At 47.8% G+C, this 57,671-nt stretch carries 41 protein-coding genes and 1 pseudogene; 26 read left to right on the forward strand and 16 right to left on the reverse strand.

Annotation, left to right across the window (positions count from 1 at the left end):
• Positions 1–22 precede the first annotated feature (22 nt).
• From hydA to ACFS25_RS12115, 6 genes and pseudogenes are all read right to left on the reverse strand, one after another.
• Entirely contained in the window at positions 23–1,405 is a 1,383-nt protein-coding gene (gene hydA, locus ACFS25_RS12090; protein WP_381500538.1) for a dihydropyrimidinase, read from the reverse strand.
• 106 nt (positions 1,406–1,511) lie between these two features.
• Positions 1,512–1,889 (reverse strand): annotated as a pseudogene (locus ACFS25_RS12095) (GxxExxY protein).
• Between the two features lie 50 nt (positions 1,890–1,939).
• Positions 1,940–3,466 (reverse strand): NCS1 family nucleobase:cation symporter-1, encoded by a 1,527-nt coding sequence (locus tag ACFS25_RS12100; RefSeq protein ID WP_381500540.1) that lies wholly within the window; start codon positions 3,464–3,466, stop codon positions 1,940–1,942.
• A gap of 105 nt (positions 3,467–3,571) precedes the next feature.
• Positions 3,572–4,624: a nucleoside hydrolase gene (locus ACFS25_RS12105; RefSeq protein WP_381500542.1), complete on the reverse strand. Its 1,053-nt coding sequence runs from the start codon at positions 4,622–4,624 to the stop codon at positions 3,572–3,574.
• A 138-nt stretch (positions 4,625–4,762) separates the two neighbouring features.
• Complete coding sequence (locus tag ACFS25_RS12110; protein ID WP_381500544.1) at positions 4,763–6,109, reverse strand: aminotransferase class III-fold pyridoxal phosphate-dependent enzyme; 1,347 nt, start codon at positions 6,107–6,109, stop codon at positions 4,763–4,765.
• A gap of 41 nt (positions 6,110–6,150) precedes the next feature.
• Complete coding sequence (locus ACFS25_RS12115) at positions 6,151–7,608, reverse strand: CoA-acylating methylmalonate-semialdehyde dehydrogenase (protein WP_381500546.1); 1,458 nt, start codon at positions 7,606–7,608, stop codon at positions 6,151–6,153.
• 108 nt (positions 7,609–7,716) lie between these two features.
• Here ACFS25_RS12115 and ACFS25_RS12120 point away from each other — a divergent pair, with 108 nt between their 5' ends.
• The 4 genes from ACFS25_RS12120 to ACFS25_RS12135 all read left to right on the forward strand — a co-directional run bounded on the left by ACFS25_RS12120 (position 7,717) and on the right by ACFS25_RS12135 (position 14,488).
• Positions 7,717–8,187, forward strand: coding sequence for an Lrp/AsnC family transcriptional regulator (locus ACFS25_RS12120; protein ID WP_381500548.1), 471 nt, complete (start codon positions 7,717–7,719; stop codon positions 8,185–8,187).
• Between the two features lie 320 nt (positions 8,188–8,507).
• Positions 8,508–11,252 carry a type I DNA topoisomerase gene (gene topA / locus ACFS25_RS12125; RefSeq protein WP_381500551.1) on the forward strand — a complete coding sequence of 915 codons (2,745 nt, stop codon included), beginning with the start codon at positions 8,508–8,510 and terminating at the stop codon, positions 11,250–11,252.
• Between the two features lie 178 nt (positions 11,253–11,430).
• A complete protein-coding gene (locus ACFS25_RS12130; protein WP_381500553.1) occupies positions 11,431–13,719 on the forward strand; it encodes a glycoside hydrolase family 20 protein in 2,289 nt (762 codons plus the stop codon).
• A gap of 70 nt (positions 13,720–13,789) precedes the next feature.
• Positions 13,790–14,488 carry an SIR2 family NAD-dependent protein deacylase gene (locus tag ACFS25_RS12135; protein WP_381500555.1) on the forward strand — a complete coding sequence of 233 codons (699 nt, stop codon included), beginning with the start codon at positions 13,790–13,792 and terminating at the stop codon, positions 14,486–14,488.
• Between the two features lie 81 nt (positions 14,489–14,569).
• Here ACFS25_RS12135 and ACFS25_RS12140 read toward each other — a convergent pair whose 3' ends face one another.
• On the reverse strand, positions 14,570–15,784 hold the full coding sequence (locus ACFS25_RS12140) for a DUF5009 domain-containing protein (RefSeq protein WP_381500557.1): 1,215 nt from the start codon (positions 15,782–15,784) through the stop codon (positions 14,570–14,572).
• Positions 15,785–15,859: 75 nt separating this feature from the next.
• Entirely contained in the window at positions 15,860–17,716 is a 1,857-nt protein-coding gene (locus tag ACFS25_RS12145; protein ID WP_381500559.1) for a M61 family metallopeptidase, read from the reverse strand.
• Positions 17,717–17,825: 109 nt separating this feature from the next.
• Here ACFS25_RS12145 and ACFS25_RS12150 point away from each other — a divergent pair, with 109 nt between their 5' ends.
• The 3 genes from ACFS25_RS12150 (at position 17,826) to ACFS25_RS12160 (ending at position 23,863) form a co-directional block, all read left to right on the forward strand.
• A complete protein-coding gene (locus tag ACFS25_RS12150) occupies positions 17,826–20,891 on the forward strand; it encodes a tetratricopeptide repeat protein (RefSeq protein WP_381500561.1) in 3,066 nt (1,021 codons plus the stop codon).
• 105 nt (positions 20,892–20,996) lie between these two features.
• Positions 20,997–22,676, forward strand: a complete 1,680-nt coding sequence (locus ACFS25_RS12155) for a TonB-dependent receptor (RefSeq protein WP_381500564.1) — start codon at positions 20,997–20,999, stop codon at positions 22,674–22,676.
• A 20-nt stretch (positions 22,677–22,696) separates the two neighbouring features.
• Entirely contained in the window at positions 22,697–23,863 is a 1,167-nt protein-coding gene (locus ACFS25_RS12160; protein ID WP_381500566.1) for an HU domain-containing protein, read from the forward strand.
• A gap of 96 nt (positions 23,864–23,959) precedes the next feature.
• Here the strand turns inward: ACFS25_RS12160 and ACFS25_RS12165 are convergent, their stop codons facing one another.
• A complete protein-coding gene (locus ACFS25_RS12165; RefSeq protein ID WP_381500569.1) occupies positions 23,960–25,057 on the reverse strand; it encodes a spore photoproduct lyase family protein in 1,098 nt (365 codons plus the stop codon).
• A 503-nt stretch (positions 25,058–25,560) separates the two neighbouring features.
• On the opposite strand from ACFS25_RS12165, the gene lepB reads away from it, so the two are divergent.
• The gene (gene lepB / locus ACFS25_RS12170) at positions 25,561–26,730 is read left to right on the forward strand and encodes a signal peptidase I (RefSeq protein WP_381500572.1); all 1,170 of its coding nucleotides are present in this window, start codon (positions 25,561–25,563) and stop codon (positions 26,728–26,730) included.
• Between the two features lie 293 nt (positions 26,731–27,023).
• Here the strand turns inward: lepB and ACFS25_RS12175 are convergent, their stop codons facing one another.
• The 4 genes from ACFS25_RS12175 to ACFS25_RS12190 form a co-directional block, all read right to left on the reverse strand.
• A complete protein-coding gene (locus ACFS25_RS12175) occupies positions 27,024–27,563 on the reverse strand; it encodes a hypothetical protein (RefSeq protein ID WP_381500575.1) in 540 nt (179 codons plus the stop codon).
• A gap of 34 nt (positions 27,564–27,597) precedes the next feature.
• Positions 27,598–28,041 (reverse strand): response regulator, encoded by a 444-nt coding sequence (locus ACFS25_RS12180; RefSeq protein ID WP_381500578.1) that lies wholly within the window; start codon positions 28,039–28,041, stop codon positions 27,598–27,600.
• A gap of 424 nt (positions 28,042–28,465) precedes the next feature.
• A complete protein-coding gene (locus ACFS25_RS12185; RefSeq protein ID WP_381500581.1) occupies positions 28,466–28,891 on the reverse strand; it encodes a hypothetical protein in 426 nt (141 codons plus the stop codon).
• Positions 28,892–28,952: 61 nt separating this feature from the next.
• Positions 28,953–29,192 (reverse strand): hypothetical protein, encoded by a 240-nt coding sequence (locus ACFS25_RS12190; protein WP_381500585.1) that lies wholly within the window; start codon positions 29,190–29,192, stop codon positions 28,953–28,955.
• A gap of 732 nt (positions 29,193–29,924) precedes the next feature.
• Between ACFS25_RS12190 and ACFS25_RS12195 the strand changes: the two genes are divergently transcribed.
• Entirely contained in the window at positions 29,925–30,329 is a 405-nt protein-coding gene (locus ACFS25_RS12195) for a LytTR family transcriptional regulator DNA-binding domain-containing protein (RefSeq protein ID WP_381500589.1), read from the forward strand.
• A 200-nt stretch (positions 30,330–30,529) separates the two neighbouring features.
• Here ACFS25_RS12195 and ACFS25_RS12200 read toward each other — a convergent pair whose 3' ends face one another.
• Positions 30,530–31,183, reverse strand: a complete 654-nt coding sequence (locus ACFS25_RS12200; protein WP_381500592.1) for an NAD(P)-dependent oxidoreductase — start codon at positions 31,181–31,183, stop codon at positions 30,530–30,532.
• 411 nt (positions 31,184–31,594) lie between these two features.
• Positions 31,595–32,794 (reverse strand): glycosyltransferase, encoded by a 1,200-nt coding sequence (locus ACFS25_RS12205; RefSeq protein ID WP_381500595.1) that lies wholly within the window; start codon positions 32,792–32,794, stop codon positions 31,595–31,597.
• Between the two features lie 160 nt (positions 32,795–32,954).
• On the opposite strand from ACFS25_RS12205, the gene ACFS25_RS12210 reads away from it, so the two are divergent.
• From ACFS25_RS12210 to ACFS25_RS12275, 14 genes are all read left to right on the forward strand, one after another.
• Positions 32,955–36,410, forward strand: coding sequence for a carbohydrate-binding protein (locus ACFS25_RS12210; protein ID WP_381500598.1), 3,456 nt, complete (start codon positions 32,955–32,957; stop codon positions 36,408–36,410).
• A gap of 453 nt (positions 36,411–36,863) precedes the next feature.
• On the forward strand, positions 36,864–37,826 hold the full coding sequence (locus tag ACFS25_RS12215) for a glycosyltransferase family 2 protein (RefSeq protein ID WP_381500601.1): 963 nt from the start codon (positions 36,864–36,866) through the stop codon (positions 37,824–37,826).
• A gap of 142 nt (positions 37,827–37,968) precedes the next feature.
• Positions 37,969–39,471, forward strand: a complete 1,503-nt coding sequence (locus tag ACFS25_RS12220) for an O-antigen ligase family protein (RefSeq protein WP_381500604.1) — start codon at positions 37,969–37,971, stop codon at positions 39,469–39,471.
• Entirely contained in the window at positions 39,458–40,660 is a 1,203-nt protein-coding gene (locus ACFS25_RS12225; protein ID WP_381500607.1) for a glycosyltransferase, read from the forward strand. The genes ACFS25_RS12220 and ACFS25_RS12225 overlap by 14 nt, the downstream gene beginning before the upstream one ends.
• 61 nt (positions 40,661–40,721) lie before the next feature.
• On the forward strand, positions 40,722–41,546 hold the full coding sequence (locus ACFS25_RS12230; protein WP_381500610.1) for a TolC family protein: 825 nt from the start codon (positions 40,722–40,724) through the stop codon (positions 41,544–41,546).
• Positions 41,547–41,550: 4 nt separating this feature from the next.
• Positions 41,551–43,785 (forward strand): GumC family protein, encoded by a 2,235-nt coding sequence (locus ACFS25_RS12235; protein ID WP_381500613.1) that lies wholly within the window; start codon positions 41,551–41,553, stop codon positions 43,783–43,785.
• A complete protein-coding gene (locus ACFS25_RS12240; protein ID WP_381500616.1) occupies positions 43,782–45,218 on the forward strand; it encodes an MOP flippase family protein in 1,437 nt (478 codons plus the stop codon). Before ACFS25_RS12235 ends, ACFS25_RS12240 begins: the two co-directional genes overlap by 4 nt.
• Before the next feature lie 25 nt (positions 45,219–45,243).
• Positions 45,244–46,200, forward strand: a complete 957-nt coding sequence (locus ACFS25_RS12245) for a hypothetical protein (protein ID WP_381500618.1) — start codon at positions 45,244–45,246, stop codon at positions 46,198–46,200.
• A 385-nt stretch (positions 46,201–46,585) separates the two neighbouring features.
• Positions 46,586–47,458: an alpha-1,2-fucosyltransferase gene (locus ACFS25_RS12250; RefSeq protein ID WP_381500621.1), complete on the forward strand. Its 873-nt coding sequence runs from the start codon at positions 46,586–46,588 to the stop codon at positions 47,456–47,458.
• Between the two features lie 40 nt (positions 47,459–47,498).
• Positions 47,499–48,596 (forward strand): glycosyltransferase family 4 protein, encoded by a 1,098-nt coding sequence (locus ACFS25_RS12255; protein ID WP_381500623.1) that lies wholly within the window; start codon positions 47,499–47,501, stop codon positions 48,594–48,596.
• 16 nt (positions 48,597–48,612) lie between these two features.
• Complete coding sequence (locus ACFS25_RS12260) at positions 48,613–49,692, forward strand: acyltransferase family protein (protein WP_381500626.1); 1,080 nt, start codon at positions 48,613–48,615, stop codon at positions 49,690–49,692.
• 24 nt (positions 49,693–49,716) lie between these two features.
• Positions 49,717–50,583, forward strand: a complete 867-nt coding sequence (locus ACFS25_RS12265; protein ID WP_381500631.1) for a glycosyltransferase family 2 protein — start codon at positions 49,717–49,719, stop codon at positions 50,581–50,583.
• Entirely contained in the window at positions 50,576–52,054 is a 1,479-nt protein-coding gene (locus ACFS25_RS12270; protein ID WP_381500634.1) for a T9SS type B sorting domain-containing protein, read from the forward strand. The genes ACFS25_RS12265 and ACFS25_RS12270 overlap by 8 nt, the downstream gene beginning before the upstream one ends.
• A gap of 49 nt (positions 52,055–52,103) precedes the next feature.
• On the forward strand, positions 52,104–52,925 hold the full coding sequence (locus tag ACFS25_RS12275; RefSeq protein ID WP_381500637.1) for a glycosyltransferase family 2 protein: 822 nt from the start codon (positions 52,104–52,106) through the stop codon (positions 52,923–52,925).
• 182 nt (positions 52,926–53,107) lie between these two features.
• On the opposite strand, the gene ACFS25_RS12280 is transcribed toward ACFS25_RS12275, so the two are convergent.
• The gene (locus tag ACFS25_RS12280; protein ID WP_381500640.1) at positions 53,108–53,506 is read right to left on the reverse strand and encodes a hypothetical protein; all 399 of its coding nucleotides are present in this window, start codon (positions 53,504–53,506) and stop codon (positions 53,108–53,110) included.
• Positions 53,507–53,802: 296 nt separating this feature from the next.
• On the opposite strand from ACFS25_RS12280, the gene ACFS25_RS12285 reads away from it, so the two are divergent.
• The 3 genes from ACFS25_RS12285 (at position 53,803) to cobA (ending at position 57,629) form a co-directional block, all read left to right on the forward strand.
• The gene (locus tag ACFS25_RS12285; RefSeq protein ID WP_381500642.1) at positions 53,803–54,135 is read left to right on the forward strand and encodes a hypothetical protein; all 333 of its coding nucleotides are present in this window, start codon (positions 53,803–53,805) and stop codon (positions 54,133–54,135) included.
• Positions 54,136–54,615: 480 nt separating this feature from the next.
• Entirely contained in the window at positions 54,616–56,751 is a 2,136-nt protein-coding gene (locus ACFS25_RS12290; protein WP_381500645.1) for a nitrite reductase, read from the forward strand.
• A 107-nt stretch (positions 56,752–56,858) separates the two neighbouring features.
• Positions 56,859–57,629 carry a uroporphyrinogen-III C-methyltransferase gene (gene cobA, locus ACFS25_RS12295; protein WP_381500648.1) on the forward strand — a complete coding sequence of 257 codons (771 nt, stop codon included), beginning with the start codon at positions 56,859–56,861 and terminating at the stop codon, positions 57,627–57,629.
• The last annotated feature ends 42 nt before the right edge of the window (positions 57,630–57,671 follow it).

The raw sequence follows: 57,671 nt of genomic DNA on the forward strand, positions 1-57,671 counted from the left end.
GACCCCGCCGACACCACGTATTCTAAATCTTTCCGCTCACTTTACTCCGTCTGATAAACTGACCGTATCCTCTATCAACCAGGCATTTATCGTCGTCAATAGCGACTTTACCCCGGAGCAAAACGGTCTTAACTTTTCCGGTTACTTCCCGTCCTTCATACCCCGAATAATCGACGTTCATGTGGTGGGTTTTGGCCGAAAGTGTGTGCGTTTCGTTGGGGTCGAAAACAACAATATCCGCATCGCTGCCAACCGCAATGGTTCCTTTGCGCGGGAACATGCCGAAGATTTTGGCCGGGTTCGTACAGGCAACTTCTACGTATTTATTGAGTGTGATTTTGCCTTTATGAACCCCTTCGCTGTAGAGCAATTCCATGCGATTTTCGATGGCTGGATGGCCGTTGGGAATCTTCGAAAAATCGTCTTTGCCCATCAATTTTTGCTCCCACATAAACGGACAATGGTCAGTGGCGACAACTTGCACCAAACCCTGATTGATTCCGGCCCAAAGGGTTTGCTGGTCTTTTTTTTCGCGCAATGGCGGACTCATCACCCATTTGGCACCGTCAAAATCGTCTCCGTACAGCGATGCATCGAGAATCAGGTATTGAATGCAGGTTTCGACAAACACTTTCTGATTGCGCCGGGTCGCATTCCGAACGGCGTTTAGCGCACCTTCGCAGGTCATGTGAACGATATAGCCGGGGCAGCCGGTGTAGTCGGTCATATCGGCAAAACGGCTGCTGGCTTCGGATTCGGTCACTTCGGGCTGCGAGAGGTAATGATACAATGGCGTTAGCTTGCCTTCGGATTTATGTTTGGCAACGAGGTAATCAATAACATCGCCGTTCGTAGCGTGAACCGTAACCATACCGCCCTGTTTCTTCACCTCCTGCATCAGACCGATCATCTGGCTATCGTCAATCATGAGTGCACCCTTATAGGCCATAAACGTTTTGAACGACGTAATCCCCTCGTTCTCAACCATCTCTTTAATTTCGGCGCGGGTATTTTCGTTAAAATCCGTCACGGCCATGTGGAAACTGTAATCCCCGACGGTGGTTCCGTTGGCGCGTGAGTTCCATTCGGCCAGGGCTTCTTTCAGCGAATGTCCCTGTTTTTGCAGGACGAAATCAATGACGGTCGTTGTGCCGCCGTACAGAGCTGCGCGGGTTCCTGTTTCGTGAGTATCGCTCGAAAATGTACCCATAAACGGCATATCCAAATGAACATGCGGGTCTATACCGCCGGGAAATACCAGCTTACCGGTAGCGTCAATCGTCGTATCGGCCTGAACGGATAGGTTCTTACCGATGGCGCTAATCGTTTCGCCCTCTATAAAAATATCGGCAACATACTCGTCGGCAGCCGTAATAATCCGACCGTTTTTAATGAGAATGCTCATTTAGTTAATTATTTTCTCAGTGTTCTTTGCGAATACCTTTGTGGACTTTACGGCTAATTTTTTACCGCAAAGTCCACAAAGAGAAAACGCAAAGAATCGCAGAGGTTTATAAACCGTTTACAACTCGCCTAATGCCATCTTTTAGCCTTAAGACGTTGAAGTTCATCAATAAGCCTAATTTATAATTACCCAATTTCATATAGGTCAATGTTTGTGCTAGATGAACATCATTCAACGAGTCTACACTTTTCAATTCTATGACTAATCTATTTTCAACGAGTATATCAATCCTATAACCACAATCCAGTTTGACTTCTTCAAAGATTAAAGGCATTGCTTTTTATTTTTCGACAAATAAACCCGATTTCCATAATTCGTAAAATAGACATTCTTTGTAAGCACTTTCCAATAATCCGGGGCCTAATGTCGAATGAACCTCCATGGCAAGGCCAATGACTTTATGCGAAATTTCATTTTCTGTCATACAACTTTCGGTTCTCTGCGATATAGTCGCTTTTTAGCTGTATAGATCTTTTATATCGACAAATCCTCCGTGCTCTTTGCGAATACCTTTGCGTCCTTTGCGGTAAAAAACTTGTTTCTCATTAAACCTAAATAAATTCCGGCGCTAACGAAAAAACCGACGAACCAGGCATAGTTATAAAGCTGTGAAATCCAGCTGGGAATGCTGTCTGCCGGAATAACTTTAATGGTTGTCAGAAAGCCCGGAATGTTGGGCAGAATGCCCGCCAGCAAGGCAATAATAGCTGCGTTATTAAACCCATTTTTGAATCGGTACATACCGGTTTCGCTATATAAATCCGACAGAGATAATTGTTGTTTTCGCAGGAAGAAATAATCGGCAATCATAATGCCTCCAACTGGTCCAAGCAGGCTGGAATATCCAACTAACCAGGTAAAAATGAAGCCCGTTGGGTCGGCAATTAACTTCCACGGAAAAATCAGGATGCCGATGACACCGGTAATGTAGCCCCCTTTCCGGAAATCAATTTTCGACGGGGCCAGGTTGGCGAAATCGTTGGCGGGACTGACAATATTAGCGGCAATATTAGTCGCTAAGGTAGAAATAGCCACCGCAATCATGGCGACGCTAACTAGGAGTTTACTATCAAACTTTCCGGCCAAAACGAGCGGGTCCCAGATAGTAGTGCCGTAAATAATTGTAGTCGCCGATGTAACGACAACGCCGATGAACGAAAACAATGTCATGGCGGGGGGAAGGCCAATAATCTGACCTTTTATCTGCGCCCGCTGGCTTACTGCATAACGCGTAAAATCAGGAATATTTAGCGATAATGTAGCCCAGAAGCCGACCATGCCCGTTAAGGCTGGAAAGAAAAAAGCAAAAAACGCAGCCGATGTGGTGAATTTGGCTGGTTGATCCAAAATCGGTCCAAGGCCGTTTCCGGCAGAAATGGCCCAGTATAGCAAAGCCAGAGCCGCAACGGGCAGGAAAAATGCCTTGAAGACGAGCAGTTTTTTGATACTCTCGACGCCGAGGTAAACGACGTACATATTCAATAGCCAGAATAAGAAAAAGCAGATGGCCGGACCCGTTTGCAAGCCAAACGAAGCCGGAAAAACTGGCGGTAGTGTCTCCAGCGATGGAATCCATAACCGGAGCATCTGGTAGATGGAAAACCCGCCAATCCACGTTTGGATACCGAACCAGCCGCAGGCCACAATAGCCCGCAATAAAGCCGGAATATTGGCTCCTTTGGTGCCAAAACTAGACCTCACCAAAACCGGAAAGGGAATCCCGTATTTGGCCCCGGCGTGCCCATTCAATACCATTGGAACCAACACAATAGTATTGCCCAGAAAGATAGTTAAAATGGCCTGCCACCAGTTCATGCCGCCCTCAATGAGCGAACTGGCCATCATATACGTAGGAATACACAAGCTCATGCTAATCCATAAGGCCGCATAATTCCAGGTATTCCACGTTCGTTTCGACGCGGGAATGGGGGCTAAATCGTCGCTATACAGAGCGGACGATTCGTCTACGGTTGCTTCACTAAATCCCTGCTTTGCTGACACGGTTTTTGTCGTTTTTGGTTCGGGGTACTAACGTAGTCAAGTGTCCTTCATTTCCTAGCCTGTATCCCACAGATCAAGAAACACAAACCTTAATGTATAAACTAGTTAACTCATTTTCAACGTATCAAATACCATTTTCTTAAACTTTGCTTCGTCGGCTTCAACGCAGATGGTGGCGTTGGGTGGTTTGCCCCAGACGCCCAATTCATCGATTGCCAAAGCACCCAATGTTAACTCTCCGCGCGTTTCGACATCCACGAAACGCGCTACTTTCTGGGATATAAGGCTGGGGTCAATTACGGCGGCAATGGTAATGGCATCGGGGTGATTAGACCCGTTCATTTTCTGGTGTTCTTTGCAGTACTTCCGGCGGACTCGGTTAATCTTCATGAAAAAATCAGCGTATTTCGTACCCAGCTTTTCCACTTTCGCGTAATCGTCGTCGGTAAATACCGAACTCTTCACACTCACATCGAAGCCAACGGTGGTAATAGGAATTCCTGACTGAAAAACGATTCGTGCAGCTTCAGGATCGACCCAGGCATTATACGTAGCACTCGGATTGATGTTGCCATAAAACTTATAGAAACCGCCCATAAAATACAGCTCTTTGACATTTTTTGCGATGGATGGTTCACGCAGTAGGGCCAACGCAATGTTGGTGAGCGGCCCGATGGCAACAATCGTTATCTTATTCGGGTACTTCTCAACGAGACGAATAATCGCATCGACGGCATGTTCTTTTTCGGGCTTTTGTTGCGGATCAGGAAAAAACGAATCGCTCATGCCATCGCTCCCGTGAACGTATTTTGCGTTACCATGCACCTCCCGAACAATTGGACGAGCAGAGCCTTGGTAAACAGGGATTTGATCCTTCTTTCCCGCTAGTTGAAGCGTGTACAGCGCATTCTTCGTTTGCTGCTCAAACCCGACATTGCCGCACGTAATCGTGATGGCTTCAACGTTCAGTTTGGGTGACGTCACGGCCATCAGAACAGCCACCGCATCGTCGGTAGCGGTATCCGTATCCAGAATAATTCGCTTTACGGGATCGACTTTTCCCGTCGACGCAAACGTCGTGGCCGAAACGGCAGGCAGTAAAGCAGAGGCTGTACCTACCGAAATTGCCTCAATAAATCTGCGTCTTGATGTAATCATGCTGGTTGGTTTTACACGTGGAGTCGGCGGGGCCGCCCGTGCGGTTTAAGAACCCGACACAATGGCTAACACGTGGAGTCGGTTTTGAGAACCGCGCGGGCGGCCCCGCCGACTCCACGTGTAAAACCAATACCTTACTCAATCTACGTACTCATCCGCAATTTTCAGGGCCTCACTGATTATGGCAAGACCCTCGTCTATTTGTTCTTTCGTAATACACAGCGGTGGTGCAACAAAAACGTAGCTCCAGCGCACGAAGGTGTACATACCCAACTCCTTGATCTTGGCGGCTACTTTGCTCATGACGGCCATTTCTTCCGGCTTGGCGTTGAACGGAGCCATTGGCTCTTTTGTGGCCCTGTTTTTGACCAGTTCAAAACAGCCTAAAAGCCCCGTATTTCTAAAGTCACCGATGCTCGGATGTTTTTGCATCAGTATAGCCGCCTGAGCATCCATATAGTTGCCCATCTCGACGGCATTTTCAATCAAGTTTTCATCCTCATAAATTTTTATCGTTTCCAGCGCAGCCGCACAACTGACCGGGTGCGCCGAGTACGTCATGCCCGTTGCCAGCACCGTATCGTTATAGCGGGCCGCAATTTTGTCCGTAACCATCAGACAGCCAAAGGGCAAATACCCCGAGGTAATACCTTTGGCCATCGTTACCATATCCGGCACAATACCGTGGTTCTCAAAGCCAAACCATTTACCCGTTCGGCCAAAACCACTCATAACTTCATCGATGATCAGCAGAATACCGTGTTTGGTACAGATCTCCCGAACGGCAGCTAAATAGCCTACGGGATACTGTAAACAGCCCGACGTGCCCGACTCCCCTTCCAGCAGAATAGCGGCAATGTTGCCCGGACCTTCATAAGCAATGACCCGCTCCAACTGGGCTACGGAATCAGTCAGCATACTTGCTTCGTCGTGCGTCCAGCGGTAGCGATACGGAATATCAACGTGCACAAAATTGGGTGCCTGCTGCGAATCGTCGGGTTGTTTACGCGGGTCGCCACCCGCCGACAGTGACCCGTAGGTAGCGCCGTGATATGATTGATAGCGACTCAATATTTTATGCCGCCCTGTGTACAAACGAGCCAGCTTGAGCGCAGCCTCAATGGAGGTAGCGCCACATAACGTAAAGAACGCTTTGTTCAAATCGCCTGGACAGATTTCAGCTAATTTTTTACCTAACTCACCCCGAACTTTTGTCACGCAGTAGGGCGTCACATAACTCACTTCCTGCATTTGCTTGACAACAGCCTCCGTAATACGCTGATTACCATGCCCAATATTCACATTCATCAGACCCGACGAAAAATCAATATAGCGTTTATCGTCGTAATCATACATGTAAACGCCTTTGGCATATTTCACCGCAATTGGTGAAATGCCCTTCTGTTTACTCCAGGCAAACACGGTGTGATCGAAGCTATCCTGGAGCACTTCCTGCGTTTCGGTAAGCGTTGTTGTGTCAAGCATAAGGGAAGTTATTAAGTGCCGATATTGGGTTTCTTTTCGTATCAACTCATCCAGTTAATTCCGGCTTCGGGGTTCCACTTGGTCGTGCTTTTTTTGAGTTTCGTCCAGAATTCGATGGAGCTTTTCCCGGTGATGTCGCCCACCCCGAACCGGCTATCGTTCCAACCGCCAAACGAGAACGGTTCACGCGGAACGGGCACGCCCACGTTAACGCCGACCATCCCGGCGCTGGCTTTGTCGATCACGTAGCGGGCCATGCCGCCGTTTTGTGTAAAGACCGACGCGGCATTTCCGTAGGGGCTGGCGTTCTCAATGGCCAGCGCTTCATCAACGGTGTTAGTCCGCATGATGCTGATGACAGGTCCGAAAATTTCTTCCTGAGCAATGGCCATATCTGGCGTCACATAGTCAATGATCGTTGGGCCAACGTAGGTGCCCTGTTCTTTACCTTCGACCGTCGGATTGCGTCCATCCAGCAAAATTTTGGCACCCTGATTTTCAGCTTCGGTGATATAGCGTTCGATGCGTTCTTTAGATTCATGATTGATCACCGCGCCGAGGTTCTTACCGGGAACCATCTTTTGGGCTTCTTCACAAAGTTTTTCAATGATATGATCGACTGGCCCGACGGCTACCATTGCCGACGCGGCCATACACCGTTGACCCGCGCAACCCGCCATCGACGCCGTGATATTTTGGGCCGTCATACCAGGAATGGCATCGGGCAAGACAATCAGGTGATTTTTGGCCCCACCCAGTGCGAGACAGCGTTTATAATTGCCGGTTGCCCGCTTATAAACAGCTTTGGCAATTTTTGTAGACCCCACAAATGAAACAGCTTCGATGCCCGGATGGTCGCAAATAGCCTCGACAACCTCTTTGTCGCCCTGAACGATGTTGAAAACGCCCGCTGGTAAACCCGCTTCCTGCAACAATTCAGCCAAACGACCTACGCTCAGCGGCACCTTCTCCGATGGCTTGATAATCATGCAGTTTCCCAGCGCAATGGCATTCGGGATTGTCCAATTGGGCACCATACTCGGAAAATTGAACGGAACAATGCTGGCCACGACGCCCAACGGTACGTGTTCGGTCCGGCACTCGACGCCCCGACTCACTTCCAATATTTCACCAGTCACGAGTTGCGGTAATGAGCAGGCGAATTCGGCCAGTTCAGCACCTTTTTCTATTTCGGCAACAGCCTCATCGTACGTTTTACCGTTCTCTTCCTGGACCAATAAAGCCAATTGACTCATATTCTTTTCCAGCAGAGTTTTATACAGAAAAAAGACCTGTACTCTTTCTTTAATAGTCGTCCGGCTCCAGACTAAAAAGACGGCTTTAGCCGCTGTTACGGCCTTATCTAAATCAGTAGCGGTCGATAGCGGTACGGTTGATAATAAGGTGCCATCTATGGGCGAAATAACGGCCAGCGATCGGTCGGTCGATGCATCGACAAACTGCCCGTTTATATAATTCTGAATTGGGGGATACTTCATAACTTAATCTTGTTTCTGCATTTTTTACAGAAATAAGAGACGCAAACTAAAAATAATTTAGCCTAAAGTCAACTATTAACAATAATTTTACGGCTTGACACCACAACCATGGAAAAGAATCACAGTACACTAGATGAGTTGGACTTTGCTATTCTATCGTGTCTTCAGAAGGATGGACGAATGTCGTTTACCGTTATTGCCGACCAGTTGAAGGTTTCTGTTGGCACGGCCCGAACCCGGTTAAACCGGTTAATTGACGAAGGAATCATTAATATCGTCGGTCGGGTCGACCCCGATAAAGTAGGCTTTCAGGTCTATGCCCACATTGCCGTTTATGTTCGTCCAGCCACGTTGAAGGAGTCTGTAGCCCAAGAAATTGCCAAAATGCCCGAAGTAAGCTTCTTAGCGAGTACGTCGGGAGATTATGATCTGGAAGTCGATGTGATGTGTCCGACAAACAATCATTTGGTTGAGTTTGTCAATGAGATTTCGAAAATTGACGGCATCTACCAAACCAAAACGACGCTCTATTTTAAAGTGTACAAATACGCTCAACCAGATTTGAACTTATTAAAGTAGTGTACCCGAAATGGGTATAAAAGCTATCGCTTGTGGCCTATAAACGAATACCCAACTCAGCGGGATTTTTCGATTAAGACGCGTTCGGTCAACGGTCTGAACAAAAATAATCGCTCATTTTTAAGCCGCTGTAGACCAAATTCGAACTGTGAGCCAATACGTGTTGTTACCTATATGTAAGCCCGCAACACGCTACCAGAATCCTCCCTTTTGTTTCGTCATATATAACTTGTCTTGCACAAGTCAGTTCTTTTGCGTCTATATTTGGCCTGATTCGAGGAAGAAAAAGAGCGGAGATAGTATCAACCTGACCATTAATTATGTCAAAAAACTTAGTCATTGTGGAGTCGCCGGCAAAGGCGAAAACCATTGAAGGCTATCTTGGTAAAGACTTTACGGTGAAGTCCAGCTTCGGTCACGTACGCGATTTACCCAAAGATGGGTTGGCCGTAGACGTACTGAATGGCTTCAAACCATCGTACGAAGTTTCGCCCGATAAGAAGAAGTTAGTTAGTGAATTAAAATCTCTTGCTAAGGCGGCTGATGAAGTATGGCTGGCTACGGATGATGACCGAGAGGGGGAAGCTATTTCGTGGCACCTCAAAGAAGCCCTCGGTCTGCGCGACAACACTAAACGTATTGTGTTCCGCGAAATCACGAAGACGGCTATCCAAAATGCCATTAAGTCGCCCCGCACCATTGACGTAGACTTAGTAAATGCCCAACAGGCCCGGCGCGTGCTGGACCGGCTGGTGGGTTACGAACTCTCGCCGGTGCTGTGGCGTAAGATTAAGGGCGGCAGCACAGGTTTGTCGGCAGGCCGGGTACAATCGGTTGCGTTGCGGCTCGTTGTAGAACGAGAGCGCGAAGTTGACAAGCACTCGGCAAAATCGTCGTTCAAGATTACAGCGCAGTTTATCGTTGACGGTAATAAAGTGCTGAATGCTGAACTGGCAAAAAACTTTGCGACTCCGGGCGAAGCGCGTTCTTTTCTGGAAGCCTGCGTTGGGGCTACGTTTACGATTAAAAATCTAGAGACCCGCCCCGCCAAAAAATCCCCCGCTCCACCGTTTACCACGTCGACTCTGCAACAGGAATCCGCGCGCAAGCTGAGTTATTCGGTTGATCGCACCATGCGGATTGCCCAGAACTTGTACGAAGCGGGTAAAATTTCGTACATGCGAACTGATTCGACTAACCTCTCGCAGGAAGCCATCGACAAGGCTGTAGCTGAGATTGGTTCGGAGTTTGGCGAGAAATACATTCAAACACGGCAGTTTAAGACCAAGAACGAATCGGCGCAGGAAGCCCACGAAGCCATCCGGCCAACGAACTTCAATGATCGTAATGCCGGCGGTGACCGCGACCAGAAACGACTGTATGAACTGATCTGGAAACGCGCGATTGCCTCGCAGATGGCTGATGCTCAGCTCGAACGAACAACTGTAACAATTGCAATTCGATTCGCAAATGGTAAAACAGCTACCTATCAGACCAATGTAGACGACAGCCCGTTTGTCGATGCGCCCGACGAAAAGGCTAGCCACCTAACGGGATCAAAATCCTTTCCGAATGAACTTGTTGCACAGGGTGAAGTAATTAAGTTCGACGGATTTCTACGCGTTTACCTCGAATCGAAAGACGACGAAGACGACGAAGACGCTAAAGGCATGTTACCTCCATTAACCATCGGGCAAGGGTTAAACCTGGGCCAGATGAAAGCTACGGAGAAATTCACGCGTCCGCAGCCCCGTTATGCCGAAGCTTCGCTGGTAAAGAAATTAGAAGAAATGGGCATCGGTCGCCCATCGACCTACGCGCCAACTATTTCTACGATTATTAACCGGGGATACGTTACCAAGCAGGACAAGCCCGGTTTAGAACGCACCTACATTGAATATACCCTCCAACGGGATCAGATTAGCGAAACCAGTGGCAAGGAAACATTTGGCTCCGAAAAAGCCAAGCTGTTCCCAACCAACACGGGCGTTGTCGTAAGTGATTTTCTGGTCGAATACTTTCCCGACATTGTGGATTACAAGTTCACGGCGACGGTTGAAAAAGATTTTGATGAGATTGCCGATGGCCGTATGAACTGGCAGACAATGCTGGCCGGATTCTACGGCGATTTCCATAAGAACATTGAGGAGATTCAGGGTTCGTCGGTGGTGTCGTTCAAGACAGGCGCCCGTGATTTGGGCCTTGACCCACGCAGCGGCAAAAAAGTGTCGGCGCGTCTGGGCAAATACGGCGCTTATGCGCAAATCGGAGAATCGACCGACGAGGAGAAACCCCAGTATGCAAACCTGCGCGATGGTCAATTGATTGATACTATATCGTTACCGGAAGCACTGGCCCTGTTTGCTCTACCACGTGAAGTCGGTTTCTTCGAGGATAAACCCATGACCATCGGCATCGGCAAATTCGGCCCTTACGTGAAGCATGATGATAAATACGTTTCTCTGACGAAGGAAGACGATCCGTATACGATTGACGAAACCCGGACTATTCAACTCATTCAGCAAAAACGAGTCGAGTCGGTGAGCGAAGCGCTGGGCGAGTTTGAGGGTAAGCTAGTTGCAACCGGAAAAGGTCGTTTTGGTCCCTACGTTAAGTTCGAAGATAAATATGTTTCACTTCCCCGGAATGAATCATTAGCGGATCTGACGCTGGAACGGGCCATTGAACTGATTCTGGCGAAGCGGCTGGTCGAAGCCAACAAATACATTAAGGAATTTCCGGAAAACCCGGCGGTGAAACTCATTAACGGGCAGTATGGGCCGTATTTGGCCGTTGGCAAGCGCAACGTCAAGATTCCAAAAGATATTGACCCCGCCACCCTAACGCTCGAAGATTGTCTGAAACTAGCCGGTGATGACCCAACGCCAGCAAAAGGATCGGCGAAAAAAGCAGCACCCGCTAAGACAGCTAAGTCGGCGGCTACTGCCAAAGGCCCGGCAAAAGCAGTTAAGTCGGCGACGGCTGTAAAAGCTCCGGCGAAGGCCAAAGCGACAACCGTAAAGAAACCGGTAGCGGCTGCCAAGAAAGTAGTGGCGAAAAAATAAGCTAGAAAATCTCGTTACCTGAGGGTAGCGGGATTTATTGTTTATACTACGTAGTTGCGCTAAACCTTTACGTTGATGAAAACCTTCCGGTACCGGAAGGTTTTCTGATTTTGGGCACCTTTCAAAAAATCATCGTTATTTTGCCATCTGAACCATCGCATCGTTGCCTTTTTTACGCATGAGACATCTGCTTTTTTTCCTCTTTTTATCCGGTACCCTAGTTGCACAATCTGACAATCAATATAATTTAATTCCGTTTCCGGCTCGGTTTGCCGGGCAAAATGGGCAGTTTACACTCACGGCCAATACGCGCGTTGTGATAAGCCCGGCTACGGACGCCACCGTGCGAGCCGTAGCGCGAACATTTGTCAATCAGGTTAAAACGGCTAACGGTACGGCCCTTACGGTGGCACCAACTAGTCCTGCATTAGGTAAAGGCGCGCATATTTTTTTCTCTCTCAATAAAAAATTACTGCTCGGTGATGAAGGCTATAAATTGACCGTTACGCCCGGTCGGGTGTTGGCCGAAGCCGCTACGCCAAAAGGGTTGTTTTATGCCGCGCAAACCATGCGGCAACTATTGCCCGTTGGTCAGTCGGCCACCGCGACCATGCCTGCCTGCGCGATTACCGACAAACCGCGCTTCGGTTACCGCGGCCTTCATCTTGATGTGTCGCGAAATTTTATGCCTGTTTCGTTCGTCAAAAAGTACATCGATCTGATGGCGATGCACAAACAAAACACGTTTCACTGGCACCTGACCGACGATCAGGGTTGGCGAATCGAGATTAAGAAATACCCCAAACTGACGCAGATTGGCAGCAAACGGGCCGAAACGATTGTTGGGCAATATTTCCAGAACTACCCGCAACAGTTTGATAATAAACCTGTTGGCGGATTCTATACGCAGGATGAGATTCGGGACGTAGTCCGTTATGCGCAAAGCCGGTTTGTGACCATTGTTCCCGAAATCGAAATGCCCGGCCATGCCCTGGCGGCTTTGGCGGCCTATCCCGAACTTGGATGTGAGCCAACGAAAGCTTATCAGGTAGCAACTAAATGGGGCGTTTTTGATGATGTATTCTGCCCGTCAGACAAAACATTTGGCTTTTTACAGGACGTGTTGACGGAAGTAATCGCGCTCTTTCCTGGAAAATATATTCACATCGGGGGCGACGAATGTCCGAAAACGGCCTGGAAACAGAGCGCGTTTTGTCAGGATTTGATGAAGAAAAATAACCTGAAAGATGAACATGAGCTGCAAAGCTATTTTATCCGACGTATCGAGAAATTTGTAACCAGCAAGGGGCGAGCCATTATTGGCTGGGACGAGATTCTGGAAGGTGGCCTGGCTCCCAACGCTACCGTGATGAGCTGGCGTGGTACGGAGGGCGGTGTTGCGGCTGCCAAACAGAAGCATACGGTTGTGATGACGCCCACGGGTACGTGCTACATGGATTATTACCAGGGAAACCCCGCCACCGAACCGCTGGCCATTGGCGGTTATCTGCCACTCGATCGGGTGTACGCGTATGAACCGATGCCTGCCGAATTGTCGCCCGCCGAGCAAAAATATATTCTGGGTGTTCAGGGAAATATCTGGACTGAGTACACACCAACGCCCGAAGCGGTTGAATACATGGTGTTTCCCCGAGCGATTGCCATTGCCGAACTTGGCTGGATGCAAGCGGGACCGCATAACTTTGAGGACTTTGCCCAGCGGCTCAAAAATCACCTGCCCCGATTGGCTGCTGTACCAGTCAACTACGCCAAACGCCTATTCGACATAACGGCCTCTACCCAACCCAACGATCAGGGACAGATTCAGGTCGTTCTGAAAAAGCTGGACAGTGACAGCCGGATTTTCTATACGCTCAGTGGTAAAGAACCCAACGAACGCAGCACCGAATATATCGGACCGATTACGCTGACAAAAACCACTACAATTCGGGCTATAACCTCCACGGGTGGCCAGCTGACCCAAACATTTACGCTTCACAAAGGCAAAAACAAGCCCTATACATACGCCATTGCACCCGGCCAGAGCAGTAATCCAAAATCGGCAAAATTGACGGATGGCGTTCGGGGCGACAGTCCGCGTGACAGGCGGCAATGGGTGAATTTTTACGGCTCTGATATGGATATGACGCTGGATTTGGGCGATGTCACGAGCGTTACAAAAGTGTCGCTGAATTTCCTGAAAGTCATCCTGGAGAAGGGATTTCCGCCAAACTCAGTTGAAATTGCGTTATCAAAAGATGGCAGCGACTTCAAAGAAGCCATTGCACAACCCGTTAAATATGACTTAAATGGCCCCTGGGACATTTTACCCGTAGTAGCCGACTTTAAAACGGCACGGGCGCGCTACGTCCGAATCCGAGCCAAAAACGCTGGTGTCTGCCCCGTCGGTCATCCCAGCGCAGGCGAAAAAACATGGCTTGCCACCGATGAGATTGTGGTAGAATAACTTTTTGTCATGCTGACTGGTCCACCAGTCAGCATGACAAAAAGTGGCAATTATTTCGTATTTTGTATCTATGAAAACACGTCAGAAAATTGTCGTTCTCTCTGGGGCGGGTATCAGTGCTGAGAGTGGAATTCCAACGTTTCGTGCCTCGGACGGGCTTTGGGAAAACCACCGCATCGAGGACGTAGCCACACCCGAAGCCTGGGAGCGTAACCCGACTTTAGTACAGGATTTTTACAACCAGCGCCGGAAACAGGCACTCAGCGTTCAGCCCAATGCAGGTCACTTCGCGCTCGTGAAGCTGGAGGAAAAATATGATGTAACAGTCATCACGCAGAATGTCGATAATCTACACGAAAAAGCGGGTTCGTCAACCGTTATTCACCTGCATGGCGAGTTGTTTAAATCGCGCTCGACAGTTGACGAATCGCTAGTTTATGAGATTGAGGGCTGGGAAATAAAAGCGGGAGACTTCTGCCAGAAAGGGTCTCAGTTGCGGCCACACATCGTCTGGTTTGGCGAAGCGGTTCCGATGATGGATATAGCCCTGGAGGTTACGCACGAGGCCGATCTGTTAATCGTTGTCGGCACATCGTTAAATGTCTATCCGGCAGCGGGTTTGGTTTATTCCGTTCGCGACGGCGTTCCCATTTACGTTGTGGACCCAACCATTCCAGACATGCATAAACGCGCTAACGTCACCTTCATTGCCGAACCGGCCACGATTGGCCTGACACAGTTGGCCGACAAGTTATTAGCTAAGGAATAGAGAATTAATTCTACCAATTCCCAGCATCTGACTAGGCAAGTGCTTCTATTAGGCTATGACCTGTGAGTTGGCAAACGCTGCTTACAACTTCAATCGAACCCCTATCTTATTAAGCCTGCTCGTAATCCAGACACACAACAGGGCAAACAGAAATGATTTTAGTAGGCCAACGCCACCAGTCAGCAGAACGTCTGGCAAATGAAGATTTAATAATGTTGTCAACGCGTAGGCAAAATAGGGAATCAGGTAGCACAATAGCGTATCGGTGCCCGCAGGTTTAATAAAACTGAACCAATTCGCTTTGCCACCCATGTCAACCAGCCAGTAGATGCCCATGAAGACGAGAATTGTAAAGGCGCTGCATAAAAACAACCAGGCGGGTGTAGCGGCCAGTTTACTAAGTCCCCAAAAGGTACGCGTGTACACAGATAAGCCGATTAACACGAATGACGCGAGTATAAAAACGAGCGTCATTCGTCTATTCTCATCTTGCTGGCGGTACTGTTGAAAAAGAGTTGAGAGTACGACCCCACCCATTGTCAGACCCACCAACGTTCCTCCGCTGATGGCATTGGGGATAAACGAAATAACTTTTGGCAGTAGGTCAGCAGCGGATACCAGACTTAGTATGGAAAAACCAATCCAGCCAGCCAGTAAGATACCGATTCGGTTGCGGGCATAAATGGTAACCAGGGCTGCGGCCAGATACGACCAGCCTATCAAACCTAAAATACCCCACCAGTGGGTAGCAAACCGGCTCTCATGTTCACCCCGGTAGACAAAAGCCAACGTAACTAATACGCTTATGGCTAAAACTTTAACCAACGTCACAACCTTTTTATTGGCTGTTTTCGAATACACATTCCAGAGCAGAATGAACGAGGTGCAGGACAGAACATTCCATACCAGCCGTTTCATCCCCGTTGCTTCTTCGCTAATTGATTCGCCATTGACCAGGAAAATGCCCATAACCAGCAGAGCAACAGAACGCATAACAACATGACCAACCAAGGCAATATCGGTGTCGCCTTTCTGACGTCGGGCGTTGACCGCGAATGGGAGCGACATGCCCACGATGAACAGAAAAGCGGGAAAGACTACATCCGCCAAACCAATGCCATCAACGCCGTGGGGTACATGTTCCAGCCAGAGGGGAGTGTCTTTTAGCGACCACAGATCATTGACAAAAATCATCAATATCATCGTGATAGCTCGCAATATATCAATGGAGCCAACCCGCGATGGTATAGTAAGTGGCCGGGCTGATTGCGTGAAGACCGTTTCTGGCTGAAGCATGACTGGTTGCTTTTATACAACTGTAAACTACTTAAAAACGATACTGGCCCGATAATCTACCGGGCCAGTGTCGTTTTATTTAATGTACAACCATTTGGTGTATAGTGCTTTTTGCGCAGCTGTCGGATTTTCCATCGGCTCCAGACGATAGCTGACCAGCGGATTCTGGGTTAGTGTAACGGGTATCTCGCGAAGCAGACCGGACCGGTTGACAAGTACGTTTAGTTTATCGCCGACGCGACGACCGCTGACCTGCCGAAGTAAGTCGTCGCCGACGCGCACACCATCTATTGAAATAATTTCATCGCCTACATTCAGGCCATCGGTATAGGCTGCGGACCCGCGCCGAACGCCTGAAATCGTCGACTTACCATTTACCACGGTGGTAGCTGCGCCAAGAAAACCATCCTGCATTTTACTAGCTACATTAACTAATTGTACACCCACCGGCTCGAAGTAAGCAGTATAGTTTATAGGTTCGGAAGAACTGACGCCAATGGTAAAAAAATCATCAAGTTTGCGACCGGCAATTTGCTCAGCCGCCTGACGAAACTCGTCATCGGTGAACCCACGTTTTTGCTTTTTGTAATATTCAGTATACAGAAACCGCATCAAATCGTCCATGTTGCGCTCGCCGTTGCTGCCCGCCAGAATAGCCAGATTCAACAGCGTTCCGAGCACACTCCCTTTGCTGTAATACGAAATAGTCGTGTTGGCAGAGTTCTCGTTGGGGCGATACCCTTTAATCCACGCATCCCAGCTTGATTCTGCCGCTGACTGAACGCGGGTACCCGGCTGGTTTTCAATCTCCGTAATGCTGCTGGCCACCAAACTTAGGTAAGCCTCCGGCGTATGGAACCCCGCTCTGCGCAGAATATATTCCTGGTAGAACGACGTGCAACCCTCTGACAACCAGAGCATATGCGTATAATTCTCGTTCTCATAATCGAACGGTCCCAGGGCTACAGGCCGAATACGCTTTACATTCCAGAGGTGAAAGTATTCATGAGCGACCAACGACAGAAACCGCTTATAGTTGGCTTCCGTAGCGTAGGCATTGCGCGACGTTTCGAGGGTAGTCGAGTTCAGGTGTTCAAGACCTCCCCCACCCGGCGGAATATGATGAACAATGAATGTGTAATGAGTACAGGGATGTTCGCCGACAACCGTCGCGGCTGCTTCACAAACACGCTTATAGTCAGCGGTTAACCGTTGCTCGTCGTAGGCCACATCGCCAAACATAGCTACCGTGTGCGGCACATTCGAAGCCGTAAAACTGAACGTCTTATGGTTGCCAATTTCAATGGGCGAATCGACCAGCACATCAAAATTCGATGCTTCGTAGGTGTATGGAGAGCCCGCAACCGGTTCGAGTCCCGTTGCCACGTTCTTCCAGGTTTTGTAGGGCTGCACCACCACGCGCAGAGGTATATTTTTCAAGGCATCATGATACATAAACATACCCGCCGGGGTCACGTAGCCATGATCTGCATCCACAAAATTCGTCCGCACGGTTAGTTCATTGGCATATACTCGATAATGAATTGTTAAGTTGTCATCCGAGGAATGAACGCGCCAGGCATTTTTGCGGACTTTTTCGCTCGGGACCGACTTGCCGCCTACGGAAGCGGTAAAGCCTTCAACATTTTTGGCGTATTCCCGAATCAGGTAAGAACCCGGCGTCCAGACGGGCATTTTAATATCCACGTAGCCGTTTTTCTTTGCATTTGTTGGGGCAGCTACATTTTTCAATTGCATTTCTACCTCAAAGTAGTGGGTCTGCGGTTCAGGCATAGAAAGCACATACGTCACACTCGGCAATGCTGCCGGAGGATTTTCGTCATCGACTAAGGGAGCGGTAGCAGTTGAGGAAAATGGGCTAAAAAATGTCCAGACAGTAAGTAAATACAGAAGCCGGGCGTTTTTTTTCATACGGAAAGAGGAATACCTTCGTTTTTTGTCCAGAATTGACATGATATTTGTCAATTCTGTCGGCGAAATTACGACGCAAACCAAGCATTCACAACCGTTGATTTTGAATATGCCCTATTCAACCGCCCACTTGGGTCAATACCAGTCGCTCCGAATCTCAATGAATCGGTTGCTTTTTTCCTTGACCCTTGGGTTGCTTACTACCCTGTCCGCATCGGCCCAGCGAACCCAAAGTAATGCCGAACCCGATTACCATTACCGCAATGGACTGGAACTTTTCGAGAAAGCCAATTATGCGGCTGCCCGATATGAGTTCCGGCAATACCTCGAACCCCGCCGGGGCGATGGCTCCCAGACGCTGCTCAATACCGGCGATCAGAACTCGGTAGAAGCCGAGTACTATATTGCCCTCACCAGTTTGTACATCGACGAACCGGGGGCGGAATTACTGGTAGACCGCTTTGTCAAAAACCATAGCCAACACCCGAAAGCCGGACAACTGTATGGCGATTTGGGCACCTATTATTATAACCGGCAGGATTACACAAAAGCCATTGATTTTCTGGCAAAAGCGGTAGCGCAGGGTGGCAGCACGGCTCAGCAAACCGCCTATAAGTATCAGCTGGCCCTCTCCTATTACAATACGCAGAATTTGCAACAGGCGTTGCCGCTTCTGAATGAGGTTAAAATAGATCCGAGTTCGGCCGATGCGCCAGCGGCATCCTATTATGCCGGGATTATTAATTTTCGCAATCGCAATTTCAACGAAGCCGTTGCCGATTTCCGACGGGTAGAGAACAACCCACTCTATCAAAATCAGGTGCCGAACTGGATTGCCCAGGCGCTTTATCGGCAACGTCGGTTCGATGATTTACTGGCTTATACCGAGCCGTTGCTCAAACGCAACACGAGTTCAAGCATGAGTGAAGTGGCTCTGTTTACGGCTGAAGTTTTTTATCAGCAAAATCAGTTCGCGAAGGCAATTCCCTATTACAAACTGTATATCAACGCGGCTGGTGCCAAAGCACCGGGAGCTGTTAAGTTTCGATACGGGCAGTCCTTATTCCGCACAGGTGCTTACAATGATGCCATCACACAACTCAAAACATTGGCAGGCGGCAAAGATACGACGGCGCAATATGCAGCTTATACACTCGGTGTCAGCTATTTACAGACGCAGAATCCAACCTACGCGTTGAATGCATTCGATCAGGCCGGTCGGCTGTCGTACAATCGTGAAATTCAGGAAGAAGCGCGATTCAATCACGCCAAACTACAACTAGACCAGAACAATGGGGCCGATGCCGTAAAGGAGTTGACCGCCTTTTTGAAACAATATCCTACTAGTAAATTTGAGAATGAAGCGAACGAGTTGGTTGGTGAAGCTTATTTTGCTTCCAATAATTACCCGGCGGCTATTGCATACATTGAAGGACTGAAACGCCGGACGCCCAAAATCAACGCAACGTACCAACGCCTGACCTATAATCAGGGTGTCAATGATTTCAACGCCGAACGTTATCAACAAGCCGTTGCAAACCTGGATAAGTCACTGAAGTTTCCGGTCGATATGGAGATGCAACAGGCCGCTCAGTTCTGGAAAGCTGAGTCGTATTCGGCAGGTAAGCAATATGATACGGCGATTCCGCTCTACGCCAGCATCTCAAAATCAGCTTCGGGCGACTACGGAACCAGGAGCCTGTATGGTCTTGGCTATGCTTATTACAACAAAAAAGATTATACCCACGCCCTGCCTTATTTCCGCGATTTTGTCAGTCGTGGTACCGATGGTTCAGCGCAGGTACAGGATGCAACAATTAGGCTTGCCGACTCGTACTTTGCTACAAAACAGTACGAAAATGCCCTGCGCGCGTATGATCAGGCAATTGCCCAGAATGCGCCGGATAAAGATTATGCCTCGTACCAGAAAGCGGTGATTTTGAGTTACGTTGGACGTGATACCGAAGCGAAGGCCCAATTTGATCAGGTGCAACGGCAATATCCAAACTCACGCTTTGTCGATGAGTCCCTTTTCCAGAAAGCGAACGTTGATTTTGAAAAGGGATCCTATCAGGTTGCCATACAAGGGTTTACAAAGTTGATTCAGGATAAACCTAGTAGTGCACTCGTACCAGCCGCCTTGCTGAAACGGGCCATTGCCTACGGTAACCTGCAACAGTATGACCCCGCCGTAGCCGATTATAAACGCATTTTGGATAATTATGGCGATTCCGAACAGGCGCAAAGTGCCCTGCTCGGCATTCAAAATACGCTGAACGATGCCGGTCGGCCAGAAGAGTTTTCGCAGGTTCTGGGTCAGTATAAAAAAGGCAATCCGGGCAGCACGGATGTTGAGCGTGTTCAGTTTGAGAACGCCAAAAATATTTATTCCAACGGCAAATACCAACAGGCTATTCAATCGTTTCTGGCTTTCATGCAGGAGTATCCAGCCAGTCCCGGCACCAATGAAGCCCGCTATTACCTGGCCGAATCCTACCGACAAACCGACGATGCCGCGAATGCGTTGCGTTACTACAATTTAGTGATTGCCGATAACAAATCGGATTATTTGGTACGGGCAGCCACGCGGGCGGCTGAACTGGAATCTAAACAGAAAAATTACGCCCGCGCTGTACGCAACTACCAGATCATCCTGAGTAAGTCAAACAGCAAAGCGGAGCAGGTTGCCGCCCAACTGGGCCTGATGGACACCTATTTTGTCTATCCCAAACCCGACTCCGCAGCCGCTATCGCCCGCGAGGTGGTAACGGGTGGCAACGTGGTGTCGGGGGCGCAAAACCGGGCGCAGTTGATGCTCGGCAAAGTTGCGCTGGGTAAGAGTGATTATAAAACTGCCCAGACTGACTTCGAAAAAACCGTTGCGCTGGCAAAGGACATCAGTGGAGCCGAAGCGCAGTATTACCTCGGTGACATTCTCTTCCGGCAGAAAAAATACAAGGAATCCGTGGCTACGCTGCTGAAATTCAATGAGCAGTTCAGCGATTTTGACTACTGGAAAGGCAAAGCGTTTATTCTGATTTCTGATAACAACGTCGCACTGGACGAACCGGCACAGGCCAAAGCCGTTCTGAATTCAATAATTGAAAACTCATCCGACGAAACTATCGTTGCCGAAGCCAAACAGAAACTAGCCACCCTGGACTCTAAAAATTAATGATAAATGATGAATGATAAATGATAAAGTAATGTGTGAGCTGGCTCCGTTCTGTGCTCATTCATTATTCATTCTTCATCATTCATTATTTATCGTACACTCATTATGATCGTACGTCCCCTACTTACTCTGACCTTATTCTGTCTGTCGGCAACGATTTTTGCACAGCAACAGCCGAAGCGCCCCGTTAAAGAAGGCGAAGTGGATAATCAGGAAATTACCGTCGAAAAAAGTCGGAAAATTGACTTGCCGCCTGCCAATCGGATTTTCAATAAAATTCCGTCCAGTAAGCCATCGGCTGAGCAACGGAAATTAACATATGAATTTGAGGACCGGAAATTGACCGTTGGCGATCCTAAAATAACGCCCGGTGTGCTGGCTCCTGCCACAAACCAGCCCGACGAAACGCCCGCTTACAATAATTATGTAAAGCTGGGGGCGGGAAATTACAGTTCGTTTTTGGGTGAAGGCTTTTTTGGTATCAACAACTTATCTAATCTGGCGCTGGAAGGGTCAGTTCGGCATCTGTCGTCGGCCATTGGCCCAGTAGATGGAAAGAACTCGGCCCAGAGCGACACGCGGATTCGGGTCACGGGAAAATATTTAGCGGACGCGTTTAAGTTGCAGGCTGATCTTGGTTTCGACCGAAATGCGTATAATTTTTATGGGTACAGTCGGGAATTTGCCGCTCAACCTTCCTTCGACCCGGACCTGATCAAACAGCGGCTCAACACGGTAAACTTTAAGGTCGGCATTGAAAACGCCAAGTCGGAAAATGCGGTTGACTATTCGCTCCGCACAGGCATTACATCCCTGCGTGACCGCTTCAACGCTTCCGAAACAGACTGGGGTACCAATTTGACTGCTTCAATTGGCATTACCGACAACGTTTTTGCGCTCGTAGCCGCCGATGCTTATGTGACGCAACGCTCCGACGGGTCTATCGTAGATAATCGTAATCTATTCCGGGTGAAGCCAACCTTTAAGTATACATCACCGGTATTCACCATAACAGCCGGTATCAATGCCGTGAATCAAACCGACCAACGGCAGGGCATCAACGATACGAGAGCGTTCCCGGTGGTTGATATTGACGTTGTTCCTATTGGAAATATTCACGTTTTTGCGGGAGTTGATGGTGATATAAACCGAAACACACTTCGCTCATTACTGTCTGATAATAAGTGGCTTGCCCCACAAGTACTTTTAGTTAACACTGTTAAGTCGTGGGATATTTATGGTGGATCCAAGGGAAACCTCGGTGGTGGATTTTCATATGAAGGTAAAGTATCTTACGCTCGCTATCGAAACTTCTCGACGTTCAACAACACCATTCCCGACACCACCAAATTCTTTGTTCTCTATGACGGGGGCATTTCTAACGTGCTGACTATCTCGGGCCAACTGGGATATGCCCAGAAAGACAAGTTCCGCTCAACCTTGAAAGCCGACTTTTTCAACTACCAGCTCGACCGGCTCGAAGCAGCCTGGGGACGCCCAAAAGTGGCCGCCACCTGGAGCAATTCATACACCCTGAATAAAAAATTATTCGTGACCGCCGATTTGTATTTTTATCAGGGCATCAAAAACAAAAACTTTACGTCGGGAGTAACATACACCCTAAAACCCATTTACGACGCAAACGTGAAAATTGACTATTTCTTAGGTAAACAGGTTTCCGCTTTTGTCTCATTAAATAATATCTTCAGTCAGAATTACCAACGGTATTTGTATTATCAAACCCAAGGGCTTAACTTTCTCGGAGGAATCAGTTATTCGTTCTAATCACTCCACCGACCCACATTATGGCTGCCGTAAATGACTACCTTAAAAAGTTGCTGTATCAGTACGATTGTGTCGTTGTTCCCGAATTGGGCGCTTTTTTGACTCACTACCAACCAGCAGCCTTTACGGAAACCAGTGGTTTATACCTTCCTCCGCGCAAGCGCGTTGCCTTTAATGAGGCACTTCGTTTCGACGATGGAATTTTGGCTAACTACATCATGCTTCATGAGCCGGTAACCCGCGAAGGGGCGCAACGGCACATCAATCTATTCGTAACTGAGTTGCGGCAGCAAATTGAAACAGCTGGCCGGTTTGAGATTGATGGCATTGGAACATTCACGCACAACGACGAAGGCCGGTTACAGTTCGACCCCAGTCTGCGCCATAACTTCTTCGGTGAAGCTTATGGCATGAGTGCCTTATCAGCCCAATTAGTTAACCAACAGCCTAAACTTGAGCCTGCACTGGAAGCAGTACCCGTTACGGCACTCGGCCCCGTACTGGTTCAGGATGACGACACGACACTAACCCCGTATCGTCCAGCCCGCTCTTACTGGCGGGTAGCCGCTGTTTCCCTACTGGTTGGTTCGTTGGGTGTAGTTAGTTACTTCTCCGTTATTAATCCCGGACAACCTTTACAAAGTAGCCTAAACCCAGCTAACCTGTTGCGGATTCCAGCTTCGTTTTTCGAGAGTTCAACCGAGGTAAAGACAGCACCGAAACCGATTGTTGTCCATAAGAGTACGCCACCACCCGTTTCAGTAGTTGACGTCAAATCGACAGAAACACCCGTAGAGCCGGTGGTAGTGGCACCAACGACTATAACAGCGGCAAAGCTTACAGCTATGCCAGCAACTGCAAGTGAAGTAAAACTTGAAGCTGTTGTAACCAATAAGCCGGAAACAACTAAAAATGTACTTGCACCTACCGTTAAACCTGTTCGTACCGGTCCTTACTTTACGGTGATAGCTGGCGTTTTTTCGAGCAAACGAAACGCGCTTCGGCTAAAACGTCAATTGCGTAAAGCTGGATACACGGATGCATTTGTTATTATGCCCAGCCGGGGCCAGAAAGGGCAATTGTATAAAGTTGCCGCTGCGGGCTCTACTATTCGTGAAGAAGCCGTTACCAATTTAGCTTCGATAAGCGAACTGGCAGGTTCAGAAGCCTGGATTTATAAGAATTAGGCTATTAAGCAGGTCTATACAAAAAGGACCGCTCTATCGAGCGGTCCTTTTTGTTGCACGTCTACACTAGAAAAAGAGATAGCCTTGAGCAATGGACTAAGTCCAATATAATATTGGTGCCCTGGGAAATCGTTTACGCCACTCGGCATAAAAAAACGAGCGAAGCGTCTTCATTTCGTCAGGTTCATAAACGTACTTGACGCCACCAAATTTATTCCGTTTCTGACTTCGGCTAAATTCATCCAGATCTAAACTCGTATTGGGATACCAACCTAACAAGACCTCTTTGCTGCCAGCAGTAAACCGGTGCGTGATAAATTCCACGGTCAGATCACAATCAAAATCAAGCGTGTCCGCCAAACGATCAAGCAAATCAGTGTAGTGTACTCGCCAATCAATAATGGGCATGATCGGAGCCAACACCACACCGACAGGATACTCCCCTCCGCCCTGCTCACGGGATAAGGCCAGTTTTCGTAGGGCCTGTAAGCGGGCTTCGACGGATGCGGTACCGCCTTCTAGCCGCCGGGCAATGAGTTCGGCATTCAGGCTCACCCGGGCTCGGGTTCGCCCATTGTGCGGCAGTTCGAGCAGAGATTCCACCTGATCATACTTGGTCACAAACCGCAACTGAGCATCGGGACGGCTACCGAAATAACTGACACATTCAGCCAAACTGCCCGTTAGATGCTCAATACCAATCACATCCGTGTAACAACTAACCTCAAAAGTCGTCACTTTACCCACCTGTTCATAAGCCGCCGCATTAGCCAGCATTTGGGGTAGATTGGCATAAACTCTGGTAACAGGTGGCCCATGCAAGCTACCGGCTAAATAGCAATATTGGCAGTGTGCCGGGCATCCTTCGGCCAGGTTCATTTGCCAATCTGCTGATGGTGGAATGGGTTGCAGGCGAAATGCTCCCGGCGGAGCCTTGACGACCGCCAGGGTATTTTTGGCGTTGCGGTAAGTTTCACGTTCATCGGCTCCGCGAAGGCCGGTCAGCCGGTTGCTTTTAAGAATGTTAATGGGTAAGCCCAACGTACTGATACGCTCATAGATTTGCTGACCAAAAGGTTCTTCCAGCGCATCGGGCGTAAAGAGAACCTGCTTGGGAATCCATAGACGGGACGTTGTCAGGTTTGGGTGTTTTACTGATGTTGATGGAGTAAAAAGGGTTTGTTGAGTAGGCATAAACGAATAAAAAGACTTTGTAAATTTTTCCGAAACGATATAGAATCCCTCTAGTAAATAAACATAATTCTGACCCGTAAAATTCTAAAAATCAAACCAATTATAGATAATTAAGTTACTGATTTACAGTATATTATTGCTAAATTATTTATTTTTTCTCGTGTATTCTACTCCTTTCTAAAGAAGTTCCACTGGTGGGAATTCCTGTGATATCTCGTGATAAAAAATTCTGCTTACTTAACTGACAGCTTCTGGGTAGATTGGGCAGACTTTTTGATCACTTACTATTTATAGCTGAGCGGGAGAGACACCGGCATTGGTCGTTCCAACTTTATAATCTCACCTTTAGGCACCTCACCTACCCATAGAACCATCGGTGTAAAATTGATTTCCATTTATCGTACTCACGCCTATATTTCAACCACTCATTTCATTTGCTATCAGCTAGTGGTGCGGTTAATCGACAATCAATAGCAGCGCTCACCTTTTCAGGTTATAAAATTATGTTCAAAAAGAAAGTAAGGGCCGTTAACCAGCCCAGTAAACCTAAAAAATCTGCCATTCGAGAATGGTTCGATTCACTGTTATTCGCTGTAGTGGCCGCCACGCTGATTCGATTTTTGACGGTAGAAGCCTTTGCCATTCCAACCCCTTCGATGGAAAACAGCTTGATGGTGGGTGATTTTCTATTTGTCAGCAAGCTTCATTACGGAGTTCGTACACCCAAAACGCCTTTGCAAATACCCCTGACGCATCAAAAAATTTGGGGTACTGAAATTCCTTCGTATAGTACGGCTATTCAACTGCCAGTGTATCGACTACCCGGTTTTTCTCGGGTAAAAAACGGCGACGTTGTGGTTTTCAATTACCCACCGCCTAAAGCAGGAGAGCCGGAATACCCAACGGACCTGAAGACTAATTTTATTAAGCGCTGTATCGGTATTCCTGGTGATATTTTGGAAATTCGCCAGGAACAAGTTTATATAAACGGTAAAGCATTTCCCACGCCAACCCGCTCCGAAACGACATACTTCGTGAAAACCACCGAGGTGCTGGACGACCGGTTTTTCCGGAAATACGACATAGTCAATGATTTCAAATCCCCAGAAGGACCGTTTATCAACTGGCAACCGCTTGAGACGTATAACGACTCAACTAAAACGTCTGTATTAGTTGGTTATCGGGTTAATATGACTCAGGAAGTCATGCGTAAATTTAAAGAGTTCGATTGGGTAAAAGCGGTTGACCCGATGATGGAGCAAGCTAACCAGGTAGCACCAGGTATTTATGGTGGCTCTTTGTATACATGGAATCAGGATAACTTCGGGCCACTTACCGTTCCTAAAAAAGATATGGCCATACCTATAAATGAGCAAACTATTGCCTTATATGGACCAGTTATCAAGCGTTATGAAGAAAATAAACAGGTAGACGTAACGCTAACCAGCATTCGAATCGATGGTCAATTGCTGACTACTTACACATTTAAGCAAGATTATTATTTTATGATGGGCGACAACCGCCACAACTCAGAGGATTCCCGTTATTGGGGTTTCGTACCGGAAGATCATGTCGTTGGGAAAGCAGTATTTGTCTGGATGTCCATTGATCCTGTTCCGGCTGATATATGGCACAAAATCCGCTGGAATCGGCTGTTCCGCCTAATTGAATAGAAATCATTCACAGGGAACTACAATGATTTTTAAGAAGGAGATTTTGCGAGATATATTCTCGCAAAATCTCCTTCTTAAAAAATCTCAGCCGTAAATCCGCCCAAAAGATCTTACGTAAATTCATGCTGATTTTTCCGTTAGCCAACGAGGAAATATTCCCTTTACAGGAAAATTTATTTTCTTTTGTTCTTTTGAGTATGCAGTAGCGTCAACTATGGGCTGGCCAATAATAAAATTTTAGCTGTAGAGTTCGTCACCAAACCGAATTGGGTAGATAGCGGGAAAATCTGGTTTCACAAACGGTTCGCGTAGATTTCATCCAACTGAGCGAGTCTATTCAAAACTAGATTTTGCTGGTCTCTTAGTGTAGCTAAATAGTTTCGTTTTGACCTAATCATCAGTTCGTAACGGGTAATAAGTCTAACTCGTTGGAGTTCACTACAAATTAGCGCTTTCGTTCCTTGAAGCACAATCTCAAGTTGGTCAATCATTCGACAAGATTGTTCAATACCAATCTGGATGCTCCTGATTCGTTGCCTGGTTAGTTTAATTAACCACTGGTCTGCCTTTGAGACTGGTTTTATGAGTGGGGTTAAAATCTGCCGCCATTGATTTTCTAGTTGCTGAATTGACTCCGAGAAAATTTCCCCATTAAAGGCTTCGACAGGCAATACAGTATGTTGCTCATTATCAATGATTTCAGCTTTAATAAGCTGATTACCTGCCAATGAAATGGCACTCAGCGCATCGAATGCGCCCTCCAAGCTCGTCAGCCAACAAGAAAAATCCCGTAACTGAGCTTGCTTGTCTATAGCCGTGAATGTAAGGAGCATAACGTGAGTTTGATTGGTGAAGGTAAATATCTACCTACTTTTTGAGAGGTAGTGTAACGGTCTCCAGCCAATAAATACGGAGCGTTCGAAATAAGGCCAACAAATCTTCGCCCTTAATTGGTTTTATCATATAGGCATTAACGCCCAAATCGTAGCATTCTTTAATGTCATCAGGTTGGTCGGAGTAACTCAGAATAATAACAGGTGTCGCTGGTCGCTGTTTACTTAGAAAATAAGCCTTGATGTAGGCCAGGATCCGTAACCCGTTTTGTTTGAGGGGCATGTACAAATCGAGCAAGATCAATTGAGGTGCTACAGAATCCTGCTGCTCCAGGCTGGCGAAATAAGTAGCTACACCGGCCTCATCGCTCACCACGGCTACATTCACGCCAGGAATGCATTTCTCTAATCCCAATCTGATCAAGTAAACTTGGTCGGAATTGTCTTCAATGACCAGAACGTGGGACTTTCTAGACATGGTTAGTTGTGCGGCTACAAGTTGGGTAAAACTTCCATCGAACCAGTTGGCTGATTAACCAGCCTAGTTACCCTTTTTCTGACTTATAATCACGATTATTATATACTAATTAACAAATTAAATAGAACTAGCAGTGGCTTCACTGATTGACTCGAGTTATTTGTGAAGATAGCGCCAATCCCGACGTACATAAATGCGTACATCGTTATATGTTATTGTCTTAAACTCGTATCCAGGCGGGATAAACAACATACTGATTTACCTGGTATCTCCACCAAGTACGACTGTTTACATTGACAATGTATAGCTAACTGTAAATTAACTGTCTTTTATTAAGAAATTTAAATGGTGGAATTGGAAAGGTTCCACCTTATTCTTCACTTTTCCGTTGGTTATCAGGTCATATAGAGTACAACTAAATCCATTAATAGCCTTCATCCGTAACTAGATAATAGTTCTCGCTTTGCGTTGACTGGTCTTCGCTTTTAAGCGTGATAGTTAGCCACTCAACATGGGTGTACTCATTGAAGGGAGCGCTTCGGCTGTCGATGATAAGCCCATTTTGTTGTAGCACCCGTTGACCAATATACGCCATGACTTCTTCTCGGGAAGAGAAGCTACCTAACAGGTTTCCCAAATCAAGCGCAGGTTCCTGGTCTGGAAGCTCTCCGGTAGTGTTAGAGATGGGCGACTCAGGAAGCCCGGAGGTAGTGGGCGTTTGGGGACTTGCATACAATTCTATAATCATCCGGATAAGAAAGTTAAAGCTAACCCCTTCGGGGTCAACCGCTATCGAATAAGCTCGCTCACTAGCTAAGAGGTTAGCCTTATACAGGTAGTCAGCCAGCAATTGGGTGTACTTAGTATTAACTCCTTAAGGTGGATGAGTGTTGCACCGAAACCCTGGCTCTTTAGTGCATGGCGGCTATGTCGTCGAGGAGGGCCTGTTCATCCTGAAGGGTGGGCAGACCTTTTCTAAGGTAGGCATAATATGCCCGGCCCGCCAACGATGCGTGCCCTTTATTATCGCTGGCCAATGCCTTTTGATAGTCGTCGTATAGCCATTTTCCTCTAGCTTCACTTCTGCTATTAGTGGTAACTATCAAATAAATAATCCCCCCTGCGATTGCTAAGACTATAATTATTCCCATTGACTGATCTGTTGTGGATAGAATACCAGCCTTTTTCCAGCTGACTTTATTGATTGACCTTCTCCGTACCCCCAGAAACATCATATGGTACACATCCTCCAGACTTCACCCTATGAACCTGGCTTACACCCGCTTGAAACTATCGCGCACGCTGTGCCAGAGGTTGACATTCCAATTCCTGCAAAACCAATGCGTGCGCTACGTCTACAGTTCATAAGCTCACAAATGCGACTCTATTCATATGCTATTTCTCTAACCAAAGACAATACCCGTTGATAAGAGGCAGATGCAGTTACTGGCTAGCCGGAGATTACCGCTGATCGAGAGGGCAATGGTGCAAGCTACTGATTTAGCAGGACTGGAAACAAATGGATTGATTAAGTGGTAATGGAAATAATCAATACCCCCCAAATTATTGTACGCGTGAAAATAGAGAAAAGTAGAGACTGAATACTACCCGTGAAACTTTTTTTAGCAAATTGACCGCTATTTATTCTTTACCCCTAAAATAATTTATAATGCCCTCATGTTCAAGTGATAAGATGAACATGAAAGTTAATCACTTACCCTTATTTTCGAAATTCAGCCTGATTTCTGTTCAATATGCCCGTTTGACTTTCCTTTTTTAGCCATAATTAGGGCTTATTAAAAAATTACTTATTTGTTTTATTTTTAATTTTTCGATTATCTTTACAAGACAACTACTAGTTACCATATTGACATAAAATTTACATGACATTTGGAAAGCTGACTACAAACACGTTGCGCATTACGTATTTGATGGGCTGGGGAAATTATACCCGCATATTTCTAGCGGACTCTCCCCCCGAACTAAATGCTACAACACTCAAGAAATGCGTTGATACGCTTCCCGGCTTTATCCGTTTGAGTAAGAGTCTGGCTGTAAACCCGACTCACATCACGCAGGTTCGCCGGAACAATGATCGCTCCGCTGGCGTGCTCGTTGCAGGTATCTGGCTTCAGGTGAGCCGGCGACGAGTCCCTTTGGTCGTCAGGCAGCTTCGAAGTTTACCAGGAAACAGGGTTAAGGGCTTAGTTGAGTTTAGCTGGCCGATTGAGCAAGCCAGCCAGTCCCAAAGCTCAATGCAAGGGCGTACTGGCAACTATTTACGCTAACAGAATTTGGTGAGGGGTTTTTATTTTTAAAGGTTAGGTTTAACAAGGCCGGGGCAATGCGTCGGCCTTTGTTTTTGCGGCCAAGCTAAGGTGGAATAACCGGTTGGCTGTTGACTGGCAACATTCATTCGAAGGGATCGTGTCAAAACAAAAAAGACCGAGTTGATCCCGGTCTTTTTCTATACTTCACGTAGCAGTTGTTATACCCCTGTTCCGTTCGCAATAAAGAGGGCTTGCCGTATGTAATGACGGTTATCAAGCTGATTGAGCAGAAAACCCGCTAAGTCTTCTACCGTAATCTGTTGCCCTGGAAGATACGCTGACTCCACCTTAATGTTTCTGGTGGCGGGTTCCTGGACCAGGTAAGGCAACCGTACATAGGTCCAGTCCAGATCACTTTCAGTAAGTAATTGACATTCTACTTTCCGGTCGTCCATAAACAGCGGAAAGTGCTGTTGCATGAACTCTGCGGCCTGTTTAGTTTTCGCATCTTGCTGCTCCTGGCCTATTCCATAATAACTACTTACGACGACATACCGGCTAATGCCGAACTCCTGCATGGTGAGTAGAATTAACCTCGTTACAGAACTGAGCATGGCTATGCCCTCTCCTCTTGGGTTTCCGAGGGTACTAATCAGGGCCTCACAGCCTTGCAACAGCTGGCGAATAGAGGTGGGGTTTCGCGCATCACCCTGAATGATTTCCATCCGATCATCGGTGAGATCGAATTGTTCAGGGTATCGCAAAAGCAGCCGGACACGGTAACCCGCCTTTAAGGCTTGCTGAACTAAGGGACGACCTGCCTTACCGGCACCGCCTAAAATGGCTATGGTTGAATTTAGATTAATGGTCATATGGCTAACCTGATTTTGACTGTCGATTTGGGACAAAGCCCATCGTAGACAATCGAATAAAATGCTGCCAGTCAGTAGCGAAATGCATAAGCAAATGTGCTCGCTGGTTCGGAGCGGCTGACTGGTGCAATGAAATGAGAAAGGAGTATTACCTGTCCACCCGAATTGGGCAGAGCCGTTGGGCTGTTCACTTTAGACAACAGGTGTCGTCACTTCCTGGGGAAGGAAGTAGGAACAGGCGGATTTATATGTTAGCAGAGTTTAATAGGACAAAGGTAGACGCTATCTTTATATTCCCGCTACAAAAAGAGCCTGCCCAGACAATTTTGTCTGGGCAGGCTCTTTTTGTAAATCATTTAGACCCAACTCTTCCCGCTTGTGCCAGCCTTACACACCATCAAAATGTCTATTTCAATGTAAATTACCTAAATCCGATGTTTCAGCGTGGGGGGTGTGTAAGAATACCTTACTGGCTTGTTTGTAGTTGATCAGCGACCGAAACATGCCGAAGATTAACGAGGGAAGTACAAAAAAGTCACGCACGGATATTTTATGCCATAAAGACATTGGAATTGATACGATCAGGCTGCCTGCCATCAGGCCAAATATCCCACAGGAGAATACTTTAAGCTCATGACTCCCAACCAGTAGGCTGATAAGCAGCAGAAAGCCCAGAACTGTTAGTAAAATCATTCGGGGGAGCAACAAGGATCGCACCATTGTATTGAATGCCTGTCCATTGCCTTTGATCAGTTGCTGGATACCTATCTTGAAATACGCTTTGACGAAATATAATTGAGCGGCTATCCATCGGGTACGTTGTTTATTGAATACGGCAACGTTTTGAACTTTTTCGTCATATATAACAGCATCCTGCAAATACGCGACCCGAACACGCTCTATAGTCAATAACATTTCAAGCTCTTTGTCATAGCCACCTACCGTTTTGATCTGATTCAGGGCTCGCTTCATCAGCAGGGGTTCAAACGCCATGCCTGAGCCCGTACACATTGCCGAAAGACCCAGTGCCCGCTGCCCGGCCCGGAATATATTGTTGTTAACCTCTTCGTTCATAGCGTCGAAAATTGCCACGCTTTTATTGGTATTCTTAGCCATCCGATGTCCCTGAACAGCCCGCCAACCCTGCCCGAATGCCTGATTGATACGCCCTAAAAAATCGGGTGCCATGTGGTTATCAGCATCAGAAACCATAACAATATCATACTCGTTTTCCGGAAGCGAATTCAGGGCATAGGCAACAGATTTTTGAACCGTTGACTCTACGAAATCAACGCATATAACCTTGATTGGATAGACAGAAAGCTTTTCCAGTGTTTCGGGGAGAAACGAATCAGCGATGACAATCAGGTCGTACAAATCTGATGGGTAGTTCTGCTTCAAATTAGCCACCACTGACCCTATAATAACAGCGTCTTCTTTGTAGGCCGGAATTAACACCGCAATCCGCCGTAATCGATCCACTGCGTCCGAGGTAGGCACATCGTCTGCACTTCCCAAACGGCCTGCAACAGCCGATATAAATAAATAGATAACATTGAGTGTCAGGTAGCCAACGATCAATAAACAAATGAGATAGATTAGTAGAAACATTTTGTAGAAGCTGACTATGTGATAAGTAGTGTATTATACGAAACAAAATAGCGCATAAAATTAATATTTTCCAAAATAAGAAACCTTTTAGTATATTTTATTTTTAATACATAAACAAAAAATAGATTTTCGCCATATTTGATACCAAAAACCCATTTATATGAAGAAACTTATAGCATCTGTGTATATTCATGTCTGTATACTAGTCATTACAGGTGTGTTTGTGACCACAGGGAGTGCTTCGTCACCTGGTAGGCTAACCTCAATTCATGACCCGTCAGCCCATCAAAAAAATATCGCATTACCCGGCTTAATTGAAGCCGAGACTTATAACGCTATGCAGGGCGTATCGACCGAAGCAACGGCTGATCAGGGCGGAGGACAAAACGTCAATCAGATTGACACGGGCGACTGGATGGATTACACCGTTAGCGTACCGCACAATGGGGTCTATTCGTTTCAATTTCGCGTAGCCAATGGCTATGGCGACGGCTCAGGGTTTGAACTCCGGCTGGCTAACGGCACAGTGGTGAGCACAGTTAGTGTTCCCCGAACGGGTGGCACACAGAGCTGGCAAACGATTGGCGCAACGGCTCACCTGAACGCAGGTAGCCAAACGTTGCGAATTTACGTGCTGAAAGGCGACTGGAATCTGAACTGGTTCTCAGCCACCGAAGGCCATCCCCTTCCCGGTAAACTGGAAGCCGAAATCTTCGACGTAGCAACGGATGTTCGGCCTGAGCAGGCATCCGATGTCGATGGCGGAGTAGACGTGACCTACATTGACGACGGCGACTGGATGGACTATAACGTTACTGTAGCCTCGACAGCGGTTTATACGTTTCAGTTTCGGGTGGCCAACAGCTGGGGGAACGGATTGATTAATATTCAGAACGAGTCGGGGGCAGTACTGGGTAGTATTGACGTTCCCCGCACGGGCGGCTGGCAGAACTGGTCTACCATAAGCACAACTGCTACGCTCCAAGCTGGAAGTCAGGTACTACGCATCTATTCTGTTCGCGGGGCCTGGAATTTCAACTGGGTAAGTGTATCGCAGGGTGGTGTAGTACTGCCCCCGGCGGTTATTACTTTTGCCGCATTGCCCGACAAGACAACGGACGACGGCGATTTTACGCTGGTTGCAACAAGTAACAATACCCAAACACCTATCACGTTCACCTCATCCGATCCATCTGTCATTACCGTGTCCAACACTGCTGGCTCGTGGAAGGCATCCGTAATCGCTGCCGGAACAGCTATCATAACGGCCTCGCAGGCTGCTTCATCTACCTTTCTGGCGGCCCAAAACGTCACACAAAACCAGGTCGTTCGCGTGTCATCGATCATTGCCCCCAACAAAAAAATTCCAATCGATGCCAAACGATGGTATCAGCTTACGAATGTTAGTAATGGCTTACAGGGGCTCTTTGACGGTATTACTGATGCAACCGTCGAAACCGGCTGGGGCAAAATCCTACCCCAGTATGATGCGTATTATCCACTGCTGACTGGTGAGTCGATAACTCTCGAAAGTCTGCGATTTTACGACTTCGTGGGGTCGTGCCAGGATACGCCAATGACCCTGTCGATCATCACCGATCAATGGCAGCGAATTCCGATTGCCACCTTCAATGGCAGTGAATATGGCAGTTGGGTAGGACCCTACCCTACACGCTCAACCACCGGCAATGCGCGGTTCAAGCTGGATCAGACGATTAGCAACGCCCGGTATTTGGTTATCAATACCTATGGTTCTTTCCCAACCGAAATTGAACTGTATGGGTCATATACCCCGCCCAGTCAGGCGGCAACACCAGTGCCGGCAAAGTCCATCAAACTCGGCGATATGCTGGGAGTGAACGCCTACGAATGGAACTTTGAAGATGGCAACGCACCCTGGATGGTCAACGAGGCCAAAATGAACGTTGTAAAGAGTTTTTCTGGTATCCGGCACTACATGGACTGGAATAAGCTCGAATCGACCGAAGGCAGTTATTCGTACAGCCCGGTTATGAGCGGTGGATGGAATTTCGACGCTATTTACGAACGCTGCAAAGCGGATAGTATCGACGTACTGGCCTGCCTGAAAACAATTCCAGACTGGATGGTCAATACCTATCCTCAGGATCAGCGGGATGCGGAAAACACGCCTTTACGGTACGGCAGAGACTTTGCAAACCCGAACTCCTACCTGGAACAGGCAAAAATGGGGTTTCAATATATGGCCCGCTACGGATATAACCCGAATGTAAATCCGGCCTTGCTAAGCGTTAACTCGACCCCCCGCTGGACAGGCGATAACCCGAACACAATTAAAATAGGCATGGGGTTAATTAAGTACATCGAATGCGACAATGAACGCGACAAGTGGTGGAAAGGCCGAAAAGCCTATCAGACTGCCCGCGAATATGCCGCTAACCTGTCAGCTTTTTACGATGGCCACAAAAACAGCATGGGTGCTGGAGTTGGCGTTAAAAATGCGGATCCTGGGGTGAAGGTGGTTATTGGCGGACTGGCATCGGCATCGAGCGGGTCCGACTACATAAAAGGGATGATCGACTGGTGTAAACAGTACCGGGGTTACAAGCCCGATGGTACGGTCAACCTGTGCTGGGATATCATCAACTATCATATGTATTCCGACAATACATCATCGTCGCAGAGTGGTACATCCACGCGGGGAGCAGCACCTGAGGTAACGCCAATCAATCTAATTGCGGAAGATTTTCGGCAAACGGCCCACCGGCAGTCATATGATATGCCGGTCTGGATTACCGAAGCGGGCTACGACGTTAACCAGGGAAGCCCGTTGCGGGCCATTCCAATTGGCAACAAATCGGCTCTGGAAACACAGGGAGACTGGATTTTACGAACGGCTTTGTTGTACGCCCGGCAGGGTATTGAAAAGGTGTTCTTTTACCAACTCTACGACGACAATTCTACGGGAGGCATGTTCGGCACCTCGGGGCTGGCAAACGGCGATAATATAACCCGCCGACCAGCCGCTGATTATCTGTATCAGACCAAAAAACTTTTTGGCGAGTATATGTACAAGGAAACGCTTAACCGTAATCCGTTCGTGGATCGGTATGAGCGGAACGGCAATTCCGCCTATGCGCTGGTGGTTCCTGATGAAGTTGGTCGTACAGCTTCCTACTTGCTGGACCTGGGAAGTGCCACACAAGCCCGAATTTATCGACCCAAAGCCGGTAGCAATACAATGGACATGGAAGTGGTCAATACCAGTCAGGGTAAATTGCAACTCACTGTAACCGAGACGCCCTTGTTTGTAGTGCCCGGTAATGTGACACCAAACGCGCGAAAGGCTGAAATAACAACAACAGACGTAAAAAGCCTGAACGAATCACTACGGGTGTACCCTAATCCAACCACCGATTTTGTGACGATTCAGGTTGAGCGAACCTCCATCGATCCGCTTAGAGTTAATGTGTTCGACGCTAGCATGGGCCGCAGGTACCAACATGTAAAAATCCTTAATTCGGGCGACCGTTTTTCGGGGAAAATTGATTTATCTCAACTACCCTCGGGAACCTATCTTCTGGAGATAAAGCAAGGTGCAGAGCGTGTAGTACGAAAAGTTCTGAAGGTGAACTAAGTGCCCGTAAGCAAACCAGTAGATAGAACATAACACCCTGCCAGTAATTGACCAAATGGTCGCTGGCGTCAAATTAGGCTGGTAACTTCTACAAACGACGAGCACTGATTTTATGAATAGAATCAGTGCTCGTCATTTATAGAAGCCTATTAAGAAATAGTAAAAAAATATTTTATTTACTTTCTATCCATATAGTATATATTGAGTTTATATTTATTGGTATAAATACAATAGCAATCAAAAATGTTTTATAAATTTACTATTAAGTAACCTTTTCCTCGACGGATGCACTATACTATACTATGTCTTCAATGGTTTACTATCCTGTAGAGTGATAATACTGGGTTAGATAGTTTAATGCCGCTCTACAAAGCCCAAAATCATGTGACTATATATCAACTGTTAGTTATTTCTCAAAGACAGGCTTATTATTTTCAATACAGTCAAAGCAGTATGGCCGAACCGATAGACACAACACCTCTCATCTCCCTGATCACGATCAATTACAACCAGGCAGTGGTAACCTGCGATTTGCTGGAGTCAACCCGGACCCTTACTTACCCCCGCTTTGAAATTATTGTTGTCGATAATGGATCGAGGGAAGATCCAACCGAACGTATTCAGCAGGGCAACTACCCGAACGTGAAAGTGCTGGTCAGTCCTGAAAACTTAGGGTTTTCGGGCGGCAATAACCTAGGCATTCGTCAGGCAAAGGGCGACTATATTTTCCTGCTCAACAACGACACGATTGTCACCCCCGATTTGCTGGAGCAGTTGTTAAAGCCATTTTTTCAGAACCCGCTGGTTGGCGTTAGCTGTCCTAAGATTCGTTATTATGATCAGCCCACTATTATTCAATACGCTGGTTATCACCCGCTGAATGAGTATACAGGACAGACGTGGGCTGTTGGGTTAATGGAGCCTGATCTGGGGCAGTATGAGCAACCGGGACCAACCTATTTTGCACACGGTGCTGCAATGATGGTTAGCCGGGCGGTACTGGAAAAGGCTGGTAGCCTGGACGATAGCTTTTTCCTGTATTACGAAGAACTGGATTGGTCAATGCGGATACGGCGGGCGGGTTTTCAGATTTATTACCAGCCCAAAGCCCTGATTTACCATCGCGAGTCGATGAGCGTTGGCAAGGAAAACGCCATGAAGGTGTACTATCACACGCGTAACCGCCTGTGGTTCATGCGCCGAAATGTAGTGGGGTTTCCGCTGCTGATTTTCTACCTGTATTATTTTGGTATGGCCATTCCAAAGGCGCTCGGCTATTATACCCTGCGCAGGAAACCCTCCTACCTCAAAGCGGTGAAAGATGCTATTGTCTGGAATTTAAAACATTCTGTTAAGCAATCCGTGGTAACGTCTCCGCCCGTAGCAATGGTGGCTAATACAGCCCTGGAAGTATGAACGAATCGACTACTCATTACTACAAAGGGCTTTACACCTATCCCGGCTACGGTATGGTTGTGTGGGCACTGATTTATTTCGCCCATCGCCGGTCGGTGAATTGATTACACGTAGTTAACTTATTTACTGGCACAAACCAGCTATGGCTCAGCCCACTTTTTCACTGAATAGAAACCTGACGTTAAACCAGTTTTGGGTGTATACTTTCCTGGGTGCGGTATACACAATTGTTGTGGGTTACCTGGTCAGTAAAATGGGTATGGCGGGGGCCATCATGTCGGTCCTTTTGCCAATTGTATTGGTGCTGGTCATTATGATATTGCTGGAACCACGTCTTGGCTTGTTACTATATATACAGTTTAGTTTTACCGTTGGCTTTACGCGTTTTGTCCAGATCGACGTTCCGGTTGGCTTATTGATCGATGGGCTATTAGCCCTAACGTTATTCAGCTTGTTTCTCAACGGGCAACGTATGGAATGGCGTCGAATGCGCAGTCCGGCGTTTGCCCTCATCGCTATCTGGTTTCTGTACACCGTTATCGAACTGATTAATCCCGAAGCGCCTTACCGCCCAGCCTGGTTTTTCCACGTGAGGGCTTTCTCCCTGCACTGGTTTCTGGTTGCCTGCATCATAATGGTAGCCCCTATCACCCGAAAAGACATCGCCATTTTCGTCAATTCCTGGTTAATCTGGTCATTTCTGGCGGCCCTTTGGTCATTCAAGCAGCAATACATAGGGTTGTCGCCCGCCGAGGTCGTCTGGCTGAATAGTGGCTTCAATGCCCGAACGCATATGCTCTTTGGGCAACTCCGGTGTTTCTCTTTTTATTCGGATGCGGCTCAGTTCGGAGCCGAGATGGCGGGGGTTACCCTGGTGGCGCTCATCCGGGTTTTTGAGGAGAAAACGCTGCTCAAAAAAGCAGCCTATATCGTGCTGACGCTGGTTTTCTTTTGGGGATATGCTATTTCCGGAACCCGTAGCGCCCTGTTTGTGTTGGTTGCGGGCTTTGCGTTTTACCTGCTGTTAAAACGCGATATTCCGAAACTCTTAATGGGCCTGGCTCTGTCTATACCGCTGTTTTTGTTGCTGATGTACACTAGCGTCGGAAGCTCCAACTACCAGGTTCAGCGAATGCGGTCGGCCCTGACGCCCATGAACGATCCGTCTTTCATGCTCCGTCTGCAAAATCAGGAAAAGCTGAAGGCATACCTACAGGACCTGCCGTTTGGGGCTGGCATTGGTACATCAACTGATATGGGCGCGCGCTTTTCACCCTGGCATTGGGCTTCTCAGATTCCGCCTGATAGCTGGTATGTAGAACTTTGGATCGAGACGGGCCGCGTTGGTGTCACACTATATATTCTTATGCTTATCGGGCTGGTCGGTATTGGTGTGTTCCGGGTCTGGCAGTTAAAAGATCCTTGGCTGGTTAAAGTCATGTACGGGTTTTTGGCTGAATTCGTCGGCATCGCCCTGATGGGCTATTCGAACCCGGTGTTGGGCCAGTTCCCCACCAGCAGCGTAATTTTTATCAGCTCAATGTTGATTGCGACCTGCAACCGGTGGGATACCGGTTCACTAACGCAAAACTCCGTAGTAGACCAACACAGTTCACCTAAACTTGAGCGCCATGAAGCAATTTGACAGCATCATCTGCATTTCACAAACCTCCTGGACGGGTGATTTTCAGAAAGCCGCCGTGCAACTTATGACGGAGTTATCAGCTCGTCACCGGGTACTGTTTGTCGATTATCTGTACACCGTCAAAGATCTGGTGACAGGGCGAAAGGATATGCCGATCCGGGAAATAATGCAACTGAGCAACCCACTGACCAAAATAGCCACTGAACATGGTGGCGAGTTGTACGTCTGGAGACCGCCCCTTATGCTGCCCATCAACTGGCTATCAGACAAATCGCACGATCAGTTGCTTCGCTGGAATACAAACCGGCTGATTAGCAGCCTACAGGGCGTTATGAAGAAGCTGGACATGCATAGACCACTGATTATTAACGCCTATAATCCGGTAATTGGTCTACCAATGCTGGGTAAGCTGAATGAGTGTGCTACGATTTATTACTGTTTCGACGAAATCACGACGGCAGGCAGTTGGATGAGTCGGCACGGGTACCGCTACGAAGAAACTTTTCTCCAGCGCGTCGATGCCGTTATCACCACCTCCGAAACCTTACGACAGGATAAGTCCGCCCAGCAGTCTCAAACGTTCTGCGTCAAGAACGGGGTCAATTTTGACTTGTTTAATCAGGCCCGACAACTGGCTCAACAACACCCCCCCGAAAAACCAGTTGTTGGGTATCTTGGCTCAGCCGATAACCGAATCGACATTGATATAATGGAATACTGTGCCCGCACGATGCCGGATGTTGACTTTCAGTTTATCGGCGAGGTTCATGAGCCCCGTTTGCTTGACCGATTGTCCGTTTTCCCGAATGTAACGTTTATTCCACCCCGCCAGCCTGCCGATTTACCCCCATTACTGGCAAAACTGAGTGTTGGCATTATTCCATTTGTGTGCAACAAGCATACCTACACGATTTACCCACTCAAAATTAACGAGTATCTGGCCGCTGGGCTGCCGGTTGTCTCCACGCCATTTTCAATCCTGGACGATTTTACCGGAATCATTGAATTGGCGGATACACCCGAACGCTTTGCCAAGGCACTTCGGCGGGCACTGGCCGACACGGATGAGCAACGCGTTCAGCAACGAGTCGATATGGCACAGGCCAACTCCTGGAAGCAGCGAGCCAATGAATTCGAATCAGTTATTCAGCGCGTACCAAAAGCCTGGCGACAGGAACAGCCAGCTTAGTTGAGAAGTAACCATTGAAGAAACGATTACAGGAATGATTTTATCCAGCAAAAAAGAACGTATGAAAGGGGACTTGAGTCGCCGACTTTTCCGACTTACCCACCAGTGGATACTGGGTCTGGTAGTATGGGGGGTGAGCAGTATTAGTTATGGGCAGGTCGTGATCCCTCCGCCAGCGGCTTCGGCAAAGCCACTCATAACTGCAGCCGACGGGTTGCCCATTGATAGTATGACGTTCGATTTTAACCGGGACATTTCCGTTCAGCTGATCCCGTTCGATGAACTTTTCAAACTAGCCCTGGCCTACTCACCAGCGGTTAAGTTTGAGAGTGCCGTAGCGAACTCGCAACTGTCAGCTTTGCAGCTTTCCAAGCTTCAGGTGTTACAGAATCTCACCGGATATGCCAACTACTCAACGGGTAATCAGGCTATACTTTCGACAGGAACGAACACTACAGATCAGTTGGGTCAAATTTCTAATGGGTATCGGGCGGGGGTAAACGTGTCCGTCAGTATCCATGATTTATTCGCTCGGCCACAACAGATTCGGTTGGCCAGATCGAACTATGAAGCGACCACGGAACGAAAGCGAATTGCGGAAATTCAGCTAAAACGAGACCTATTTAATTTATACCAGGATCTGATTTTATCGCAGCGCGTCTTGCAAATCCGCCTGCGTGACGATCAGGCATCGCTGGCGGCTTACCGGATTGCGGAGGTAGAGTTGCAAAAGGGGAAGATCGCACCCGAAACGCACGCGTTCAACAGCAACCGCTATGCCGAAACCCGATCAACGGTGGAGCAGGCCAAGACCCAGTTTATCAAAAATATTTACGCCCTCGAATTATTCGTAGGGATTCCTATTCACCAATTGAAACGCAACTAACCGTATGACAATCCAAGGACTTGGGCGGCTCCTGAAGCAGCATCTCATCTGGTTTATTCTATTTCCGTGCCTGGCCGCCGGAACAGTATATTACTTCATGCGCACTGAAACGAAGGTGTATAAAACCAAAGCGACGCTGTATACAGGCTTCACGTCTGGCTACTCGTTGCGGTCGGCGCAGGAAGGTTTTCAAACAGATTACTCGGCCGTCAGCAATGCCTTTGATAATATCCTGACAACACTCAGTTCCAACCAAACGCTCTATTACGTTGGCGTAAACCTGTTGAGCGAACACCTGCAACTCACCAAACCGACAGTGAATCAGCTCTCGGCCACCAGCCTTCAGACGTTGCAGAAAGCGATTCCAGCCAGTCTTTGGCAGTCGTTGCTTCGACCGGGCGATCCAGCATTTACCCGTATCCGGATTGACAGCCTGGCAAAGAGTCAGACCGACAACCCAATCAGAAAGTTATTGCTGGGGTCCGATTCGTATTACTCAGCCGACCATATCGGTAAAAAGCTGAAAGCCAACCGACGAAATGCCAGCGATATGCTGGACCTGGAATACGAAGCCGATGATCCGGCCATTGCTCAGCAAACGCTGAATCTGGCCATCATCGAACTCAATGAGCGGTATACATCTCTGAAGCGGGGCGAAACCAATCCGGTTGTCAAGTATTATGAGACGAAAGCAAAGGACGCGAAGCGGTTGCTGGATAATTCAGAATCGAAACTTCGGGCGTTTAACGTGCAACATAACGTACTCAATTTTGAAGATGAGCTGAAAACCCGTTCGGCTACCCGTGAAGCGCTGGTGGCTGAATATAATGAGGAGGTGATGCGAAACCAGGGCGCAAAAGCAGCCATGAATGCCCTGAATCAGCGAATGACTCAGGGAGGAAGCCTGCTCAAAATCAATACCGCCCTAACAGATAAACAGGCTGAACTAACGGCGGCTGAAGCCCAGCTGATCAATGCGCGTACCAATGCTCAGCCCCAGTCTGTTTTAGACCGGTATCAGGCGAAAATCAATCAGGCATCGGAAGAATTGAAACAGATCGCTCAGAATTATTTCGCGGCTGATAACTCGGCGGAATCCGTTCCAAAACAAAAACTGGTGAATGAATGGCTGGGTAAAGTTTTGGAGTTCGAAGAGTCTGGAGCGCGGATGGGTGTGGTAAAAAAACGACTGGACGATTATCAGGCCGAATCAACAACGTTTACCCCGCTGGAATCTGAGCAGCGCCAACTAACCCGCGATATGGGTGTTGCCGAGAAAGAATACCTTAGTCTGGTTCAATCCCTGAATCAGGCCACCACCCATCGGCAGGACATTGCTATCGACGGGTCTGTATCGGTGCTGGACCCACCGGCCTTTCCACTGTCGGCGCAAGCCCCAAAACGCTGGCTGTTTAGTGCCATTGCTGCGGGGGCGGGTCTTGTCATTGCCTTACTGTTGGCAGCCGTACGCTTCTGGACCGACAAGCGAATCAACTCGCTGGAGCAGGCCGAACAATGGATTGGCAGTCCCGTTACGGCGGTATTCCCGGTGGTCAAAAAGTTTTCGGCCAATTCGCGGGCTAGCCGGGCTGCCGTGAGCATGTTCGAACAGGTGGGGAATGCCATTAATATTGACATTGAGAACCGGCGACTTCCGGCGCATCCTCCCCTCATCACGTTGTTCAGTATGCGGTCGAAGCAGGGAAAATCCTGGTTTGCCCACGGCCTTGCCCGAATGTATGCTGAATCGGGCGAACAGGTGGCTTATTTCTATCCCCGGCTGACGGATACCGACAAGAAGTTTGAGCAGGATGGTATTGTCTTCTTCCCCTATGAACTGCACCCTACATTCATGAATGTACGGGAGCCGGACGATTTGATTCCCCGTGAGGATACGCTGCCGATGAGCACGTTCAATAAAATCATTCTTGAATTGCCCGCCCTCGTTGGTAGTCCTATTCCCCTGCATCTCATCAATCGAAGTGCCGTATCGCTTATGGTACTGACGGTACACACGATTTGGGGGCGCCGGGATAAACAATTATTTGAGCTTTACACAAAAGCTGCCAAACATCCGGTGCTGATTGCGCTGAATAAAGTGGCAGGCGAAGACAAGGATGCACCGACTTTGGGCGATATCGAACAGGGCATGGTGCGCACGAAACGGTATGCAGAACCGAACATGGTGGTGCCCAACACATCGCCAAGCGAAAAAGTCCTTGATCCACAACCTAAATGAGTCATAAACAGCAAGCGATAAGCGGTGGTAAGTGGATGAGCATGTCCACGGCGATTTCAACCCTGTTTCAGTTTGGCCAGGTCGCCGTTCTGGCCCGGTTGCTGGAGCCGTCGGTTTTTGGGATCGTCAGCGTCAGCACGCTTCTGATTGCCTTCTTCAGCATTTTTGCGAATCTGGGCTTTTCAAACTCTATTATTTACAAACAGGAAGAAGATCGACAGGTACTATCGACTATTTACCTGCTCAATATGGCGTTGGGTTTAGTCATCGGTGTCGTCGTTTTCTTCAGTTGGCCGCTGGTGGTGGGCTACTATAAAGAACCCCGGCTGGAGCAGGTCATCAAACTATCGTCCCTGTATTTTATAATCGTGTACGTCGGGCAAATTTACCTGTTTCTGCTCCAGAAAGAACTCCAGTTCAAGGCCGTTGCCAGCATCGATATCACGGGGACAATTGTTGGCAGCAGTGTAACTATTCTGCTGGCTTACAATGGCTATGCCGAATTGTCGCTGATTTACGGTCAACTGGCGCAGCAGGGTGCCAAATCAATTCTTCAGCTGGTTTACGGAGCCAAGTTGTTTTCGCCGGTGCTAAAGTTCGATCTGCATCTGATCAAAGATCACCTGCGATTTGGTCTCTACAATGTGGGCGACGGTATTGTGGGCTTTATCCAGGCCAATTCTGATAATATTCTGGTTGGCGGAATGCTGGGCGTAAAACAATTAGGCTATTACACACTGGCATCGCAGTTGGCGGTCTTTCCGATTTCAAGGCTCAGTCCAATTGTACTTCAGGTGGCATATCCTATTCTGGCGCGGTTTAAGGGCGACACCAATGAGTTAAAAAAGTCGTACCTGACCATTCTTGATCTGCTTAGCTACGTTAATCTACCGCTTCTGGCGGGCTTGTTCATTACGGCCGATAGTGTGGTTCCACTTTTCTACGGTCCGGGCTGGGAGCCGACTATTCTGCTGATCAGGATTTTCGTTTTTGTCAGTATTTTTACTTTCCTGAGCAATCCCCTTTTCACGCTGGCTTTTTCTAAAGGAAAACCGAAACTGCTATTTTTCCTGAACGTAATTACCCTGTTCATCAAGATTCCACTTGTTTACTTTTTCGCCCAACAGTGGGGAGTACTTGGCATTGCTTCGGCTTTTCTACTAGCTACAGTAGCTAATCTGCTCATTAATTTCCGAATTGTTCAGATGCTGATTGGCTCTTTTCTGAGTGAGTTTTCCCAGAGTATCATCAAGCCAATCGTGTTTTGTCTGATTATGGTCGGTGCCATTTCGCTCTATAAATCGTATGCCGATTCGATCAATGCGGTCAACACAATTGCCGAGGTAATTCTGGGTGGACTGATTTATGTCGGCCTGACATTCCGCTATAAATATTCCCTTGCCGAATTAAAAACTCTTAGTAAAGCCGCCTGACATTCCGCCTTTGTTTATGCCAACTATGCAACAGCTAATTCTAAAGTCCCTGTACGTGGTAGCCCGCCTGAAATACCCAAAACTCCGCCGGGATTTATGGTATTTTGTGCGTGACAATTACTATTGCAAGTTAGTGCAGGGACGTTATGTGATTCGCGATTACGTACTCAAGAAGAAGTATAAAGTTATTAGTTACCACGGGGAGTTTGACCAGGAATTACGGTATGTATTGCCGTTTGCGTACTGGCATCACCTGAATGGCACACTGGGCAAAACGATTGCGGCCCAGGATACGAAAGAGTTTTACTTTTTCAGTTCAAACCACGAAGAACGGTTCAAGAAGCGTGTCTGGACGGAATCGTACGCACATTACAACGTGCCAAACATGACCCACAGCAATTCCTACAGCTTCCGTAATTGGGCACCGGTACCTTACACAGAGCATTTTCGGAACGATATATTCGTCTTCGACAAGCCGCTTTTGGTCATCGCCAATAAATATAATATCGAGTGGGATCAACCCCCAATCAATTTTCTAGACATTCCAACGCTTGACCGCATTATCCGGGATTACGGCTCCACCTACCAGATCGTTTATAATCGGCCATTACCCAGTCAGATTGTTCAGGATAATAGCGAAACGATGCAGTTGAACGAACATGCCTGGCTTCGGGAAACCCATCCCAGCGTGCTCCTGATGGATGACCTGTACACCCGCTACTACCCGTCGGTAGTCAACAATTATAATCACCTGCAACTAATGGTGTATGCCAACTGTAGCCACTTCATTTCGATGCATGGTGGCACGGCGGCATTGGCAAGTTGCTTTGGTGGCAAAAATATCATTCTGTCCGACCCAAACTGGGGAATAGAACATCATTTTAACGAGTACGAAAACTTATTTCCGAACCTATCGGGGGCCACGATCCTACACGCCCGCAACCGGGCAGATGTCTTAACCCATCTGAGTATAAACTACTAATTTTCATTATTTTTTATTTACCATAGTTGACATTAGAAACATATATAGTATTTTTAAGCTTACGTATTTACAATATCATTAACTTATAATATACCTAAAACGTATTGAAGAAAAATACATTAGAGGATATCCGGAATTATTTCTCACCATTCGCTCCGGAAGTGCACCCAACCCCTGAAGGGGTCTGAATCTGCAAGTAAACAGAGTCCTTTCAGCGGGTTGGGGTATCTCTAAATAGGAAGGAACATGTATGCAAACCAGCTAAGAATTGAGTGGCAGCACAGCCAACCCCTTTACGCCTTAGGTGTAGACTGGTCAGTAAACCGGCTACACCCAATGCATTAATGCGATTCAATAGAAGCCTGCTTGACAGTGCCATTATACTATGATTATCAGCAGAATTACCAGTGGATTAGGAAATCAGCTTTTTCAGTACGCAGCTGGCCGAGACCTCGCGCTGAAAAATAAGACGTCTTTGTACCTGGACTTGAGCTATTACCTGTATGAGTACTCAACGGATACGGTGCGCCCCTTCAAATTAGACCATTTTTCGGTTCCGTACCGGGTGCTCCAAAAATCGCCCCTCGAGTACCTTTCCAAAGCAACAAAACTCCTTCCAAACCGGAGTCTGCCCCCTCTTTTGCTCTTTCTGAAAGAAAAACAGTTCCACTTCGACGATACCGTTGTCGAGGCCAGCGCCTGCTGCATTACGCTGGATGGTTTCTGGCAGTCGGAAGCGTATTTTCGGGACAATGCCGATACGATCAGGCGCGACCTCACGCTGTCCAATATACCCAGCCCCGAATTTGCGCACTACAAGCAACAGATAAATAACACACCGACACCGGTGTCTATCCATGTCCGGCGGGGCGATTACGTCAATCACCCGGAATTTAGTAAGACGTTCGGCTTCATAGGTCTCGCCTACTACGAACAAGCGCTGAGCCAGCTGAATGAGCTGCATAAGAACATCCAGCTGTACGTGTTCAGCGACGATCATGAGTGGGTTCATCAGAACCTGTCCCTACCCGACAATACTGTTTTTGTGCAAAACTCCGGCTCCAATGCCGATATCGCTGATCTGGTTCTGATGAGTCAATGTCAACACCATATCATCGCTAACAGCTCATTCAGCTGGTGGGGTGCCTGGCTCAACCCAAACCCGGATAAGCTGGTCATTACGCCCCGGCAGTGGTACAAACAACAACCAACCTGGAATACAAAAGATCTGCTACCATCGACCTGGCTGGCCCTCTAACTTATATCACAATGACCTACCTATTCGACTGTTGTGTATCATGACTAAAGTATTTATTGATCACCAAAAATTCAGCACACAGAAGTACGGGGGCATTAGCCGTTACTTTGCCAATATTATTCAGGGTATCAAGCGCACCGATAACATTACCTATCAGCTGGGCGTCTTACATGCCAAAAATCACTATATCCAGAACGAGCCACTGCTCCTTAAAGGCAATTTAAGCGACATGGTGCTGAATCGAAATGAGCGATACGACTACCGGCTGAATGAGCTTTACTGCAGACGACTGCTGGAAAAAAGTGATTTCGATGTGTTTCATCCAACTTACTACGATCCGTATTATATGCGGCAGTTGAAGAAGCCACTGGTCATTACGATTCATGATATGACCTATGAGCGCCTTCCAGAGTACTTCTGGGCACTGGACCCGCTCACCCGCCAAAAACGCGAGAACATCTTACGGGCCGATTCCATCATCACGATCTCCAAGACAACCCGAAAAGATTTACTCAGTTTTTTTGACATTGACCCGGCGAAAGTATCGATCATCTATCATGGGATTGATAGCGAAAGTCCCTTGGAAACTCAGCCAGTGACCGATCTGCCTGAGCAGTATGCCTTGTTTGTGGGTGATCGGAGCGGGTACAAAAACTTTTATCTTTTTCTGAATGCGGTTAGTAAACTTGTTTCCCGCTTTCCGGACCTGAACGTCGTACTCGCCGGTGGGGGAAAGCTGGAAGTGGCGGATCTGGAATTTATTCAGCGGTTAAAGTTAACGGACCGGGTACGGCACATTGGCGCCACAGACGGACAGCTCAATTACCTCTATCAACATGCGCAGTTATTTGTGTATCCATCTCTGTATGAGGGATTTGGATTGCCTATTCTGGAAGCCTTTAAAGCCAAATGCCCTATTCTGCTCAGCGATACAGAGTGCTTTCGCGAAGTAGGCGCTGATGCTGCGGTGTATTTCAGACCGACTAACCTCGACGATCTGGTCGATATGCTGACTGATACGCTGGAGAATACAACCCTTAAAGCCCGGTTAGTTGAGAAGGGAACGAAGCGGCTGAAGGATTTTTCCCTCCAGAAATCTATTGACGAGACGCTGAACGTGTACAAATCCCTGGCCTGATAACTGACCTTACGCAATGAGATTTAGAGCGGTTGATTCATTTCGGGGTATGGCGGCCATCATGGTAATCCTGTTTCACTTACAGCACCTCAACCTGCTGTCTGGCAGCACTTTTATTGCGAAGAGCGACATTTTTGTCGACTTCTTTTTTGTGCTGTCCGGATTTGTCATGACCCACAGCAACTACGATAGACTCACGAACCTGGTTAGCATCAAAGCGTTCATGATCAAGCGGTTCAAGCGACTGTACCCACTTCATTTGTTTACGTTACTGTTGGTCTTGCTTTTTGAACTGTTTCGATACGGTGTTAATCGGTTCGTCGTACCGTTATCCAATCCGGTGTTTGCTGAAGACAGGAGCCTGACGTCATTTATTGCCAACCTGACACTGACGCAATCGCTGAATCTGTTTAATGATGTTACGTGGAATGGACCCAGTTGGAGCATCAGCGTTGAGTTCTACACGTACCTCGCCTGGGCTTTGTGCTTAGTTGTGTTCCGCAAAAATTTACTGCTCCTGTGCAGTATCAGCTTTAGCCTGCTGGCCTGGTTTATCGTGCGTCACAACGGCAGTATTATTTACAATTACGATTATGGGTTCGTCCGTTGTGTGTACAGTTTCCTGATTGGTATGCTGACCTACCGGTTGAGCCGCCGGTTGCCGTCCGGCTTTAGTTACTGGCAGTATTCAGGGGCTGAAATAGGCCTGCTTGGCCTGACTGTCGTGGCAGTTAGCTCGTTTACACATGCCGAAAGTTGGTTAATGCCACTGCTCTTCGCCCTGGTTATCAGTGTTTTTTCCCGTGAAATGGGCGTTGTCTCTAAGCTGCTGGTAAACGATCGGTTGGCTTTTCTGGGCAAACTCTCCTACTCCTACTACCTAAATCATTTTGTCGTGCTGGCCGTAATGGACCTGCTTTTATTTAAGCTTATCAAGCTACCTCATTCAGGGGCGGGCGAGTTATTTTTCGTCTTTGCCTGCCTGGCTTGTATCCATGTATTGTCTGTCTTTACCTACCGACACGTTGAATTAATTTTCCAATCTGTTTCACCGGATCGAGCCAGCAAGACAGTTACCGAAATGGCCATTATTTAAGTTCGATCCTAACCGAATTACGCTATGAACATATTTAAAGCCCCCGACTGGATTAGCCAATTTAACTTTCCGTATACGTCGTTCGATGAGGTTCCGCAGTCAGTTTTTGACGCTATTAACCGAGATCTGGACAGTCTTCAGCATCTCGAACCACTGGCCAGCATTGTTATTCCGGCCTGGAACGAAGAAGTAAACATCCTTCGGAGTATTGCGTCGCTGGCTAAACTAAAAACAACAATTCCAGTGGAGATTTTAGTCGTCAACAACAACTCGACCGATCAGATGCAGAAAACGCTGGATCACCTTCACGTGCGCACAGCCTTTCAGCCGATTCCGGGATGGGGCCCCGCCCGGCAAACAGGGTTAGAACAGGCGCGGGGCAAGTACTTACTGACAGCCGATGCCGATGGTATTTATCCCCAGGATTGGCTCAACGAGATGATGGCCGTGTTGACTCAACCGGGTGTAATCTGCGTCTGTGGCCGCTACTCATTCATTCCCTCGCCGGGCTTTCCCCGATGGATATTAACCATACACGAAACACTGAAAGGCTATCTTGCCGATGCTCGCCACCTGAAACGCCCGCATCTGAATGCGTATGGCATAAGTCTTGGTTATGTACGGGAATACGGCCTGAAAATTGGTTATGTCATGCGCAAAGTTCGGGGCGAAGACGGGCGGATGTGTTTCGACATGATGCAGTACGGTAAGGTCAAGCAGGTAAAATCCAGGAAAGCCCGCGTCTGGACCGGTACCCGAACGCTTCGGATAGAGGGCAAGGGGAGTTATTCAAGAGCTTTGTGGCTGAAAATGGGCATCGAGCTACGGCGGATGGGTGGCCTCTTTGTGGCGCAGGCTCCCCACGACACAAAAACGTCCTTGAATGAGTAGTACTTTGGCGTTCGTTATTCTGCTATTGCTGGTAGTAAAGACAAGCGTCGTATGCCAGGCACAATGCAGTCAGGGGGCTATCATTTGCGAAACGTTCGGTAGTGGACCACGCGGCCCGCTGTCGCAAAGCCTGACCAATTTCACGTATCGGGCGGGCGGCTGCCCGGACGATGGCCAATACACGGTGATGGATACCGTATCTGGAGACTGTCATGGTCAGGCCTGGCATAGCGTTCGGCAGGATCATACCCCGAACGATGTACGGGGCAACATGTTTGTGGTTAATGCGTCGTATCAACCCAGCGAATTTTATAATCAGAAAGCAGCTGGCCTGTGTCCCGGCGTCACGTACGAATTTTCGCTGTGGGTACTTAACTTAAACAGGATTATGCAGCCCGGTGCCTGCGATGACTACAGTCTGCGCAATCCAATTATTGCCATGCGAATTGAACAGCCCGATGGTACGCTTATCAACGAAGTAGTTCAGCCTGCCGTACCCCGTACCACAACGCCTGTCTGGGTTCAACTGGTTATGCAGTTCTCGATACCGACAAGCAGCAATGACATTGTGGTTAAACTCATTAACAAAGGGCTTGGCGGTTGCGGCAATGATTTAGCGATCGACGACATCGGTTTTCGTCCTGTCCATCCGGCACTTGCCATTCAGTTTGCCAACTCCACAGGATCAGAAATGACGGCTTGCGCCGACACCCACCTGACGCTGACGGTTGGGGCGGCTGCCGGATATATTAATCCTGTTTATTTATGGCAACAAAGTCAGGATAATGTAAACTGGACACCGGCCCCTACCTCAGGACAGACAACGTATACGATTAATCCGGTTCGGGCAGGTCGCACCTATTATCGGCTTCGAAATACCCAGTCCATCAATGCGGCTGCCGTAGGGCGGGCACAATGTTCGGCAGAATCTAACGTGTTGATTGTTAACGGAAGGCCCGATAGTCCATTTACACTGGGTGATGATGTGGCTCTTTGTTTAGGAACAGCTCAGGTATTACAGGCATCAGGCTCCCTGCCAGCCGGCACTACATTTGTTTGGTCTGACCAAAGCACAAATCAACAGGTAACGGTCACGGCTCCCGGTTTATACTGGCTGGAAACCAACTTGAGCGGCTGTCTATACCGCGACTCTATTCGTGTCGAATCTCAAAATTGTCACCTGAGTGAAATCTACGTTCCCGATGCTTTTTCGCCCAACGATGACACCCGTAATGACCATTTGGTAGTGCTGCACGCGGGCGCGTTCACGACCTACTCCTTTCGGATATATGACCGGTGGGGCAGTATAATCTTTTCGAGTCGTCAGGTTGAAATAACGTGGGATGGTACCTTCCAAAACCAACCCTGCGCCGAAGGTCTTTATGCCTGGACGGCTGACTACAGCATTCTGGATCCATTGAATGAGGAGCAGCATTTTATTCGAAGTGGCCGGGTCATGCTGGTTCGTTAACGTAAACTACCTGTACTTTTCTGTCCGTTGATTAAAAAAAACCAGTATTATGATCATTCCCACATGCAGCGTGTTAGTGACGACCTACAACCGTCCAGATGCTCTGGAGCGTTGTTTGATCAGTTTGTTTCAGCAAAGCCATTTACCAACCGAAATCATTATTTGTGACGATGGGTCTGGCGCAGCAACGCAGCAACTCATCGCACGTTTTCAGGTGAGCAGTCCAGTTCCATTGAGGCACGTATGGCAGTCTGATGAAGGTTTCCGACTGGCCCGCATTCGAAATATGGGCTTGGCAACAGCGAAAGGAGAGTACATTATTCAACTTGATGGCGATGTGATTCTTCACCGGCATTACGTGGCAGACCATCTACACCACGCCAAGACAGGCTTTTTCTTTTCGGGGAATCAATACAATATACCGCCCGACAGTACGCGGCAGTTATTGAATGACTCGACCCTATCGGTTCAGGCTGTTATGCGGCAAGCCGAGTGGAGTTGGCGTCGGCTACGGAATGTACCATTACAGACACTCATGGTTCATTTTTATCACTGGGAAACGCACTATGAGTATGTGCTGGGTAGTAATATGGGGTTTTGGCGGCAGGACTTGATCCGTGTCAACGGGTATGACGAACAATTTAGCGGCTGGGGTTGGGAAGACACCGAACTGGCCCTGCGACTGATCAACTTGGGTTGCACGTTACGCTTCATTCGTTTCGGGGCCATCCAATACCACCTTAACCATCCCAAGTCGTCACGTACTCAGGAGGATGTAAATCGACAACGGGCTCTTCAAACCATCCAGCAAAAAAGAATTGTTTGTCAGCAGGGACTCGCTCAGCACTTTCAATTCATTGAAACCAAATAAGCACTAGCTCAACGAGCAGTTTCTGGAACTGGAGCCCTTGCCTGCCGGTATGAGGCAAAAAAGGCATACCGACAAAACGTGGCCTAATTGATACAGTTCTTACAAAGACAACGTTGGGTAGAATCAACCCCAGACTGTACTCGTCATACCTCATCATGGTACGGTGCGTGCGGAGGCTTCAATCACTTGCACATATCCAGTTTCAGTTTGTCATTCAAACACACCAGTTCAATACCATTCTGCCTTTCGGTCTGTACAGAAATCATCTCTACATCATCCAGCAGAAGATTAATAAAATCAACTTTAGGATGCTTTCCGGCTTCAGTCGGCAGAAGCATAAGCAAGTTGGCCCATACAATCCAATGAATAAAATAATCGTTGAGGGGCAGAATTATCGGCTCCACGTACTCATCAACGTATTGTTCTTGATAAGCAATAGCTAATTTTTTGGCTACGTAAGCCCGGCATCGAAAATTGAAAGAAGAACTTTGGTCTTTAGTCAGAACACCTTCATGAAGTAACCAATTGGTAACATCATTCAGCGAATAGTAAACAGCGTCTGGAATTAAATAACGAATCATAACATAGTTGTGAACTATAGTAAATATCAGGAAACAATACGTTGATAGTCAACTAGTTAAATAATAGCAATATCTGTGCCTGTTTTTATAATAGGGCGTAACTTTACGATAATTTGAGCGAAGTAAGCGACGATCTTCGTCCTCTTCTGTTGCTCATTGATCAGGCGAAAGTGAGTTGCCTTGTACCGTTTACCCGCTTAAGTCACTAATGAGAATCAGCTTTTAGCGTGACCAACGTCATGTATCTGCCTGACCGAAGGCCGTTATTTTGTTGTGTACTTCAGACGCACAAAATCATGACAACGCTCATCCATTCAACTCCCGCGTACACCAGCTCTGTTCTAGACAACTGGCTGTTTCTGTATAAAAACTATGTTGCCAACGCGGAGTTCAACCGCATTGGCTGGGCAGCTACGGCGATAGCTATTCAAGGCTGTATTCTCTCGCCGGTACTATTGCTGACGATGGCTTTTTTTGGCGGAGGAGACTGGCAATTTATGGCCAGCATGATTTGTTTTTTGTCAGTGCTGATACCCATACTGTCGGCCCTGCCGGTAAAGTACATCTTCTCGTCGTTCGCGATTAGTGTCCTTGTTCATGTCGCTATTATTTTGATAAACGTGCTATAGGCCATCATCAGGGCTTGAACAGTATGTCGCCAATGGCAGATGCTGTTCAAGCCTCGATTCCTTTTATTGATCTTACCTTTTCTCATCCGAGAAACCACTTAACTAACCTGACGATGATCTCTTTAGGCGGCAGTTTAACCTAGAGGTATCGATTCAAACTAGTTGACCGGATTCGTTTTAAGTCCGGGCAACTATCTATTTATCAGCCTCGTAATCAGGAATCTACAGCGCCAGTACAACTTTCCTGAAGTATAGGGTCATTCCCCTATCCGAGCTGTTTAAATCTCCCTAGTGATCATTCATTATATAATTCGATTTCCATAACTTTCGTTTATCGTCCATAACCAGAAGTTGGGCAATGAACGAACTAAATCAGCCGTAAAATCACTTATACTTGCATACGAAATAGAGCGTCGGTAACTCCCGGCGTTTCGTTTTAATAGATTAGTTGATTAAATCTATAGACAATATACCATACTTATGTCTATCCAAGTGACCGACAACGTTAGCCAAGCTGCCCGGCGCGATATACTGGACCTCGAACAGAAAATCAGTTCCTTTCGCTCGGGCGATATTGCCGACGAGGCATTCCGTAAATTTCGGCTTACGCGGGGCGTGTATGGCCAGCGGCAACCCGGCGTACAGATGATTCGTATTAAGTTGCCACATGGTCGCATTACGGCTGATCAACTTGTGCGAATTGCCGACCTATCGGACAAATATGCAACGGGTAACCTCCACGCCACTACCCGGCAGGATATTCAATTGCACTTTGTAAAACTGGGCGATTCGCCCCAACTCTGGGCTGAACTCGAAGACGCGGGTATCACTCTCAAGGAAGCCTGCGGCAATACCGTCCGAAACGTGACGGGGTCTGCCCGGGCGGGCGTCGATCCTGAGGAACCATTCGATATTACTTCCCACGCCTACCATATTTTCGATTACTTTCTGCGTAACCCAATTTGCCAGGATATGGGCCGAAAATTCAAGATTTCGCTTTCATCCAGCGAGAAGGATTCGGCGTATGGATACATGCATGACGTAGGTTTAGTGGCTCGTTTGCAAGATGGTAAGCGGGGCTTTAAGGTAATGCTGGGTGGGGGTTTGGGTGCGCAACCATTCTCGGCGCAAACAGCTTTTGAGTTTCTGGAAGAAGATCGGGTAATTCCCTTCATTGAAGGAGTTATTCGCGTGTTTGACCGCTATGGCGAACGCCAGAAACGCCACAAAGCCCGCATGAAATACCTACTCAATGACATTGGGCTAGCCGAATTACTTCGCCGGGTGGAAGAAGAAACGCTGGCGTTAAAAAATAAGTCTTTCTCCGTGCCTGATTTAGGGATTAGTATTCCTGAAAATCGTCCAGAAACCAGCAACTATAAACTGGAGACAACAAACACGAAATTACAAACCTGGTTTAAAACCAACGTTTTCGAGCAGAAGCAAACGGGTTGGTATGCCGTACAATTGCGTGTGTTGCTCGGCGATATGAATGCCGACACAGCACGAGCACTAGCGCAACTTGTGAAGCAATACGCAGCCGACGATATTCGGGTAACGGTCAATCAGGGGTATCTGATACGATTTATCCAGCCGGAAAACCTGCCTGCCGTATTCGAAGCACTTGATGCATTGGGCCTGGCTGAACCTGGTTTCGATACCACCGCCGACATCACTACCTGCCCCGGTACGGATACCTGTAACCTCGCTATTTCGAGCAGTTACGGAATTACCCGGGCACTTGAGAGTATGATGCACGACGAGTTTCCTGAGCTGGTTTTCAACGACGACATCAAAATTAAAATTTCAGGCTGCATGAATGGTTGCGGCCAGCACTCTGTCGCGAACATTGGCTATCATGGCTCCTCGCTCAAGAATGGGGCGTATGTGTTACCGGCTTTGCAAGTGTTACTGGGTGGCGGTTTTAACGGAAAAGGCGAAGGACTAATTGCCGATAAAGTCATTAAGCTTCCGGCGAAACGCGGCCCGGATTCGTTGCGGTTTTTACTGCGCGATGTTGAAGCCAATGCGTTTGACGGAGAATATTTCAGTGATTACTACGCCCGGCAGGGAAAGAATTATTTTTATCAGTTATTGAAACCCCTCGCCGACCTGAAAACGCTGGTGGATTCTGATTATATCGACTGGGACCATACCGACCAGTATGTGACTGAAGTTGGTATAGGTGAGTGCGCCAGTGTGCTGATTGACCTTGTGGCGACAACCTTGGCCGAAGCGAGTGAAAAACTCGGTTGGGCACGGGAAGCGTATGCAGAAAGTCGATGGGCCGATGCGCTCTATCATGCTTACAACGTATTCATTACCGGCGCACGAGCTGCTTTGATGAGCCGCGACATACCTACGAATACGCAGCACGGCATCGTCAATGATTTCGACAAAACGTTTGCCGGAGAACTTGATTTCCACGAGTCAGAGGGCGACTTCAAAACGCTGGTATTCAGCATTAATAAGCAGGAGCCGTCAGAAGGTTTTGCCCGTCAGTTTCTCGCACGGGCTGAAGCCTTTATGCAGGCGGTTCAAACCTATCGCGAAGCGCAAATTGAACGGGAAGGCGCACCAGAATTGCAGGAACTGAATCAGGCGCAGGATAGCTGATCGTTAATTTGAAGTATACAGGATGAATTAAGATTAGCCGTACCGCCCGCCAGTCAATTCATCATGTATACTTTATCATCGCACCGGCGACCCGGTTATACCTCAACATGAAACTCACTCTCGTAGGTGCCGGGCCGGGCGATCCGGACTTAATAACGGTAAAGGGAATTAAGGCGTTGCAACAGGCCGATGTGGTCATGTACGACGCACTCGTTCATCCTGCTTTACTCGACTATTGCCGCCCCGATGCTCTCAAGGTGTATGTGGGTAAACGGCGGGGGGCTTATTCGTGTATGCAGGAGGACATTAACCCGCTCATCGTGCATTATGCTCAACAATATGGTCACGTTGTGCGACTCAAGGGCGGAGATTCATTTGTGTTTGGTCGGGGCTTTGAAGAGATTGAGTTTGCCCGTCAGCACGGAATTGAAACCCAGGTAGTACCGGGTCTGTCAAGTAGTTATGCCGTACCGGCTGCGGCTGGCATTCCGCTTACCACGCGGGGCATTTCAGAAAGTTTCTGGGTCGTGACGGGCACAACTAAATCCGGTCAACTCTCAAATGACCTGCATCTGGCGGCCCAATCGACAGCAACCGTTGTAGTGTTGATGGGTATGCACAAACTAGCTGATATCATGGCTATTTTCGCGGATTGCGGTAAGGCTGAGACACCCGTAGCCATTATCCAGAACGGCACCTTAGCCGACCAACAGATTGTTGTTGGGCGTGTACAGGACATTGTTGAGAAAGTCAACGAGTCTGGTATTGACAATCCAGCTATCATTGTCATTGGCGAAGTTGCTGGTTTATCAACTAACCCAACAATAGCGGTTACAGAAGCTATTAGTCAGCACTTGACAACAAATAATGTACTATAAGAACAACTCATTTATACATAAAACCTGCTGAATGCTTCCATA

Source organism: Spirosoma flavum, assembly GCF_042686045.1.
In the GTDB taxonomy this organism is placed as follows: Bacteria; Bacteroidota; Bacteroidia; order Cytophagales; family Spirosomataceae; genus Spirosoma; species Spirosoma flavum.

Bases quoted from the DNA above. Each gene is read 5' to 3' on its own strand.
- hydA (WP_381500538.1), bottom strand. From the start codon at position 1,405: ATGAGCATTCTCATTAAAAACGGTCGGATTATTACGGCTGCCGACGAG.
- ACFS25_RS12105 (WP_381500542.1), bottom strand. From the start codon at position 4,624: ATGATTACATCAAGACGCAGATTTATTGAGGCAATTTCGGTAGGTACA.
- ACFS25_RS12110 (WP_381500544.1), bottom strand. From the start codon at position 6,109: ATGCTTGACACAACAACGCTTACCGAAACGCAGGAAGTGCTCCAGGAT.
- ACFS25_RS12115 (WP_381500546.1), bottom strand. From the start codon at position 7,608: ATGAAGTATCCCCCAATTCAGAATTATATAAACGGGCAGTTTGTCGAT.
- ACFS25_RS12120 (WP_381500548.1), top strand. From the start codon at position 7,717: ATGGAAAAGAATCACAGTACACTAGATGAGTTGGACTTTGCTATTCTA.
- topA (WP_381500551.1), top strand. From the start codon at position 8,508: ATGTCAAAAAACTTAGTCATTGTGGAGTCGCCGGCAAAGGCGAAAACC.
- ACFS25_RS12130 (WP_381500553.1), top strand. From the start codon at position 11,431: ATGAGACATCTGCTTTTTTTCCTCTTTTTATCCGGTACCCTAGTTGCA.
- ACFS25_RS12135 (WP_381500555.1), top strand. From the start codon at position 13,790: ATGAAAACACGTCAGAAAATTGTCGTTCTCTCTGGGGCGGGTATCAGT.
- ACFS25_RS12140 (WP_381500557.1), bottom strand. From the start codon at position 15,784: ATGCTTCAGCCAGAAACGGTCTTCACGCAATCAGCCCGGCCACTTACT.
- ACFS25_RS12145 (WP_381500559.1), bottom strand. From the start codon at position 17,716: ATGAAAAAAAACGCCCGGCTTCTGTATTTACTTACTGTCTGGACATTT.
- ACFS25_RS12150 (WP_381500561.1), top strand. From the start codon at position 17,826: ATGCCCTATTCAACCGCCCACTTGGGTCAATACCAGTCGCTCCGAATC.
- ACFS25_RS12155 (WP_381500564.1), top strand. From the start codon at position 20,997: ATGATCGTACGTCCCCTACTTACTCTGACCTTATTCTGTCTGTCGGCA.
- ACFS25_RS12160 (WP_381500566.1), top strand. From the start codon at position 22,697: ATGGCTGCCGTAAATGACTACCTTAAAAAGTTGCTGTATCAGTACGAT.
- ACFS25_RS12165 (WP_381500569.1), bottom strand. From the start codon at position 25,057: ATGCCTACTCAACAAACCCTTTTTACTCCATCAACATCAGTAAAACAC.
- lepB (WP_381500572.1), top strand. From the start codon at position 25,561: ATGTTCAAAAAGAAAGTAAGGGCCGTTAACCAGCCCAGTAAACCTAAA.
- ACFS25_RS12175 (WP_381500575.1), bottom strand. From the start codon at position 27,563: ATGCTCCTTACATTCACGGCTATAGACAAGCAAGCTCAGTTACGGGAT.
- ACFS25_RS12180 (WP_381500578.1), bottom strand. From the start codon at position 28,041: ATGTCTAGAAAGTCCCACGTTCTGGTCATTGAAGACAATTCCGACCAA.
- ACFS25_RS12190 (WP_381500585.1), bottom strand. From the start codon at position 29,192: ATGGGAATAATTATAGTCTTAGCAATCGCAGGGGGGATTATTTATTTG.
- ACFS25_RS12195 (WP_381500589.1), top strand. From the start codon at position 29,925: ATGACATTTGGAAAGCTGACTACAAACACGTTGCGCATTACGTATTTG.
- ACFS25_RS12200 (WP_381500592.1), bottom strand. From the start codon at position 31,183: ATGACCATTAATCTAAATTCAACCATAGCCATTTTAGGCGGTGCCGGT.
- ACFS25_RS12205 (WP_381500595.1), bottom strand. From the start codon at position 32,794: ATGTTTCTACTAATCTATCTCATTTGTTTATTGATCGTTGGCTACCTG.
- ACFS25_RS12210 (WP_381500598.1), top strand. From the start codon at position 32,955: ATGAAGAAACTTATAGCATCTGTGTATATTCATGTCTGTATACTAGTC.
- ACFS25_RS12215 (WP_381500601.1), top strand. From the start codon at position 36,864: ATGGCCGAACCGATAGACACAACACCTCTCATCTCCCTGATCACGATC.
- ACFS25_RS12220 (WP_381500604.1), top strand. From the start codon at position 37,969: ATGGCTCAGCCCACTTTTTCACTGAATAGAAACCTGACGTTAAACCAG.
- ACFS25_RS12225 (WP_381500607.1), top strand. From the start codon at position 39,458: ATGAAGCAATTTGACAGCATCATCTGCATTTCACAAACCTCCTGGACG.
- ACFS25_RS12230 (WP_381500610.1), top strand. From the start codon at position 40,722: ATGAAAGGGGACTTGAGTCGCCGACTTTTCCGACTTACCCACCAGTGG.
- ACFS25_RS12235 (WP_381500613.1), top strand. From the start codon at position 41,551: ATGACAATCCAAGGACTTGGGCGGCTCCTGAAGCAGCATCTCATCTGG.
- ACFS25_RS12240 (WP_381500616.1), top strand. From the start codon at position 43,782: ATGAGTCATAAACAGCAAGCGATAAGCGGTGGTAAGTGGATGAGCATG.
- ACFS25_RS12245 (WP_381500618.1), top strand. From the start codon at position 45,244: ATGCAACAGCTAATTCTAAAGTCCCTGTACGTGGTAGCCCGCCTGAAA.
- ACFS25_RS12250 (WP_381500621.1), top strand. From the start codon at position 46,586: ATGATTATCAGCAGAATTACCAGTGGATTAGGAAATCAGCTTTTTCAG.
- ACFS25_RS12255 (WP_381500623.1), top strand. From the start codon at position 47,499: ATGACTAAAGTATTTATTGATCACCAAAAATTCAGCACACAGAAGTAC.
- ACFS25_RS12260 (WP_381500626.1), top strand. From the start codon at position 48,613: ATGAGATTTAGAGCGGTTGATTCATTTCGGGGTATGGCGGCCATCATG.
- ACFS25_RS12265 (WP_381500631.1), top strand. From the start codon at position 49,717: ATGAACATATTTAAAGCCCCCGACTGGATTAGCCAATTTAACTTTCCG.
- ACFS25_RS12270 (WP_381500634.1), top strand. From the start codon at position 50,576: ATGAGTAGTACTTTGGCGTTCGTTATTCTGCTATTGCTGGTAGTAAAG.
- ACFS25_RS12275 (WP_381500637.1), top strand. From the start codon at position 52,104: ATGATCATTCCCACATGCAGCGTGTTAGTGACGACCTACAACCGTCCA.
- ACFS25_RS12280 (WP_381500640.1), bottom strand. From the start codon at position 53,506: ATGATTCGTTATTTAATTCCAGACGCTGTTTACTATTCGCTGAATGAT.
- ACFS25_RS12285 (WP_381500642.1), top strand. From the start codon at position 53,803: ATGACAACGCTCATCCATTCAACTCCCGCGTACACCAGCTCTGTTCTA.
- ACFS25_RS12290 (WP_381500645.1), top strand. From the start codon at position 54,616: ATGTCTATCCAAGTGACCGACAACGTTAGCCAAGCTGCCCGGCGCGAT.
- cobA (WP_381500648.1), top strand. From the start codon at position 56,859: ATGAAACTCACTCTCGTAGGTGCCGGGCCGGGCGATCCGGACTTAATA.